The organism is Agathobacter sp. LCP21S3_B2, from assembly GCF_052118705.1.
Lineage (GTDB): Bacteria > Bacillota > Clostridia > Lachnospirales > Lachnospiraceae > Roseburia.
Genome location: NZ_JBQKGQ010000003.1, coordinates 1 through 57671 on the forward strand (window position 1 = coordinate 1; position 57671 = coordinate 57671).

Annotated in this window: 50 protein-coding genes and 2 pseudogenes; 6 read left to right on the plus strand and 46 right to left on the minus strand. The window is 38.4% G+C overall.

Annotated elements, in window-relative coordinates:
* Positions 1-109: 109 nt before the first annotated feature.
* The 3 genes from ACTQ1L_RS02880 to ACTQ1L_RS02890 all read right to left on the minus strand — a co-directional run bounded on the left by ACTQ1L_RS02880 (position 110) and on the right by ACTQ1L_RS02890 (position 2659).
* The gene (locus ACTQ1L_RS02880) at positions 110-766 is read right to left on the minus strand and encodes an amino acid ABC transporter permease (protein WP_148885005.1); all 657 of its coding nucleotides are present in this window, start codon (positions 764-766) and stop codon (positions 110-112) included.
* A gap of 1 nt (position 767) precedes the next feature.
* Positions 768-1574: a transporter substrate-binding domain-containing protein gene (locus tag ACTQ1L_RS02885; RefSeq protein WP_331675719.1), complete on the minus strand. Its 807-nt coding sequence runs from the start codon at positions 1572-1574 to the stop codon at positions 768-770.
* Between the two features lie 140 nt (positions 1575-1714).
* On the minus strand, positions 1715-2659 hold the full coding sequence (locus ACTQ1L_RS02890) for an AEC family transporter (RefSeq protein WP_441365375.1): 945 nt from the start codon (positions 2657-2659) through the stop codon (positions 1715-1717).
* A 179-nt stretch (positions 2660-2838) separates the two neighbouring features.
* Here ACTQ1L_RS02890 and ACTQ1L_RS02895 point away from each other — a divergent pair, with 179 nt between their 5' ends.
* Together ACTQ1L_RS02895 and ACTQ1L_RS02900 are read left to right on the plus strand one after the other, a co-directional pair.
* The gene (locus tag ACTQ1L_RS02895) at positions 2839-3966 is read left to right on the plus strand and encodes an MGDG synthase family glycosyltransferase (RefSeq protein ID WP_441365376.1); all 1128 of its coding nucleotides are present in this window, start codon (positions 2839-2841) and stop codon (positions 3964-3966) included.
* Between the two features lie 40 nt (positions 3967-4006).
* The gene (locus ACTQ1L_RS02900; protein ID WP_441365377.1) at positions 4007-4609 is read left to right on the plus strand and encodes a glycerol-3-phosphate acyltransferase; all 603 of its coding nucleotides are present in this window, start codon (positions 4007-4009) and stop codon (positions 4607-4609) included.
* A 46-nt stretch (positions 4610-4655) separates the two neighbouring features.
* On the opposite strand, the gene ACTQ1L_RS02905 is transcribed toward ACTQ1L_RS02900, so the two are convergent.
* Entirely contained in the window at positions 4656-4844 is a 189-nt protein-coding gene (locus ACTQ1L_RS02905; protein ID WP_441365495.1) for a hypothetical protein, read from the minus strand.
* Between the two features lie 63 nt (positions 4845-4907).
* On the opposite strand from ACTQ1L_RS02905, the gene ACTQ1L_RS02910 reads away from it, so the two are divergent.
* Both ACTQ1L_RS02910 and ACTQ1L_RS02915 read left to right on the plus strand, forming a co-directional pair.
* Positions 4908-5264: a LytTR family transcriptional regulator DNA-binding domain-containing protein gene (locus ACTQ1L_RS02910; RefSeq protein ID WP_441365378.1), complete on the plus strand. Its 357-nt coding sequence runs from the start codon at positions 4908-4910 to the stop codon at positions 5262-5264.
* On the plus strand, positions 5254-5604 hold the full coding sequence (locus ACTQ1L_RS02915) for a DUF3021 domain-containing protein (RefSeq protein WP_441365379.1): 351 nt from the start codon (positions 5254-5256) through the stop codon (positions 5602-5604). Before ACTQ1L_RS02910 ends, ACTQ1L_RS02915 begins: the two co-directional genes overlap by 11 nt.
* Positions 5605-5903: 299 nt before the next feature.
* On the opposite strand, the pseudogene ACTQ1L_RS02920 reads toward ACTQ1L_RS02915, so the two are convergent.
* From ACTQ1L_RS02920 to ACTQ1L_RS02940, 5 genes and pseudogenes are all read right to left on the minus strand, one after another.
* Positions 5904-6308 (minus strand): annotated as a pseudogene (locus tag ACTQ1L_RS02920) (AlkZ-related protein); the annotation flags it as partial.
* 29 nt (positions 6309-6337) lie between these two features.
* Positions 6338-7010 (minus strand): annotated as a pseudogene (locus tag ACTQ1L_RS02925) (hypothetical protein).
* Between the two features lie 98 nt (positions 7011-7108).
* Positions 7109-7666, minus strand: coding sequence for a TetR/AcrR family transcriptional regulator (locus tag ACTQ1L_RS02930; RefSeq protein ID WP_441365380.1), 558 nt, complete (start codon positions 7664-7666; stop codon positions 7109-7111).
* Between the two features lie 291 nt (positions 7667-7957).
* Positions 7958-10426 (minus strand): DUF4982 domain-containing protein, encoded by a 2469-nt coding sequence (locus tag ACTQ1L_RS02935; protein WP_441365381.1) that lies wholly within the window; start codon positions 10424-10426, stop codon positions 7958-7960.
* Positions 10427-10448: 22 nt separating this feature from the next.
* Positions 10449-11834, minus strand: a complete 1386-nt coding sequence (locus ACTQ1L_RS02940) for an MFS transporter (RefSeq protein ID WP_441365382.1) — start codon at positions 11832-11834, stop codon at positions 10449-10451.
* A 178-nt stretch (positions 11835-12012) separates the two neighbouring features.
* On the opposite strand from ACTQ1L_RS02940, the gene ACTQ1L_RS02945 reads away from it, so the two are divergent.
* The gene (locus tag ACTQ1L_RS02945; protein WP_441365383.1) at positions 12013-13068 is read left to right on the plus strand and encodes a helix-turn-helix domain-containing protein; all 1056 of its coding nucleotides are present in this window, start codon (positions 12013-12015) and stop codon (positions 13066-13068) included.
* Between the two features lie 126 nt (positions 13069-13194).
* Here ACTQ1L_RS02945 and ACTQ1L_RS02950 read toward each other — a convergent pair whose 3' ends face one another.
* Positions 13195-13362: a hypothetical protein gene (locus ACTQ1L_RS02950; protein ID WP_441365384.1), complete on the minus strand. Its 168-nt coding sequence runs from the start codon at positions 13360-13362 to the stop codon at positions 13195-13197.
* Between the two features lie 131 nt (positions 13363-13493).
* Here ACTQ1L_RS02950 and ACTQ1L_RS02955 point away from each other — a divergent pair, with 131 nt between their 5' ends.
* Positions 13494-13643 (plus strand): helix-turn-helix transcriptional regulator, encoded by a 150-nt coding sequence (locus tag ACTQ1L_RS02955; RefSeq protein ID WP_441365385.1) that lies wholly within the window; start codon positions 13494-13496, stop codon positions 13641-13643.
* A 5-nt stretch (positions 13644-13648) separates the two neighbouring features.
* Here ACTQ1L_RS02955 and ACTQ1L_RS02960 read toward each other — a convergent pair whose 3' ends face one another.
* From ACTQ1L_RS02960 to asd, 36 genes are all read right to left on the minus strand, one after another.
* Entirely contained in the window at positions 13649-14296 is a 648-nt protein-coding gene (locus ACTQ1L_RS02960) for a methyltransferase family protein (protein WP_441365386.1), read from the minus strand.
* 111 nt (positions 14297-14407) lie between these two features.
* Entirely contained in the window at positions 14408-14707 is a 300-nt protein-coding gene (locus ACTQ1L_RS02965) for a GNAT family N-acetyltransferase (RefSeq protein WP_441365387.1), read from the minus strand.
* Positions 14708-14784: 77 nt separating this feature from the next.
* Positions 14785-15309 carry a DUF1697 domain-containing protein gene (locus ACTQ1L_RS02970; RefSeq protein ID WP_441365388.1) on the minus strand — a complete coding sequence of 175 codons (525 nt, stop codon included), beginning with the start codon at positions 15307-15309 and terminating at the stop codon, positions 14785-14787.
* Between the two features lie 51 nt (positions 15310-15360).
* Positions 15361-16866 carry a methyl-accepting chemotaxis protein gene (locus ACTQ1L_RS02975; RefSeq protein ID WP_441365389.1) on the minus strand — a complete coding sequence of 502 codons (1506 nt, stop codon included), beginning with the start codon at positions 16864-16866 and terminating at the stop codon, positions 15361-15363.
* A 44-nt stretch (positions 16867-16910) separates the two neighbouring features.
* Complete coding sequence (locus ACTQ1L_RS02980; RefSeq protein ID WP_441365390.1) at positions 16911-18206, minus strand: HD-GYP domain-containing protein; 1296 nt, start codon at positions 18204-18206, stop codon at positions 16911-16913.
* 57 nt (positions 18207-18263) lie between these two features.
* A complete protein-coding gene (locus ACTQ1L_RS02985; RefSeq protein WP_441365391.1) occupies positions 18264-18569 on the minus strand; it encodes a GNAT family N-acetyltransferase in 306 nt (101 codons plus the stop codon).
* On the minus strand, positions 18562-19908 hold the full coding sequence (locus ACTQ1L_RS02990) for an MATE family efflux transporter (protein WP_441365392.1): 1347 nt from the start codon (positions 19906-19908) through the stop codon (positions 18562-18564). Before ACTQ1L_RS02990 ends, ACTQ1L_RS02985 begins: the two co-directional genes overlap by 8 nt.
* Before the next feature lie 41 nt (positions 19909-19949).
* On the minus strand, positions 19950-21551 hold the full coding sequence (locus ACTQ1L_RS02995) for a hypothetical protein (protein WP_441365393.1): 1602 nt from the start codon (positions 21549-21551) through the stop codon (positions 19950-19952).
* A gap of 1 nt (position 21552) precedes the next feature.
* Positions 21553-22257, minus strand: coding sequence for an ABC transporter ATP-binding protein (locus ACTQ1L_RS03000; protein WP_279206360.1), 705 nt, complete (start codon positions 22255-22257; stop codon positions 21553-21555).
* A 42-nt stretch (positions 22258-22299) separates the two neighbouring features.
* The gene (locus ACTQ1L_RS03005; protein ID WP_279206359.1) at positions 22300-22740 is read right to left on the minus strand and encodes a hypothetical protein; all 441 of its coding nucleotides are present in this window, start codon (positions 22738-22740) and stop codon (positions 22300-22302) included.
* Positions 22727-23188, minus strand: a complete 462-nt coding sequence (locus ACTQ1L_RS03010) for a LytTR family DNA-binding domain-containing protein (RefSeq protein WP_441365394.1) — start codon at positions 23186-23188, stop codon at positions 22727-22729. The genes ACTQ1L_RS03005 and ACTQ1L_RS03010 overlap by 14 nt, the downstream gene beginning before the upstream one ends.
* Before the next feature lie 74 nt (positions 23189-23262).
* Complete coding sequence (locus ACTQ1L_RS03015) at positions 23263-23883, minus strand: TetR/AcrR family transcriptional regulator (RefSeq protein WP_441365395.1); 621 nt, start codon at positions 23881-23883, stop codon at positions 23263-23265.
* A gap of 106 nt (positions 23884-23989) precedes the next feature.
* Positions 23990-24889, minus strand: a complete 900-nt coding sequence (locus tag ACTQ1L_RS03020; RefSeq protein WP_279206356.1) for an ABC transporter permease — start codon at positions 24887-24889, stop codon at positions 23990-23992.
* Complete coding sequence (locus ACTQ1L_RS03025) at positions 24889-25800, minus strand: ABC transporter ATP-binding protein (protein WP_441365396.1); 912 nt, start codon at positions 25798-25800, stop codon at positions 24889-24891. Before ACTQ1L_RS03025 ends, ACTQ1L_RS03020 begins: the two co-directional genes overlap by 1 nt.
* 361 nt (positions 25801-26161) lie before the next feature.
* Positions 26162-28243, minus strand: a complete 2082-nt coding sequence (gene brxL, locus ACTQ1L_RS03030) for a protease Lon-related BREX system protein BrxL (protein WP_441365397.1) — start codon at positions 28241-28243, stop codon at positions 26162-26164.
* Complete coding sequence (locus ACTQ1L_RS03035; RefSeq protein ID WP_441365398.1) at positions 28230-29486, minus strand: serine/threonine-protein kinase; 1257 nt, start codon at positions 29484-29486, stop codon at positions 28230-28232. The genes brxL and ACTQ1L_RS03035 overlap by 14 nt, the downstream gene beginning before the upstream one ends.
* Positions 29487-29500: 14 nt before the next feature.
* Positions 29501-32044: a BREX-1 system phosphatase PglZ type A gene (gene pglZ / locus ACTQ1L_RS03040; RefSeq protein ID WP_441365399.1), complete on the minus strand. Its 2544-nt coding sequence runs from the start codon at positions 32042-32044 to the stop codon at positions 29501-29503.
* 231 nt (positions 32045-32275) lie between these two features.
* On the minus strand, positions 32276-32878 hold the full coding sequence (locus tag ACTQ1L_RS03045) for a DUF6661 family protein (RefSeq protein ID WP_441365400.1): 603 nt from the start codon (positions 32876-32878) through the stop codon (positions 32276-32278).
* The gene (locus ACTQ1L_RS03050) at positions 32868-33932 is read right to left on the minus strand and encodes an ATP-binding protein (protein ID WP_158437358.1); all 1065 of its coding nucleotides are present in this window, start codon (positions 33930-33932) and stop codon (positions 32868-32870) included. Before ACTQ1L_RS03050 ends, ACTQ1L_RS03045 begins: the two co-directional genes overlap by 11 nt.
* Before the next feature lie 25 nt (positions 33933-33957).
* On the minus strand, positions 33958-37707 hold the full coding sequence (pglX, locus tag ACTQ1L_RS03055; protein ID WP_441365401.1) for a BREX-1 system adenine-specific DNA-methyltransferase PglX: 3750 nt from the start codon (positions 37705-37707) through the stop codon (positions 33958-33960).
* A gap of 43 nt (positions 37708-37750) precedes the next feature.
* Positions 37751-39376, minus strand: coding sequence for a DUF6119 family protein (locus ACTQ1L_RS03060; RefSeq protein WP_441365402.1), 1626 nt, complete (start codon positions 39374-39376; stop codon positions 37751-37753).
* Between the two features lie 25 nt (positions 39377-39401).
* Positions 39402-42992 carry a BREX system P-loop protein BrxC gene (gene brxC / locus ACTQ1L_RS03065; protein ID WP_441365403.1) on the minus strand — a complete coding sequence of 1197 codons (3591 nt, stop codon included), beginning with the start codon at positions 42990-42992 and terminating at the stop codon, positions 39402-39404.
* A gap of 13 nt (positions 42993-43005) precedes the next feature.
* Positions 43006-43593, minus strand: coding sequence for a DUF1788 domain-containing protein (locus ACTQ1L_RS03070; protein ID WP_441365404.1), 588 nt, complete (start codon positions 43591-43593; stop codon positions 43006-43008).
* Between the two features lie 2 nt (positions 43594-43595).
* On the minus strand, positions 43596-44183 hold the full coding sequence (locus tag ACTQ1L_RS03075; protein ID WP_158551246.1) for a DUF1819 family protein: 588 nt from the start codon (positions 44181-44183) through the stop codon (positions 43596-43598).
* Positions 44173-44400, minus strand: a complete 228-nt coding sequence (locus ACTQ1L_RS03080; RefSeq protein ID WP_321112166.1) for a helix-turn-helix domain-containing protein — start codon at positions 44398-44400, stop codon at positions 44173-44175. Before ACTQ1L_RS03080 ends, ACTQ1L_RS03075 begins: the two co-directional genes overlap by 11 nt.
* 220 nt (positions 44401-44620) lie before the next feature.
* Positions 44621-44806, minus strand: coding sequence for a type II toxin-antitoxin system HicA family toxin (locus ACTQ1L_RS03085; RefSeq protein ID WP_148873530.1), 186 nt, complete (start codon positions 44804-44806; stop codon positions 44621-44623).
* The gene (locus ACTQ1L_RS03090) at positions 44803-45474 is read right to left on the minus strand and encodes a vWA domain-containing protein (RefSeq protein ID WP_349064291.1); all 672 of its coding nucleotides are present in this window, start codon (positions 45472-45474) and stop codon (positions 44803-44805) included. The genes ACTQ1L_RS03085 and ACTQ1L_RS03090 overlap by 4 nt, the downstream gene beginning before the upstream one ends.
* A gap of 96 nt (positions 45475-45570) precedes the next feature.
* Complete coding sequence (locus ACTQ1L_RS03095) at positions 45571-45771, minus strand: hypothetical protein (RefSeq protein ID WP_117482330.1); 201 nt, start codon at positions 45769-45771, stop codon at positions 45571-45573.
* A 9-nt stretch (positions 45772-45780) separates the two neighbouring features.
* The gene (locus ACTQ1L_RS03100) at positions 45781-46413 is read right to left on the minus strand and encodes a helix-turn-helix domain-containing protein (RefSeq protein WP_148873526.1); all 633 of its coding nucleotides are present in this window, start codon (positions 46411-46413) and stop codon (positions 45781-45783) included.
* A 547-nt stretch (positions 46414-46960) separates the two neighbouring features.
* On the minus strand, positions 46961-47971 hold the full coding sequence (locus tag ACTQ1L_RS03105) for a GGGtGRT protein (protein ID WP_308805218.1): 1011 nt from the start codon (positions 47969-47971) through the stop codon (positions 46961-46963).
* Positions 47972-47989: 18 nt separating this feature from the next.
* The gene (locus tag ACTQ1L_RS03110) at positions 47990-48691 is read right to left on the minus strand and encodes an iron-sulfur cluster assembly scaffold protein (RefSeq protein WP_015516644.1); all 702 of its coding nucleotides are present in this window, start codon (positions 48689-48691) and stop codon (positions 47990-47992) included.
* A gap of 122 nt (positions 48692-48813) precedes the next feature.
* Positions 48814-49488, minus strand: a complete 675-nt coding sequence (locus tag ACTQ1L_RS03115; RefSeq protein ID WP_441365405.1) for a UDP-N-acetylglucosamine pyrophosphorylase — start codon at positions 49486-49488, stop codon at positions 48814-48816.
* Between the two features lie 146 nt (positions 49489-49634).
* On the minus strand, positions 49635-53345 hold the full coding sequence (locus ACTQ1L_RS03120) for a topoisomerase C-terminal repeat-containing protein (protein WP_441365406.1): 3711 nt from the start codon (positions 53343-53345) through the stop codon (positions 49635-49637).
* A gap of 8 nt (positions 53346-53353) precedes the next feature.
* The gene (locus ACTQ1L_RS03125) at positions 53354-54697 is read right to left on the minus strand and encodes an ATP-binding protein (protein ID WP_441365407.1); all 1344 of its coding nucleotides are present in this window, start codon (positions 54695-54697) and stop codon (positions 53354-53356) included.
* A 69-nt stretch (positions 54698-54766) separates the two neighbouring features.
* Positions 54767-56104, minus strand: a complete 1338-nt coding sequence (locus tag ACTQ1L_RS03130) for an MATE family efflux transporter (RefSeq protein ID WP_441365492.1) — start codon at positions 56102-56104, stop codon at positions 54767-54769.
* A gap of 399 nt (positions 56105-56503) precedes the next feature.
* Positions 56504-57595 (minus strand): aspartate-semialdehyde dehydrogenase, encoded by a 1092-nt coding sequence (asd, locus tag ACTQ1L_RS03135; RefSeq protein WP_015516647.1) that lies wholly within the window; start codon positions 57593-57595, stop codon positions 56504-56506.
* Positions 57596-57671 lie beyond the last annotated feature (76 nt).

Sequence of the window (57671 nt, forward strand, 5' to 3'; positions counted from 1 at the left end):
CTTGTATTCTTTAGATTTTACCAACTTTGCCGGTCAGTAATAATCTAAATTTACTTGAGGTATTTTCTTTGGTCAACTCCCTTTACAATTTAAATTATACAGGAAGCTCCTACCTGAAATAATCCAGCTTTTTCTCGATATAATTAAATAAAAGTGTAAGGATTCCGACAAATACGAGATAAAATACACCTGTATAAAACAGTGGCCATGTAAGTCCGTCAGACTTCATAAACGCCGCTCCCGCAAAGGTAAGCTCGTATGCCGCAATAATTCTGGCAAGAGAAGTATCCTTTACCAAAGTGATTATCTCATTTGACATAGGCGGAACAACACGCTTGATCATCTGAAGCAGAGTGATTTTAAAGAAAATCTGCTGCTTTGTCATGCCTAACACCTGTCCTGCCTCTCTCTGACCGGCCGGAACACCCTCTATGCCACCTCTGAATATAACAGAGAAATAACATGCATAGTTGATGACAAACGCTACAACCGTCGCTGTAATACGTCCGGTCTCGTCACCACTCCATATAGCCTGATGAAGCCACAAGCCCGGTCCGTAAAATATGATGATAAGCTGAAGCATAAGCGGTGTACCGCGGATAACCCATACAAACACATTCATGACAGCCTTGACAGGCTTAAACCTGCTCAAAAGCCCAAATGCAAATATAAGCCCCAGTGGCAGTGCAAATATAAGTGTCAGTATAAATATTTCAAAGGTGGTCCACAGACCACTCATAAGTGCTTGTGTAACAGTCCAGAACATTTTATTTCTCCCGCTCAACAACTACCTGTGCATTGTTACAGTATGCATTTGTGCATTCCATAGACTTTGTAACCTCATCTGTGAGTGTCATACCATTCCAGACAACGTCAATCTTCTTTGAATCAAGCTCCATAACCTTGTTGTCCCAGTCGATAACTACAAATTCAACATCCACGCCGAGCTTCTCACCGACAAGTCTAGCCATATCTGCATCAAAGCCAATCCATTTATCATCCTTATCCTTGTAATCCATAGGCTCAAACTCTGTGATACCGACTATCAGCTTGCCCTGTGACTTGATATAATCCACATCACTGTCGCTTTCAGACTGCTTGAACTCGCAAGGCTCCTGCTCAAGGAGTGAATCCTGTACTCCGTATTTCTTTGCAATCTCCTGCGCGCTGCCATCAGCATATGATTCTGCGAGTACACTGTTGATATATGAAGCAAGATCAGAACCCTTACGGCATCCGACACCATACTTCTCTGATGTAAGCTCTGTTGTATGTACTAAATCAGGGTAGCTTGTGCCCTCTCCAATCATGGCTCCTGCCATTAAAAGATCTATGATTGCCGCATCAGATGTACCTGATTTAACCTCCATAAGCGCATCAGCCTGTGATGAAACCGAATTGTAATTAAAGCCTTTTTCCTTTGCCACAGCCTCTCCTGCTGAGCCTGCCTCAACTGCGTAGGTCATGCCGTCGCCCTTTTCGCTTTTTTGTGTTCCTGCACCCTTGCTGCCACCACAGGCAGTCATTGAAAGTGCTAAAGTTGCTGTCAAAAGAAGTGCTAATCCTCTTCTCATACTCATTTCCTCCATATGTTAAATAATCATTGTAATTATTCAGAATCATCCAATAACTACAATCTTTTAACATATTAGCAAATTATCACGCTAAAGTAAAGAGTAATTATCCACCAAATCAACAGTTATGTTCTTCCATTTTATACAAGTCCAAGGCTTCTAATTATGTAAAGCCAGAGAGTCAGTGTAAAAGCACTGAGCAGTGTCGTGAGCATTATCGTGGTCGATGAGATAACGCCCTCATGCCCCATATTTCTTGCCATGACAAAGCAGCTCACTGTAGTAGCTGAGCCAAGCATCACAAGAATTGCAATAAGCTCACTGTCCCTGAACCCGAAAGCTACTGCAATAGGAAGAAATACTGCTACAAAGCCTACAAGCTTGATAAATGTGGCTGCAAATGCCGGCTTTGCCTTTGCTGATGCTTTTTTCAAATCAAAGGTGGCACCCATGGCCATAAGCCCCATAGGTGTAGCCATATTGCCAACGCTCGTCACTGCCTTTGCCGGTATTCCTGCATATGGCAGACCTATAGCTGACCACAGAAGTCCTGCAACAATTCCTAAAATAATAGGATTGGTCACTATTCCCTTAAATGTCTTTTTGAGCACTGCCCTGTCTATGCCGTTTTGCCCCGGCTTAAAAAACGAAAGTACTATAACCGCCATCACATTGTAAAGCGGCACACTTCCTATAATCATGACAGGTGCCATGCCTGCATTTCCATAGATATTCTGAATAAAAGCTATTCCAAGCAGCGCCGCACTGCTTCTGTATGAGGCCTGTATAAACTCGCCCCGTATGGATTTATCCCTCCACAAACAGGAAACAAGTGTTGATATTGTAATGCTTATCAGCGTAACCACAAAGCAGAATACTATAAACTTAATGTTCCAAACCTTTGAAAAATCAACCGCTGCAAGATCGCTAAACAGCAAAAATGGTAAAGGAATCTTAAACACAAACTTATTCATCCTATTTGCAAAGTCTTCGTCCAAAATTCCCACTTTGCGAAGAAAAAGTCCAAACACCATCATCAGAAAAATAGGTCCTGTGGCATTTAGACAAAACATTAAATTTTCCATCTCAAATAAAGCCTCCATCATATCCATAATCTGTAGTTTATAATTATACTATTTTTTACATTCCAGCTACCACAATAAGCTTTGATCTTAGATATGTCAACCTTTTATTGCACTGTAGATTATTTTAAAAAATTGTGGTACACTTATCGCATATTTTATTTAGGAAGGAATTAAACGGTTTGAAAATTCTTATTTTATCCTGTGACACCGGCGAGGGACACAACAGTGCCGGTAAAGCTATAAAAGAAGCGGCAGAGCATAAAGGACATTCTGTGACAATGATAGATATGTTTCTCTTATCGGGTAAAGGAATATCGCACGCAGTATCAGGAGCATATATAGGCATTGTAAAGCATATTCCGTTTTTCTTCGGACTACTCTATAAGGTTGGCATGCTGATATCGAGTGATAAACGTAAATCCCCTGTCTATTTTGCCAATGCCCTGCTTTGTAAAAAGCTATCAGCATACATTGAATCAAACGGCTTTGATGCTGTCGTCACACCTCATCTGTACCCTGCTGAGACCCTGAGCTGCATGAAGCGAAAAAATCTGCTTCATATCCCTGCCGTCGCTGTAGGAACCGACTACACCTGTATCCCATTCTGGGAAGAGACAAATGTGGATTATTATGTTATTCCACACGATGATCTGACCGATGAATTTGCAAAACGTGGTATTCCTGAAAACAAGCTGCTGCCATTAGGCATCCCGGTACGACAGGCCTTCTGTACAAGGACTGCTAAAGCTGCTGCAAGAACAAGATTACATCTGCCATCCGATGTGCCTATCTTTCTTGTGATGAGTGGCAGCATGGGTTTTGGCAAGCTTGCTGTCTTTGCCGCAGAGCTTGCAATAAGATGCCATAATAATGAGCATATTGTAATCATTTGCGGCAACAATACTAAAATAAAACGCATACTGCAAAATGAGTTCAAGTTCAACAAACGTGTACACGTAATAGGCTACACCAATCAGGTTTCGCTTTTCATGGATGCCTGTGATGTAATCTATACAAAGCCCGGCGGCCTCACATCAACTGAGGCACTGGTAAAAAATATACCGATTGTACACACTGCTCCAATCCCCGGATGCGAGGCAGCAAATGTTGCATTTTTCAAAAAACGTCATCTGTCTGTCTCATCAAAGCGTCTGTCAAAGCAGATTGAGCTTGGGAAAATAATGATAGAAAATAAAGAGCTAAATGCAGAAATGATACGTGCACAGCGCCGTGAGCAAAAGCCCTATGCTGCCATACAGATTGTTGGTCTGCTTGAAGAACTGACTCACACTGATACAACTGACTGACTATAAAACCATGTAACTATAAAACTATAAGGAAATTATCATGCTATATTTTTTATTTACACTCTTAGGCTTCGTACTCGGAAGCACTCTCTTTGCTTACTGGATACCAAAACTATTAAAAAACATTGATATCTGCACACTTCCCGATGACCACAATCCGGGTGTGAGCAACGCATTTATGTATGGTGGCTTTTTATGCGGAATACTCTCACTCATATGTGAGCTTGCAAAGGGATTTATCCCGGTGTATCTTGGTCAGAAATGCTTAGATATAAACTCACTTCTGTTTGTACCTGTTTTAGTTGCACCTGTCTTTGGACATGCATTTCCTTTTTTACAAAAACAAAAAGGCGGTAAAGCTATTACCGCCTCCTTCGGAGTCCTTTTGGGCCTGTTTCCGGAATTGCATCCGGCTGTCTATCTAGCATTTTTCTTTATATTCTTTTCAGTTGTAGTAATAATAAATCCACATTCGCTCAGATCTATTCTGACATTTGGTTTTTTTGCATTCAATGTCCTTTTGACTATAAAAACAGCCTCAATCCAGATTGGCTGCTTCATAATCGCAGGGATTGTGATATACAGACACCTGATAAAGCACAATAACGGACCGGTAAGGATAAATATACTGCATCAGCGGTAATTATGGTATCTGCTTTTACTCATTGGTTTTGCTTCTTACATAACAGTTATTTTGCCTTGCCATCTTCATTGCCATTATGGTCTGTACAATAATCAATCTGGATCTGCAATTTATCCTGATATTCCTTGTCCTGAAGCTTTACCAGATCATAATTTCCATCCTGATATTTTAATCCGCTTACTTTTGTATACTCTTTAACGCATCTTACACATATTTTTTCGTCACTTACATCCAAATGCGAGACATTATATATGAAATATTGTATGATTAACTCACCAAAAAGAAAGGAGGATTTTACATGAAGGTAAGTATAGAACTTTCCCCTGAATACAGCGAACCATATGCCATCATATATGCAGATAAAATCACTGACAGCATCCAGCGTACCCTTGATATATTCGGTTCAAATGAAAGCCCCATTACAGCTTTTCAAAACGAAAATGATATTGTCATTTTACAGCCAAAAGAAATATACATGGTAAGGGTAGAAAACAAAGATACTATTATTTATGGCAAAGAACACCGCTACCGTTCCCGAAAAAGACTGTACGAAATGCAACAGCAGCTTGGTGCCGGATTTATGCAAATTTCAAAATCTACTTTGGTCAATTGGTATAGCATTAACCGTTTTCTGCGTTACAGGAATGGTATTTGACATCGCCTATGACGGTAATTTCAGTTTACATAATTGCCAATTTTCCAAAATGGTTATCGGATGCATAATTGTAGGTCTGGGTTTTGGACTTCCGACCATGATTTATCACAAAGACAATCTTCCAATGCCTTTTAAAATAATTATTCACATGGGAACAGGCTGTATTATTTATACAATCGTTGCATATACTGTCGGATGGATAGGAGGAACAAGTTCTATCCTTCACGGAATTATTGCAGCCATATTTCAAATAGCTTTGGCATTTATAATTTGGGGAGGCTTCATGCTTCACTATCGCAATGATGTCAGAAAAATGAATGAAAAAATCAAGGAATTATAGACTTGTTCGAACTGCGTGTCTGTGGAGTGATACTCTGCAATATCGAACTAAAAAACAAGGGCAAATCAAACCAATTTACATCGAATTTGATTTGCCCTGTAAATACCGTTTGTATTCTATATCTTTTCCGTTATTTGTGTGTATAAATATATGATACTGATTTATTTACTTTACTGCAATACTTTTTCCATTACAAAGAGGAAGCCGGTACATGTGAAGTATCCCCACCTGGTCTATGAAAAAATTTAATATGATAATTTTTTTGTTTAATTGTGTGGATGGGTTGATTTGTACCTGTATTACTTTAATATCTTCCTTATCTGCTTATCCGTCGCCTCCGGATACATCTCATGCATATAGTCTACAAGCTGTTTCCATGAATCCCGCGGATTATCCTTATAGCAGGAAGTCACATAATCGTATCCATAGATATGCTCGATAGATGAATACACTGCAACATCCCATCCATATTCCATGCCTTTCTTATTCACTCTCTTCTTAAAATCGCAGTTGCACAGATATGTCTGTATCATAAGATTCGTTATTGCACCATCAAATCCCTTTTCTCCATCCTTGCTAAATCCAGCTTGTTTTTTCAATTCATTGGAATAAATCTCTGAATCCGCATTGTTTTCCATAAAATTGACCATTATCTTTTTATGCTTATTAGGAGCTCTCCCATCATCATATAATGCATCAAAATCATATTTTGTTCTGTGTTACAATAAAACTACTAAAAAATGGCTAAGTCATTTTTTCATTGCCTTGTAGCCAATTAATACTGTCCACACATATGCACAGGTTTTTGGAATCATCAGCATGCCGATCATCGGAATTACATCAGCCAGCAGTACAACCGGAATATAGAATGCAAAGCTCAGGACAATTGTCAGCCACATCCAACGAAAAGAGCTATCGTTATTTTCTTTTGCACTTTTATAGAATAAAACTATGATAATTAATCCCATCAGTGCAAACGGAATATTTCAGTAGATTCCCCATGAAAGTGGAGCATCTGCACTGAGCCAGGCATTCTGAGGCATCATACACAGAACAATTCTTAATCCTGCAAGACTATAAATAGCTGCTGTAGCTGCTTTATAGCCTTTAATCTGACAACGCTTACGCCATATATGATAGAGAACGACATAAAAAACAGTCATAGTGACAGAGGTTATCCACTTGCCTAACCCAAGCTGTACGGTAAAGTTCTCAAGACCTGTTGTACAAAGCGCTGCAGCACGAGGAATCAGATGAAATGCATCTCCACCTCCTAAAATAACTGCCATAATTCCAAACATGGTAAACTGACGGTTTCCTTTGCTTTTTCGAATCATTAAAATTCCGATTGTGATTACCGAAAACAAATATACGGTATCAAATAAAGTTTCTACAATTGCCTGCATAATAAAAATCCTTTCTACTTAGATACATCTTTAAATGTATAAATGAACATTGTTCATTTTGTTTCAAAAATCTTCCCACACTCTAATGTGGGAGAATTTTAATATAATGTTTTGTTAATCAACATCAAAATCGAAGACGGATTATAATCCTGACGAATCATTGATACCAATATTAAAGAAAATAATATATCTGCAAACTGTTTTTCCGTGAATTGTTCATCAAATACATCTGGACGAATCTTACGATCATTCTTTAATATATCGCATAATCCATTAAGAATATGCCCCCATGTCTGCAGCATTTTCTTCTTTCCATCCGTTTTTTCATCCTTCATAAATCCAAGCGAATGCAGAGAAAAGAAGCCCGGAAATTGCTCATTTCCATATTCCAGTCTTTTATAAATCCATGAGATACAGGCAGCAACATCGTTAAATGCCTGCTCATCCTCAGGGTTAAAAAAGATTTCACGCCAAATACTCTCAATTGTATCCCCAAGCAAATCGGCCTTGGATTCATAGTAATTGTAGATTGTCCCCGCCGAAACAGAACATCGGGATGCAACAGCTCGTATGCTTACAGCAGTCCATCCGTTTTCTTTGATTAGATCTCTGCTTGCAGCTAATATGTCTTCTTTTGAAGTTGCAAGATGGTTCACGAATTCACTCCTCTTCAATGTAATGTCATTTAGTTATTTTGTTAAATGAACGTTGTTCATGTTTAAAATATACACCGTTCATTTTATTTTGTCAATACTTTTTTAGTAATACTATTCATGTAAACAAACATAACAACACTATCAACAAAATTCCCTGTAATGGGAATTTAAAAATATATCTCCACGAATCCGTAAAACACTGATGAAAATTCAAAGCCCTGATACATTTATTTTACTTCAATAAAAATGGTGTATGCCATACTCACTAAGTATAACATACACCATTAATATTTAATTATTTTCTATATTTATCATCACCTGACAACCATCATCCGTCCATACTTTAAGAACAGCCGGCTCCTTCGATTTGACATCCTTCCATCGAACTGCTGCCAGAGCGCTTCCATCAAATGTTGTTACTGAATCAGAAAAATAGTCCTCCTCACTAGAAGGATTAGCTGTACCAAATCCTTCCAGCACACCATTTCCTACAACACTAGCATTAAGCAGTCTTTTTTCAGCTTCCTGTGAATTAATTGTGCCATTATCATCTACAAGCCATATCTTGATATATGCTATATTCCTCTCATTCTCAGTTACACGACACACTTTTAGCTTTGTTACTGATTTTGCTGTAGAAAGCTCATATTCACCCAGTTTCCTATCTTTCTGATATGCAACTGCCTTTAAAGTTCCCGGTTCATATGGCACTTCATAAGATGCTGTAAAATGATTTTCTCTTCCTGCCGGTTTTCTTCCAAGCGATTTATCATTCAGAAAAAGCTCTACTTCATCACCTGATGAATAAACATCCACATTTGCCATTGTCCCTTCAAATCCCTTCCATGTCCAGCTACTGATGTTGTCCTTAAACATCCATGCAGTTTTACCAGCTGTCTGTCCTGCGTGTTCAAGTCTCTCGACCGCAATATATGGTTTATCTGTCAGACCATACACTATTTCCCTGAAATAGCTGATTGGTCTTCGATTTCCAATCAAATCAATATCTCCGATATATCCCAGTCTCTCAGGATAAATACTTGTAAAATTGGCATTTCCATCATAATGGAATATTCCTACACCAGCCTCGCCTATATAGTCGTAACCGGTCCATGTAAAGTCTCCAATTACGTGTGGATAAGTTTCAACAAGCTTCCAGAGATTTTCTATGTCGGCCGGATATGTTTCCGTACCGAGGACCGTTTTAGCAGGATGTAGTTCATGCTCCAGCTCATATCTTCCACTTAAATAGTTGAGTCCTGTTATATCGCAGCTTTGCGAACATTCTTCAAGTGCTTCTGAAACAAGCGGATGCTTTGCAAAAAACTCTCCTTTTTCACCTGACATCAGACTCATAAAACTGTTTAAGGCATTGCTTCCTCCTCCGCTTCCACTTCCATGTGAATCCATTCCAAATTTTTCTGCAACATCTCTCATAATAAAGCCAAGACGCCTGCCTGCACAGTTTAATCCATTCAATGCATTCGTTGTATATCTGGTATTATCGAGCTCATGGAATTTATTGCATAGCATTCTGTTTATCCAGGCTCCCTGCTTAGTTCCTGCTTCCTGTATCTCATTTCCAACTGAATAAATAATAACCGATGGATGATTATAGTCTTTTTCAACCATATGATTAATCCACTGATTATATTCATCTTCAAAAATATCGGAGAAATCATATGTATTTTTTTCCTTGTCCCACATATCCGTCAGCTCGTCCATAACCAGCATTCCAATATGATCACACGCATCAAGCATTGCTCTGCTCATTGGGTGATGTGCACTTCTTATAGCATTAAAGCCCGCTTCCTTCAATCTCTTGCAACGGTACCATTCTGCCTCCTTAAATGTCTCAGCACCTATCACGCCATTATCATGATGTATACAGGTTCCTCGCAGCTTAACTGTCTCACCATTTATCTGTAATCCACGTACAGGATCTAGCGCCAATACACGTATTCCAAAATTAGAAACTGCTTCATCACATATTTTATCATCAAACTTTGTCGTTATATGACACTCATATAACGCCGGCTGTTTTGGACTCCATTTCTTCGGATGTTCAATCGGTATTTGTACACGCACTGTCTGCATTTGCTCTGAGCGAAATACTACTCTTTGCGTATCCGATGCAGTTTTCTGCCCATCTTTTTTTATCTCAATCAGACATTCTGCCTCTAATCCATGTCCAATAATGTTTTTCAACTGCGCACACACCTCTATAACCGCCATGTCATCATTCACTGACAATGTTGTAATACGCAGCTTATCATGTGAAATATATACATCTTTTCCGGTCCACAGATTGACATCTCTGTAAATTCCTGAGCCTGAATACCATCTGCTGTTAGGCTGTTTACTGTTATCGACATCTATTCTTATAATATTCTCATGCTCATAGCTTATCCATGGCTTTAAGTCAACCGAAAAACCCATATATCCATTACGATTCACTGCCGCTAGCGCTCCATTAATCCAGACTCTTGCAATTCCATAAATTCCTTCAAATTCCAGAAATACATCCTGCTTTTTCCACTCATTTTGAGCCATAAATTTTTTTTCATATGTATACACACCTCCTGGATAAAATCCACTCTGTGCTCCTGAAGGACAGTCCTTATCTCTTTTTTCACGAATCATTGCATCGTGAGGAAGTGTAACAGCAACTGCATTACTGTTCCCATAAAAGGCTTTTAATCTGTCAGCCTGATCAGCTTTTTCAAATGTCCAGTCCTCATTAAAATTATGACACTGCATACTTCATTCCTCTTTCAATCTGTTAGTCTGCTTGTTCTGCTCTTTCCATGTCAATTCTCTTATTTTCCTTTTCCACCTTCATTAAACCAAGAAGAATAGTAATTACGACGCCAAGAATTACAGGGATTGTGATATACATACTGAAAATCATATTTGTAGCTGCTGCGGTCTGAGTTGCAGCTTTTCCGGCATATCCTGCTGCATGCAATAGCCAGCCTACAGCCGCAGTACCAATTCCACCACCAACTTTTACTCCAAGTGATGAACAGCTAAACATCATTCCATCAATATGTACCCCTTTCGTACGATAGGTATATCCGCTGATTTCAGCAATCAGGGCATTTAATGTTCCCGACATTGTTCCGGCAAATGTTCCCTTAAGGAACATAAAAAGTAACATCATCGGTAAATTCTTCTGCATCGCAAAAATAATTAGAAATATTCCTAAGATATCACTGATTACATATCCCCAGAAATTAACCTTTTGCATGCTTCCAGTCTTCTTTACAAGAATCGGAGTAAAAATAAGTGCAATTATTACAGGGAACATCTTCATCATTGAGAACAATCCAAGTAATGAACCATTTCCAAGTACATGTTTCATAAAGTAAATAGCTGAACCTGTTGTAAGATTATTCATGAAATAATAAACAATATAAATTGCAACAATTAAAATATAGTATTTGTTACTTATAAGTAACTTCAAAGACTCAACAAAACCTATTTTGTCATCCTTCGGTTTTTGAGTATCCTCAACTGCTGCACTACCTTCTTCCGGTAACTCCTTAACACACAGGCAGCTTATTGTGTTGACAACAAGTCCGATTACACCACATATAACAGCAACCATACGCCATCCTGCAGCTCCACCGCCAAAGGCATCAACTGCACCTGTTACTGCAAATCCCATTACAATATTTGTAACAACTGCAAACATGAAACGTATTGATCCCAACTGAACCCTTTCATTCTTGTTTCTGGTAATAAGGGCTGATAATGCTGAATATGCTATTCCGTTTGCTGTATAAAAGATAGCATTGAGTGCTGTATAAAATGCGAAGAAATACGCATATTGTGCAGTTTCACTCATTCCACCCGGAATTGAAAACAGCAGCACGAGACAAAGTGATACGCCTATCTGTGCATACAGCATCCATGGTCTTGCCTTTCCAAGCTTTGACTTAGTGCGATCGATTAAATTTCCAAATATCACATCTGAAATCCCATCAAGAAATTTCGATACCAGCATTAATGTTCCAATAATTCCTGTGTTAAGCCCCATTGTATCAGATAAATATAAAAGTACAAAGCTTGATACAAGTCCATAGCTTGTATTTGAAGCCAGGTCTCCTGCTCCATACGCTATCTTCTGATACCATTTCAGGTATTTCTTTTCCGTTTCCTGCATAATAAATGCAACCTCCTTTTTCCTGTTAACAATAATAGTTTGTATTGTATTTTTCATAAACGCTTATGTTTTGTATACTGTTACTTTAATAAATTATTGCTTACAATTCTATAACATATGTGATAAAATATCAGTTAGTTTTTATCATATTCGTGGATAAGGAGAAAAATATACCATTATGACCTCATCATATACTGTCAAAAACATCATAGAACAGGATAATATAAACAGTACAATCAATTCATACATCAAAATACTTGCACCAATACAGTTCACACTCGAAACATGTAACAGAGCTAACGATGACAAATATCTAAATTTTTTGATGACTTCACCACGTGAAAATACATTTTACAGCTTTAAAACAGAAAAGGAAATCAATCATTTTAATATGAGGTCTCCACATATTCATGATTTTTACGAGCTTCTTATTGTATTGGATGGCGAAATCCATCAGCTGATTGAAAAGAATGATTTTGTGTTCCACAGTGGAAGCTGTTGTCTTATGAACCACAATATAGTACACAAAGAAATTTTTTCTTCCGATGCAACTCTTTTGTTTATCGGAATGTCAAAAGAGCTAGTCCAACAGCTTTCAGAAGATGAACCAAAAGTTTATTTTCCGGATATAGAAAGACCCGGCCATAACCCTATTCTTAGATTTCTTTCAGATAATCTCGATAATCCTGACACAAAGGAATATCTTGAATTTATGCCATCACTAAACAACAAAGACTGGCACCATACTCTCCACGCCATAACTGACAATATACTTCGTGCCATTATGTATCCAAAGCTTGGTTCTACTTATGTCATCAAAGGAATGCTTTTAGAATTGTTTGATTATCTGTCCAATCCAGAACACTTTCATTTCACGCCCGTCCATGTAGAAGCAGACAATGATTTTCTTCTTTTCACACACATAAGTCACATTTTAGAGGACACCAATGGACGCATTACACGTTCAGAGCTTGAACAATTATTAAATTACAGTGGAAATTATTTAAACTCTATAGTTAAGAAATATACAAATTCATGCCTATTCGATTACAGTCAGACTTTCTGTATGAAAAGAGCGGCTGCTCTCCTGCTTGAAACGACCGCTTCTATATCTGAAATTATGGATGAACTGCATTTTACGAATACAACACATTTTTATAAGTGCTTCAAAGAACATTATCATATGACACCGAAGCAATATAGGATTTCAATGAAAATAAAACTTGTGCCATAGTTGCAAAATGTTCCAAATAAAGAAAAATACCTGAGCTGTTAGGCTCAGGCTTAACTTTTCTTTTCAAACAAAAGATATGTGATAAATCTATCAAGATTCTCCTCCGCATCCCTCATTAAAACAATCTTATAATCCATACTTCAACCTCATATCAGAAACCACAAAATCTGCATCTCTGAACATCCCCTGTTCTCTGGACTTTTCCAATTTTGCAAGCATTTCTGCCTCCGTCATAGGTGCATATGATTTACTCTTTAACTCATCTTCTACTCTGACCTGAATTGTACTAGCCATATTCAGCACCTCACTTCCATCTATTTTCTTCATTATAATGCTAAATCATTTCTATTTCAATACATATGTATTGTATATACACCAGCCCGAAATCGAAAGACTATACAAGAAAGAAGAGACCCATACCAAAAATGAAATTGCAAGTTCTTTTTATCGGATACAGCACCAAAACTGTCGGCAGGATAGAGCGAGGGGACAGCACCCCATCTGCCGAATTTATGCTGCGGATATCAAAATACTTTAATATGCTGGTGGAATATGTCTTCCATGTAGAAGATTGAGCTGGTTAGATGCCACTCAGCTCTTTTTCCGCTTCCTTTTTCTCTCTGCTTCTAATCCTCCTTCCCAGATAACGAAAAACATGTTTCCGATACTCTCTATATGACTCTCCATAATTCTCTGTCAGATACCGCTCCTCCTGTAATATCTGTAAATGCAGCATGATGATAGCAAATGCAGATACTACTAGCATTGACAAATTGAAATACATCAACAGTATTCCTACATACATAAGGTCAAAACCTAAAAAAGCCGGATTCCGACTATAACGATAAATTCCGGTCGTAACAAGTTTGGTTCTATCTTTGTCCGGGATTCCTGCCCGCCAGCTATCTTTCATGCATAGTACTGACGCTAGAAATATGATATCACCAAGCATTCCTATACAAAATCCTGTAAATCTTGCATTTGCAGGCATGTGATTCCAACCAAATATAATGGATAATATCTGAATAACAGGAGCGGCAAGTGTCGCAATACTCATCAACAGCTCTACTATATGTACTGATTTTTCTTTTACTCTTCCAATCTGCCGTGTCTGGATTCCCTGTCTTCTCTGTGCCAACATCTTAGCAAAATATATTCCATAAAAGATAACCAGTACAAGAAGTGCAAGCCACAAATATGGCATATTCTCTTCTATTGGATATTTCATACAATATCAACCTCCGTTTCTGTCCTTTTCTACAATTTGTTACACAACCTCCATTCTTCTCTCGTAATACCAAATACCTTTGTGATTTCGTTTTCTTCATCCAGGTACTCATCAACCGGTCTGCATCCATAAGAAACAGCGGTTCTGCTTGATGGTATGATTGATAAACTGCATGGTAAGTCCGCAGTCTCCAATCATTTCATCTGTTTCTTTCAGACATACTGCCCACAGACCAAATCCTAACACTGCATATCTTTCCATATTTTTTGTAATCCAACCTCTGACTCTTTTCTCATCAAAGGTGTATGGATAATGCTTCATAATATCAGAATCTGCCAAAACTCTATAAAGAGCACCAAAATCATCTTTATTCATTTCTCTAAGAATCAGTCTTTCCGTTTCTATAACCATATTATTGTCCTCTAGTCCACTTCTTTAGTCTCAACACCTTATGTTTGAAACCCACCTACCCGATTGCCTTTTTATCATTATACAAGCTTATTTACTGTATTCGCAGTTCTTATGGTTAATTTTTGTGCAATGCCATTTTCGGCTGTTCTTTTCCACCAGTTGCACTTTTGATATTTGTTTCTGTCAAACGTCAAAAATATCACATTTTTATAGATTTCTATTTGTTCCAAATTTTCAGAAGGCTGTCCTATCGCCTCACGTATCTGTTCTGTTGAATCATATGACAAAATGAAAATCAGATTATCATATCTGTCTTTTTTGCCTGTATTCCACCACTTTGGCGAATGAGCCAGTATATCTTCTAAATCTTCGATTTTCATCAGATACACCGGAATTTTCATTTTGAAATGTTCTAAAATAATATTTTCTATAATTTCTTCATTCATATCTGCTTCTGATGAAAAAATAATATTTCCACTATTCAAAACAGTTCTAACTTCTGTTAGTCCTGCCATTTCAAATGCAGATTTGAGTTCGGACATCTTAATTTTATTTTTCCCACCAATATTGATTCCTCTTAATAATGCCACATATTTTTTCATATATCTTCTTTCAAAACCTCCCGAATAGAAATTACAAAATATAAAATTTTCCTACTCTTCTGCCATTTTTCTGATTCTCACCACCATATCTTCTATCATTTCTACCCCGGCACTATTTTCCTGCGTTGCAGCATTGACCTGTTCGATTGCCTTATAATTATTCTGCGTGCTGACATTAACCTGCTGCATTCCTTTGGCAACCTCATTACTTTGAATCCATATATTTTCGACTGTGTGATCCATCTCCACAATCTGTTTTGTCATCTTCTCATTTGATGATGTGATCGAAGCTGTGGAACTTCCAACCTCGCTCATACTTTCCATTCCGGTTTCTGTCAGTTCTGCACTTTGTTCCATGACTTTCACAGCTCTTCCGGTATCCTCTACAGACGCTGTCACAATCGTCCCAATATTATCCACAGCCTTTCTGGTCTGCTCTGCAAGCTTCTGGATTTCTTCTGCAACAACTGCAAAACCTTTTCCATGCTCACCCGCTCTGGCAGCTTCAATCGTCGCATTCAATGCCAGAATGTTCGTTTGCTGTGATATTCCTGTAATCACCTGAATAATACCAAGGATTTCTTTGGATTCTTCGCCGAGTTTCCACACGATTTCTTTGCACTCATTTGTGCTCCTATGAATCTGCTCCATACTTTCTGTTGCACTATTCATTTTATTCTGATTCTCTTTCGACAATTGATTTACCTGATTGGCAAGATCTGATAATTGTCTGTTTATTGCGGTAAGTTCCTCTAATCTTGCATTAATATCCTGTGTTCTTTCATTGATGCCCGTAATTTCCTCTGAATTCTTGCTAAAACTATCCATCACATTCCCGGTCTCTTCCACAATCTGCCGGTTGGAGTCCATAGAGTTTTCGGTAATATGTGACAGTTCTTTTACCATCCCCATAAGCGTCTTTGAAGTCTCCACTGACTTCTCATGCATAAGTCTCATTTCTTCTATCATACGTTCCTGCTCTTCGGCATTCATAAGATTTGACAACATCCCGGTTGTCCGCTCACAAAGCATAGTAAATATTGCAGCAATCGCAATTAATACCATTGCCCTTGGTACAATGCCATACACGATGAGTTTATATAGTGTTGTAAAATTCTTATCCGGAAAAATATTAAACCAGAAACAAATAATCTGTCCTGCTGATACACCGATTACCGATAGTATCATCGTCATAACATTAATCTTTTTTGAAAAATACAGACTTGCAATAGCAATCACATATATGTATAAGAGTACTACATGATACCCTAAAGTTGAAGTCACGATTGTAATAAAAATGACCGCACATATGGTAAGTGCATATTTCACATAACTTCCATCCTGTTTTGCAACATTTACTAAAATTGTAGGCATCCAAAGCATTATTGACCCAAGTACATATGCCATTGTCATTACCTTCATATCAACAATGAAAATCCCCAGTACATTTAAAATATAGACCAGCGTAAAAATAATAAATGTAATTCTCATTACTTTTGAAACTGCTTTATTCGCCTGTTTTTCGTTTTGAACTAATACTCCACTTTTGTTTCCCATAGTTACCTCCTGTTTCGGTCCTATACGATGTCCACCTGCCGCATTTATTCTTGAAACTGCTTCATCAACTTTATCACTTCATCCTTATTATCTAAAAATATCTGTGCCAGATGCGGATCAAAATCTGTGCCAATTCCTTTTTCGATAATTGAAAAGCTGTCTTCTAACGTCATTGCATCCCGATAACACCTTTTCTGTGAAACGGCGTCAAACACATCAGCTATCGCCATAATTCTTGCATGAAGTGGTATCTGTTCCCCTACCAATCCATCCGGATAGCCTCTGCCATTGTATTTTTCATGATGAAATCTGGCTATCTCATATGCAATCTGTCGAAACTTCGCATCATCCATATTATAAAAAATCTGAAGAATAATATTTCCACCTTCAGCAGCATGCTCTTTCATAATTTTATATTCATCATCTGTAAGTTTTCCAGGCTTCTGCAATATACTGTCCGGTGTTGCAATCTTACCAATATCATGTAGTGGTGCGGCATTGCTTACATTCTCCATATAATCCTTGCACATCACATCTCTATAATGTCTGTCATCTTTCATTTCTTCAAGGATAAGGTTCACATATGCCCTTGTGCGTTTGATATGTCCTCCGGTATTGCTGTCTTTGTTCTCTACCAATGTTGCAAAACCATTAAGCATTTCATCACTTCGCATTTCCAGCTGTCTGATAGAAGGATTCTCCGAGCCGATATAAATTCCAAGCAAAAGTATTGTAGGAAATATAGCAGTCAGAAGAACTTCCGGAAAGCAAATCTGTATCGCCAATATAACTCCTGCAATTCCAATGCACGTAAGGGTTTCCAGTATTTTTCCACTTTCCAGGAATCTTCTTCTGCTTGCCACAATATATAAAATTGTTCCATAATAAAGTACCAGAGTTCCATAGCAGATATACACAGAAAATCCCATGGAATACCAGGTCGTAGCACCTTTTATGTAATGTAGTCCGCCAATTCCTACTGTGGTCAGCAGTACCGAAATCATTCCCGGTAAATTCAAAAGCACTTTTTTCCATTTGGCAGTTTTGTCATATCCAATCAATAGATCATACATATATCGTGATGTGATGATAATTGTAAAATCCATAAATAGGAAAAACAACAAATGTGCCAGCCTGTTTACAACTGATGGAACAATATCCATGTGGTTTACCGTCCATGCCGTAATCCCATCAAAAATTACAGCCAAAGGAGCCATTATCATCAACAAATTGTATTCCATACATGTTTTGGTTTTTCCTCTTTTAACGGCTCTTAAATATGCAATCACAATATAAAGAATCACAAGAAGACAGCCAAATTGTAATTTTACATACCTCATTCGTACATCACCTCTTGTTTCTGCTGATTATGTTTTATCGTATATTTTGCTGTATGTCTATATGACTACTACCAAGATGCAGAATATGTGAACTAAGATGCATAATTTCAATAGAAAAGGCGCAGAATCTCTTTCCTCGCCGGTTTCCACAAATCCCGCTTTATGATAAACTTTTAATGCTACCTGATTATCTTTATTACATGTAAGTGTTACTCTGTTTGAATCACCAAATGGCTTTGTTTTTATATACTCCAGCACCAATCGCAGAGCTTCACTTCCATACCCTCTTTCCTGCTCATCTGCTAGTTTTAATTGGAATGCATCCAGAAAATTGTCTTCATTAATCACTTTCAAATTAACCATTCCATTCTCCCCACTTCTTCACAATTCTTAAATATTTCCAAAAATTAATCAGCACCCTGACACCTTCATCCAATAGAACTGCCAGAAACACTCCTAAGATTCCCAATTTACAAATAAATACTAAGACCGATGCTACAATCACGATCCAAATCGTTCCAAAAATCTGAGTAAACAACATCCACTTCGTATTTCCGCTTCCACGAATTGCATTTCCAATAATAATATTTCCGGATTTCGAAAACAGATTGATACCAATCAGCAGCAAATAGACTCCACAACTTGCAATAACTGTTTTATCGCTGGTAAACAATGATAATATCTGTTCCGGGAATAACACTGCTCCAACAATCATTACCACAGTTACGATTGCACAGACAGCATAAGCGCATAATGTAATTCCTTTATACTGTGCAAGATTTTTTCTGCCGATTGCTTCCGAAGTCAGCGTCATAGTACCACTTCCTATTGCACCGATAATAACAACTGCAAGTACTTCTACTCCAAATATAATCGTATAAATACCTGCAGCATATTCATTTATTGAATTGAGAATCCGAATCAAAATCATATTTCCTATATTCCATGCAAAATCCTCTAATGCAATGTTAATTCCAAGCTTTGCAGCATTCAGGTAGCTCCGGAAATGTCCTTTTTTCACATCATTCCAGCTTGGTCTTGTAGGAAGCTTTTTACTGGTAAAAAATATAACGGATATGTATATTGCTCCAACATATTCAGCAATTACAGTTGCAATTGCTGCTCCCTCAATTCCTAGAGCAGGCATTCCTAAATTACCAAAAATCAACATCCAATCTAAAAATATATTGAGTCCCGAACGAACGCACCCGTACACCACAAGGGGTTTTGTATAATTTGATGTCTGCAGGATAACTCCGAGCGATCCGCCAAGTCCTATAAGTAAAAATAATGGTGCATACCATCTTACATATCCTAAGCACAATGGCATAACATTATCTGATACCCCTAGAATCATAAATACCGGTTTTGGAAATATCATCCAGAAAAAACACAGAAAAATCGGAATAATATTGTTATACTTCATCATTGCTCCGGCGTATTCTCCAATATCTTCCCGCTTTTCAGCACCTACACTCTGACTTATCAGTATGGAAGCTCCCATTACAAGGGAATTGCAAAATGACATGGTTGTCCATACGGGTGATGAAACATTTCCCAGTGCACTCATATACAAATCGTTGGCATGTCCCAAAAATATTCTGTCAATAATCATCTGAAGCTGCGCTATAATATTGTTCATGATGATTGGTAATGCTAATATAAGCAGCCTCTTTCCGTATTGTTTATAACTTAATTTCATAATTTTCCTGCTTTCGTTTCTTTTTTTGCACAATGCAAAACTCAAAGTTCTGCAAATCTATCACAGCCTTTTGTTTTAAGCCAAATATACAATGTCAGACCAGCCACGACATTTACTGCTATAAAGATTCCTATATAGAGCATATATCCCAATGTATAACCAGGAAGCATCATATATCCAATAAACAGAAGTGCTGTATATCCGAATCCACCAAACATTGTGATCATTACAGAAGCACTCTGTTTTATCGGTGCAAGCTCATTGGTCCAGGTAAGCACAGGCTTTATCACTCCCATAAATAAGCCAAACACTGCCATTACAAATACAAAGGACAGTACCTGCAGGATCATCATTACAAATTGCCCGATTTTAAATGGGCAGACTACTGCCGTACAAATCATGCAAAGCATCACAGGTATACTATTTAAAATAAGCTGCATATCCAGTTTTGCGCGAAGAACCTGCCATGGTGTCACAGGAAGAGACTGTACAATCCACAGACTTTTACCCTCCAAAGAAATCGAAGGTGCTGTCATGATATCCATTGATGTAAGACCACACAGCATAATCGTAAGCAGCAACAGTACACTACCATCCTGACCTCCAAACATGCCATTAAGCATTATAAATATTTTTCTTCCCTTCCATAAAAGTGCGACAGCACAGATTGGCATCAGGAAAATGCCAAGTCCGCAATTTAACATATATCCCGGACTCGATGTAAAATGCTTAAACTCCCTGAAAAGCAGTGCCTTTGTTACACTTTCCTGCTTCATTGTCTTTTTGTGATATACCACTTTGCTGACTTTTCCTGTAGATGTTGCTACCTGTAAAAAGCTTTTTGATATCAAAAACCACATCATTAAAAATGTAACTGCAACCAATGCAAGCATTATAAGAATGGCTTTCGCATCTCCTACGCCCACACTTCCAAACGCAAAAAGCAGATATGCAGAACCCTTGATCTTATCACCATACACAACCAAATTGGTAAGCAGGTCTGTAATCATACTCTGAGCCTTGAAATATACGAAATAATAACCACCTATAAATATAAGCGATACCAATACCGTAATCATGCTTTTATGCTTTAATTTAAGGCTTACTTTTGCAACAACATATCCAAGTAAGCAGGACAGTGTCATAACAAATACGGAAATCAACAGCGTAAGAATCATTCCGCCAAATAAGTTCTTTATATTAACTCCTGCTGTTACCATATATACAATCCATGCTGGGATAATAACTACTGCTGAGTACATCAGTCCCATAATGTAAACACTGACCAGGCGCGATGCTACGATTGCTGATACTGGAATTGGCATGGACAAAAGCAGATCATTATCTTTTGCCAGATACAGACCGGAAAATGTGTTAAATACACTGCCAAATGTACCAAGCAAAATTGCAATAAGCCCCATAAGCGCAAAGTACATCCATCCCATATCCAGTGCTGCCATTGGGGCACATAATTTTCTTGAAAGCATCGTAAATATACCACCAAGAACTCCTATCATAATAACCGCAAACCAAAGCATAAACATGATAGTAGACACCTTAGAGCGGGCTTTATTCTTCTTTGCATCATAAAAGTAAACACGAAAAATCTCACTAAGTTGTTTTTTTACTAAAAGCTTTAACATACTACTCCTCCAATTCCAGGAATACATCCTCCAGGGACTCATCTCCCTTAACTTCATCCATCGTTCCCTGTCTGATTAACTTACCGCCTTTAATAATGGCAACCTTGTCGCATAATTTTTCTGCAACTTCAAGTACATGTGTTGAGAAAAAGAGTGCCCCGCCATTGTCGCAGAATTCACGCATCATTTCTTTCAACAGATGTGATGCCTTAGGATCAAGTCCTACAAATGGTTCATCCATAATAATAAGCTTTGGTTCATGAAGCCATGCTGAAATAATTGCCAGCTTCTGTTTCATTCCATGTGAATAGGCAGCAATCGGCTGTGCCAGATCATCTGTTATTTCAAATAAATCAGCATATTTGTGAATACGCTCTTTTCTATCTGCTGCACTGACCTTAAATATATCTGCTATAAAATTCAGATACTTGATTCCAGTCATATAATCATACAGGTCAGGATTATCCGGGATATATGCAATTTTCCTCTTACATTTCAATGGCTGTTCTTTGACAGACTCACCGCCTACGTAAATTTCGCCCTCATCAAACTGCAAAATTCCCACAACAGACTTTAATGTGGTTGTTTTACCGGCTCCATTATGACCGATAAATCCATAGATTTCTCCCTTCTGTATATGCAAATTCAAATCGTCTACTGCTGTTTTATCACCATATTTCTTTGTCAGATGTTCAATTTTTAACATATCATTTTCCTCATTTTCAAAATATATTTTGTTCAACGTTCTTTATTCATTGCTCTTTTTTCTACGATGCTCTTTGATTTTCCTGTTAATCTTATCAGCCTCTTCTTTTTCCAGATACCACTTTATAAGATATGACAATACATCGAAAAATGCTGTGGAAATTAAGATTGCCACATATCCAATCTGAGGGAATGATTCACCCATCACAAAACGAATGGCAAGACACATTGCAATCTCCAATACCACAAGTTCTATTCCTCTTTGCAGTAATACCTGCTTTACAGTCATATCTTCCTTCAGATAAATTGGGATACAGGGAAGCATACAGATTAACGCAAGTACAAATGGCAGGAAAAAGTAAACAAAGCTGATACTTGCATCTCTTACAAAGATACTTCCAATAACAGCAATTGCCAGTGTATTCTCAGCTACTACCGTAATGTAATCAAAGATAAATTCTCTAATCGGATCAAACGCCTTCATTGTCTTCCTCCCTCACAAAATAGTCTTCAACTTCTTTTGCATATTTTCTTGTAACCAGTATTTCTTCACCATTTTCCATCTTCGCATACAACCTGCCGTTTAATGCGGTACGAACCGATTCAATTTTGTCCATATTGACAAGCATTGCCTTTGATGCCCGACAGATATAGCTGCACTTTACCGCTTCTTCTACCTGATACAATCTGCCATCAAGTTTGTAGACCTGCTCCGCTGTATAGGCGAACGCATTTCCATCAACTGTTTCATAGTACAGAATATCCTCAATTCTGATGGACACAGAATCACCTCTCTGTGTATATCCTATAATCGTGTCCCCCTTGCGCTTTACATATTCCTTAATTTCTTCAAAATCCTTTGTCCAATTTACATACTCCAATATCACACCCTCATCCTTTGGATGTTCTATCGTTCTTTCAATGACTCTCATAAGTACAATATCCTCGTATCAAAACTATTCCATGTGATAAATCTCATTGATTCTATTCGATATGTTCCCAATTACTACTTTAGCTGGTACATCCTAAAAAACTGTCGTACATGCCTTTCAATTAAGCCAGTAATCTCCTGCTCTCTCTCAGGTTCTCTGTCGCAAAGATTAATCCAGACCGAAATCGGCAGACAAAGCTGTGCCGCTATAATCTCCGGTTCATCATCTTTCAGCTTTCCATTCTTTATCAGAAAGCTAATAAATCCTGTAAAATAGTTCATGATATCCGAATAATTCTGTTTCGTCTGTAACTTTGAAAGCTGCTCGTTGCTAAACTGTTCTATTGTCAAAAGCTTTCTGATACGGCTGACCTGTGGATCATTTAAAATATAACGGACATGCCCAATGATCATCTGAACAACCTGCTGGACTGTCATATCATCCTTATTCTCAATGAAATCTGCATTGTTCCAATCTGCCTGTGCAAAAATGGAATGTTCCTCATACTGCTTTTGAATAATCTCTATAAGCTCATCTAAAATATCCTGTTTGCTAGCAAAATGACTATATAACGATGCCTTACGGATTCCAACTGCTTCTGCAATCTGAGAAATGGATGTTGCTTCATACCCGCCTGTAGAAAACAGAGTCAGTGCAGCATCCAGTATTTCATATTTTGTTCTGCCTCTTTCCATCCTGACCTACCTTCATGTGTTTGGTTTGATACCTGTATTTTACCTACCGAACGGTCGGATGTCAAGTATGGATATAGTTTCTTACGATATTCTTTTCCAGGCTCCTTTACCTGTTTTCTTTTTCCGGCAGACGGGTCATAAATAGAAAAATTGCCCCAAATACCACAATACTGCCTGCCATAATAAATACCATCTGTGTTGTATTAACTACATTTCCACGAAACTGCGGATTGCAGTCTAACGTTTCCCTGATTGCCGTTATCATCTCCTCCGGAAGCTTCTCACTCTCCATCTCCTCAAATATGCCACGGAGCATATGATTCTTAATAAGTGAAGTTCCATAAGTCCCCGGAAGATATGACAATGCTTTCTGCAATCCAGAACCAAAATTAGAGATTGGCATATATGCTCCACAGATAAAACCATAGCCTGCGCTGACAATCGTTCCTACTGCTGACATCTGCCCCTGCGTAGTAAGCGGATAGCTTATAATACTTGAAAGTGTACTTCCAAATAGCACCAGAAGAAGCTCATCAAAGATAATCCAAAGCACATCCACACAGCTTAAATACCAGCCCATTTTTCCTATGTAAAGAAGTCCGATCACAAGTGCCAGCCCATTTACCAGCAATGAATTCAGCACTGTTGCAAGGAAATATCCAAGATATATCTTTGAGCGGCTTATCGGGGAAACATTTAAGTCTTTCCTGGTACCATTCACCTTATCCTGCACCATTGTAAGATTCACGCAGAATGTAACTGTTACACAGCTTACTGCTAAGATAGCGGCAACTAGCTGGGATGCAACTGTCCCATCAATCAACTTTTCCGCAATCGTAAATCCTTCCGGAAATGCTGATGTAAAAGAATCTTTATAGACCTTTGCTAAAAATGTGACATACAACACAATCAGAATAATAGGTGTAATCAAAGATGAGAAAAACATTCCTTTATCCCTGAAAAATAATTTCCTGTTCCTGTTCATAAGAGAAATAACTGCCTTCATTAGTTTTCACCTCCCAGTACCTTGCCTGTTACCGCAAGAAATACATCATCCATTCCGCCCTTTACTACCTCGTAATCTCTAAATATATCCTGATGTTTAACTATAAGCTTTGTTGCTTCAATGGTATTTCCTATTTTTATCTGATATCCGTCCCTTATTACCTTATACTTCATACCCAAAGCCTTCATTTCATCTTCTGTCACACCATAGATTGATACTGTATCCTGCACATAGGTGCTCTTTAATTCAAATGGTGTTCCTTCAGCTACTATGCTTCCTTTATCAAGGATTACGACATATCCCGCATTAGCAGCTTCCTCCATATAATGTGTTGTAAGAAAAACTGTAAGATTCTCATCTGTTCTTAGTTTTTCAATAACTTCCCAGATTCTCCTTCTGGTCTGCGGATCAAGACCTGTGGTCGGTTCATCCAAAATCAGTATTTCAGGCTTATGCAACAACGCTCTGGCTATATCAATTCTTCTACGCTGTCCTCCTGACAATTTACCAACAGGTCTGTTTATATAATCTTCAAATCCAAGAAGTTCTGTAAGTTCCCCAAGCCTCACATCAAATTCCATTCCAGTGATTCCATAGAGCGCAGCCCTGCTTTTCAAGTTTTCTCTTACAGTAAGTGGTTTATCCAGCACACTATCCTGAAATACTATCCCCAGTTTCTTACCCAGCTTATTTCCCAGCTTTTCAGCAGCTACTCCATCAATCTCCACACTTCCACTATCCTTGTGAAGTTGACCACATATAATAGAAATTGTTGTGCTCTTTCCAGCACCATTAACGCCGAGGAAAGCAAACAGTTCTCCTCTTTTAACCTTGAAATTCAGGTCATTAACAGCTTTTACTTCACCGAAGTTCTTGGTTAGATGACTTATTTTTATGATATCTGATTCCATTCTGTTCTCCTTTTTCTCAACCTGCTCTACAATTTTTAACAGCAGAAGCAACAACATTGATATAGATTTTATGTATCTGTTTTAGTTTTATCGTATATTTATCTATGTGTCTATACGAGCAGCACCAAGATGCATAATATATGAACCAAGATGCATTAAAACACAAAAAGGACGCAGGATTACTCCCACGCCCTCACTACTATCTGGCTTTATCTTCTCTTACCTTCGGTACTTCTTTTTCTGCCTCTACCTTAATATTCACACCTCTAAGTGAATCTGAACGAAGCCTATCCCATAACATATTTATATTGTCTTCGTAATAATACTAAATTTTTTAATCTTGCATTATCAGTCCTCCTATTTATTCAACTCCTAGAGCTTTGTACACAGCTTCCTCTGGAGATGAGTAGAATATTAAACTGAATGCCCCAACTAAGTCAGAAGGCACAGTTCCAAGATCTGCTGCCGATGTGATTGGAAGCAGAACTTTTTTTGCTCCACTATCGAGACACACCTGCAATGTACTTGCCAAATCTTCTACTTTAATAAGTGTTCCACCGATACTAATCTCACCAAGTACTGCAAGACTGCTGATTGGAGGCTTACTAAGTGCTGCCGATGAAATAGCAATCAATGTAGGCAGTGCAAGATTTCCTGTCATTCCAAGTCCTTGCATATCCTGATAATTGATGATGTAATCCTTAGTTGTTGTACTGATATTTCCAGATATTGCATTGCCGTTTGCCTTCAGATAATTAAATGCCGTATTGGTTGCTTCCTTTGGCTCTTTCCCTGACCCAATACCTGTGCAAGTCAATTTTCCATTTCCCGGCATCATCTGTGTTTCCAGACGATAGCAGCCTATCATTCCAGTCTTTGACTTTGATACTGTATATAAGCATCCCGGTTTTCCCATACCTTCAGGTATCATCTTGCCACCGCCCTGCTCCGGTACAGATACAAAATGCTCATCAAAACTATCATTATCTATATAAGAGAAGTTCACATCATAGAACTCCATTCCACCAATCTTCTTAAGCTGCTCTTTTACTCGTCTACGAAGTTCAAGTGAAATATCCATAATCTCTGCAACTTCATCCTTGCTGACTTCTCCATCCGGATAAATCAATTTGATAAATCCGGAAATCAGCTTACGAACAGCAATTGCATCTCTCTGATTTAAATTATTTCCTAATTTGAAATACTTCTCTGCTATATTGCTGTAATTATCCTTACGAAGCTCACGCATAAACTCTGATAGATAATCTGTGATAAATCCATAATCATTTGTAAACGAATCCGGTCTGTACTTAGGAATCTCCCATCCCGGTATATATGCATGGAAACGGTCAAGGAAAGCAGTATCCGTACCCATTTCAGGTGGAAATGGATCAAACAGACTTGATGTCTTCTGCAAAGTCTCCACACTCTGATTGATATTACCTACAAAGACCATAGATGCCTTTGCCTGTATCTCAGCCTTGCCACGGGAAAATGCACCGGATGCCATGTATCCTTTCATAATCTGGATACCATCTTTATCCTTAAACTTGATACCGGCAACCTCGTCAAATGCTACAACATCCCACATTCCGACAAGACCTACTGTGTTGTTAGACATATTATAAAACAGATTTGCTACTGTAGTCTGTCCTCCGGCAACAAGGATGCTGTTTGGAGAAATCTGCTCATATATGTATGATTTACCTGTAGAACGAGGTCCAAGTTCACACATATTGAAATTGTTCTCAACTAGAGGAATCATACGTGCAATCAGAAGCCATTTTGCTCTCTCACTAAGCTTGTCCGGCTCCATTCCTGTAGACCGGAGCATAACATCCATCCACTCTTCCTTGGTAAATGCTTTACGACCATTTTTTACCTCGTCCATATCCACATGCGGCATCTGAATCGGTGTCAGCTTTCTAATACGGATAGGCTGTGTATTCTTCTTGTCTTCCTCAATAAACTCATAGTCAATCTGGAGAATACACCAGATACCGCCACAAAGAAGGCGGTCATAATCCTTTACATAGTCAGCACTGATAGGAATATTCTTAATTCCAAGATTAGAGAATGTTGCCTCATATCTGTCTTCCTTGGTATTGAGGACTACTGTAATCCTGTCAATAACTGTATAGCTTCCTCTCTCTCGAAGAAGTGACAATATTTTCTGTGCTTCATCCGGACGTACATAGTTATCTCGCAGAATACGCTTCACATTGTCTACTCCCTCGTCAATAATCTCCTGATCATCGGAATTACAATACTGACCGAGAAGATATTCCAGTACATAAACAGGTACATTGGCTCCTTCGCGGATTGACTTTGTTAAGTCCTTGCGGACAATACGACCATCATAGTATTGGCGGAGTTTCTGTTTTATAATTTCTCGTCTATCATCGGTTTCTGATATATTATTATATTCATTAATTTGATCCATCACTATTCTCCTTTGACCTGTAACTATTGATTTTTTCTATTATTGCGTCAACTGGATACAATCTGTCATTTGGATTTTGACAAAAAAGTTCATTAAACACATCATCTAAATATTTATATTCTGGTGCCACTTTTGATATCTTCGTGTAATTACCAGCTCCTACCAATTCACCTGTAAACATCTCTACTAGAATAAGTCCAGCAGCATAAACATCAGCTCTTCCGTCCACATTTTTTGCATTTCCCTTTATTCTCTGCTCTGGTGCTGCATATTGAAAATTTGCCATTCTATCGGATGCCTTTGTTTTCACACTTGCAATAATATCTTCTTCACAAAAATGAGCTATTCCAAAATCCGCTATAACAGCATTATTAGTTTCATCTAAAAATAAAATGTTCTCAGGCTTAATATCTCTATGATAGGCACCCTTCTCATGTGCATACTTAAGACCATACAAAATATTAATAAATATCTCTTCTGCATCACTATGTTGTATGTGCTTTTTAATTCTATCTCTTAATGTTTCTTTTGCTAACGGCATAACATAAAAGATCATATTATTACCTATGGTCCCATGATCATAGATTTCAATAATGTTTCTATTTTGGTTTCTTTCACAAAAATTAATCTCATTACTAAATCTTGCAAGTTTACTCCCCTGTTCCCTCAATACTACTTTAATTGCTATTATTCTATTTCGAGAATCCTCTGCTTTATATACCTTACCATTACCTCCTTGAGCAATAAATTCACTGATTGTATACGTCTCAAACGCAGAATATACTCTATCACCTTTATTCAATTTAATATCATTAACTTTAGAAATCGATTCTAAATCCTGATCTCCTATTCTTGCTAATTTCCCTTTATTCAGCCTATAAGACAAATTAAATTTTTTTAAAAGTTCATTTACCTTAATCGTATATGCATATCGCTGTTCTTTTTTTATCCATCTACTAAATGCAATCTCTACAAACTTTTTAATACTTTCATAATCTACATACATATTAAAACCTGGATATGACTCTCCATATTCAATGTTATATTCCTGCTCCATATCAATATTTAATTCATATGTTCCACCATACCAGCCACTATTGTAATATATGTATTCATCCTTAATGAAATTTTTATTCAATGCATCTGATTCAAACCAAGCATTAAAACTTTTCCAAAATTTTTGCCATTTTTCCGGTTCTTCATCATTCAAGTTTCTTAAAAAAAGTATTTTGTTTGTAGTCACATTAATCACTCCTATTAAAATCCAAAATCATCAACAAACGCAATATCAATCATAAACTCATACTGCTGCAAGATATTCTTCTCGTCATTTGCATCTGCCAATACAAGATAATACTTGTCTCCATACTTATATGCTCTTGATTTCAAAGTAAACTTCTCATGGAAAGTCCTCTTCTCTGGTGCATCTTTCCTGCTATTGGCAATCATAGGCACATCAAATGAGATTTTTTCGCCATCTTCCGTAGTAAAGTAAGCCACGATACTTCTTGCTTTCATGGTGTCTGTGACTTTCTCTGTCTGAATAAAATCAAAGTATGTGATAAGATTCGTCACCTTACGGGTAACAGATGTCAGGACAACATCCACATAATCGTATGCCACACCTCTGGTATTCGTTGTAAGTTCAATGACCGGAACCATCATCTCCTGCAAGGACGTACCACCATGCACATAATTCTGTCCGCCTCCGGCAACCTTGAAAATATCTGCTCCAACCGGTGTATCTACATAAAGTTTATTAAAGTACGCCATTGTTCTTGCCATGATTCCCTGCTCATTTACTGCATCTTCTGTAATAAGGAATCTCTTGTTTTTATAAAGGCATTTATCCTTTGGATATGATACCTTGTCAAACTCCTGTAATCTGTCTCTCTTATATAAGAAGCCATGATCTGCAGTAATGAAAAACTTTGCCGCTGATACATCGCCAATTAACTGTTTTATTAAATCATAAATCTCTGAAATTGCTTCTCTGCATGCATTAAACACTTCATTTTCACTAGCTGGCTTGTCCCCTCTAGCATCAACTTGATTATGATACACATATACAATATTTTTATTTTGAAGCAATTCTTTGGCTCTGTCTCTTTTTCTAAATATCTCATCGAATGAAACCGCAATATTTCTTTCATTATAAGATTTCAGAATCTTATCCTTTTGCTCCATACTTGCACATGCCTGTCCGTCAACAGTCACATTCAAGTTTCCATCCACCTGCATCTCTTTATGCGGAAGCAGACTCGCCATTCCAACTGATGTAACAGAAGGCAGGCAACTAATCATACACTCCATCTTCGGTGTACACTTCTCGTCCAATTCCAATCTGCTGAAAAGTTCCTTTGCACACTCATATCGGAAAGCATCGGAAATAATAACAATGACTCTCTGCTTTCCATCGTAGCCTCTAAGATAATGCTTATAGAAATCTTCCTGCTTAGGCAGGTCTGTAGCATTCATTACATCATTTGTAAAATTCTCATTCCACTTCGGTGTTATCTTCTGCAAATATGTATTCGCATAAATATTCTCTACTCTATGCCTTACATCAGAGAATTTACTGTTATCTTCAATCTGGTCATATGCATAATAAAACCATCTATAATATGAATCTATCAGGTATGACTCTTTCTGATAATTTGCAACCAATGTCTTAATATCACTTGAGAACTCCATAAGTGATACAGACTTCATCATCAAATACGCATACTTGATAGTTGTGTATTCATTCTTGTATCTCTCGCTATAATGATATGCCTTAGACATTCTCTGATCAGCTACCTGAGCAATATTAAGTTCATCAATCTGTGCATCTAAGATTTCATCATTTAACTGCTCCAATGCCCAATCAATAATAATGTCATCCAACCCGGCAAAAGCATCACATGCAAAAATGTCAGACATCTGGAGAGAACTGTCTTTTTTCTTCTCCACATCTTTCTTTAATCCATCCTGTATTCTTGTCACAAAACGTAATGACTTATCTATTCTTTCTACAAGTTTGTCATAGACATCCTGATAATTCACATTGTCCATGATATTACGGATAAAGACCACAACATCATTACGCTTCTTAAGAATATAAGTCCTCATTGCTTCCGGAACAGTAGCTTTCAATGTAGATGATGCATAAGTTAATATCATACAAGCAGACAAATCATCTATGTTTGGCTTGTCTGACTTATATCCAAAGAATTTTTCACAAAGTTCCCAGAACTTATCGGTCAATCCATTATCATCCAATGCCTTAAAATACTTCTCATTGTCACCGAGCATCATCTGCTTAACTACTTCCTCAAAATTTGGAGTCTTTACATCCGTGAGTACAGCAATCAAACCAATATCAATTGTCTGAGCATTATAATGGTCAATTCCAAGTTCTTTGAACTTCTCAATACGATGCTTATTCTTCCAAAAATTACCATACTGTGATAAATGCTCCTTAAAGCGATTATCAATGCCAATCTCCTGAGACATCTGCGATACTCTGTCTGTATAATAAGGTGTTGAGTAATAATACATATCTGCGAGAGGATTCTCTGCATCACTTGGCTTTGCAAAGGCTGCATAGACAAGATATTTACTCTCTTTATCCTCTTCATTTAATAAATACTTTGAATAGAGCCAGTTTGTACCATCAAGAATGTGCAGCTTTACATCACCAAGCTGCAGTTCCGATACCTCATCCTCGTATTCACCTTTATCATCAAACCAGAATATGATTCTTGTCTCTGATTTGGCAAATTCTGTATTTAATTGATCCTGTATGTTCTGTAAATCCATATTTCACCTTCTAATCCATTTGTACAGATAGTCTCTGCACAAATTACATCTATTCAATAAGTATGATAATAGTATCCAGTAAGTAGTCACTAATGGATACTAATCGGACACTACCGGATACTTATTGAACACTTTGTATCCGATAGCCTCAAAAAAGTGTCCGATAGTGTCCAATAAAGTGTTCGATAAGTAGTAATGTAATTTTCTGAAGGACACTTTATTTATCGACATTTAACTTACAATCTGAAATATTCTCGGATCATATGTATCGGAATCAACAACGGATACTCTGCAATTGATCCATCGAAGTTTTTTATTTATACTGTCCTGCAATTTCTGCATAATCATCTTTTTAGTCCGTGTTTTTGTACCAAAATCACCTTCCAGAAACAATATTACATATTTCTTTTTTGAATCATTCGAAAAGCTATCTCCTGACAGAAATTGAATATATTCTTTTAATTCATTCAAACACTCTTTTGTATTTCCAAAGGATTTGGCTCCAACCAAAGCTGCTACTGTCATTGCTGTTTTCTGTGCTATTTCAATATCCAGGCTGTCACGTCCCTCCACGTTTACGGATGTATGGGTTGTATTGCGTTTTCGGTTATCCGGAGTAATTCTCCACCGATTGTTACCTTCATCTCCAGTACAATTTTTTACTTCTATAAATGCGATCTTATCTTTAGCAACAGAAATAAAATCAACACCTTTTGCCTCTGGCAACTTATTAAAGTAATCTCGATAAAATTTTGTATCATCAAATTTTATCACTGTATCATTTTCTGCAAACTGAAATTTTAATTTGCTTTCTTCCTTTATGTTATTCTCCATAAATAATCCCCTGTTCTCTATCATACATTGCATCAAACTCCTGCATAATTGCATTATGCTCCAAATCTGATGCTGAATTTTTCATCTCATAATGAACATCCCGCGTTTTTTCATCCCTAAATAATGAAATAAATTTAATATCAAGTTTTTTAGGATTTAGCTCAGAATAAGAGGCTACCATATTAAATTCCTGCTGAATAAAATAATCATGTGTGGAAACAAAAATCTGCACTCCCATCTGAGCTAAAGCTACCATCACCTGTACAATCGGGCGAATCATTTTAGGGTTCATATTCGTTTCCGGTTCATCCCAAAATAAGATAGTATTTTTATTCAAACTTCCAGAAAGAATCATATATATAATCATAGATAGCTTTCTGTATCCATCTGAAAGCAATCCCATCTCAAATTCACCTTCACCTTTTATTTTGAAATAGAATTTTTTGTTTTTCTGGACAATTTGTCCTTTCATAATATCTTCGAGATTACTTAATACCTGATTCTGCTCCGTAGTATTAGGACCTTTTGAAAGTGGTCTGTCTAAAAGCTTTGCAAGATCATAATACATTTCTTCAAAGTCTATATGATATTCATCATATAAAGATACAAAATGCTCTACCGTAGAAATCATTTCTTTTGTAGGAATGTATATAACATCATATTTTTTTGTTTTTTCTTCCTGTATTATAGAAACATCTGCATGATTTTCCTGCCTATTTCCAAATCCAACTGAGATTTTTTGTTTCTTTTCTAAATCAATAGAAAAATCCGTTCGGTTACTTCCCTGTTTTCGGCTTACAAGTCTGCCAATTTTCATTTCATCCGGTCGAAACACCCCTTGGATTTTTTTAACAAAAACCTGTTCTTCCATCTCCTTTGTAAGATTATCTTTGCCTCCACTACTAAGTGGCTTTATCAAAGAATACATCACTTTTAAAAGTGTTGTTTTGCCGGTACTGTTTTCACCGCAGATAATATTGATATTATCTGACCAATTTATTTCAGCATTTTCAAAAGCCATAAAATTATTTAATGTTAATTTTTTGATTTTCATTTTCAATTCACCTCATTCTTTCACTCTATATCTTTGCCAACAAATCAACTTTCAATGCTTTCTTACCTTCCTGTGCCACTTCCACACCTTGGAACTTCGCATAATTTACCTTTACACCATCATCCAAGTCAATCTCGATTCTCTGATTGGCTACATGGGCAATGGCTTCATCATATATCCTCATCTCTGCAAGCTGTTTAGTGTACTTTGTTACCGCCTTTGTAGCTTTCGATTTCTCTGATGCCGATGTCGCATTGTCAATCGTATACTGTGCACTCTGCATTGCAGTCTCCACATATTTCTGTGCCTTATGCAGATAATCAGTTCTTACTCTGCCAACTGTGTCAGCATCATATCGGTGCATGTAAATAAGTGCCTTAAATCCGTTCTGCTTACCACTATCAAACAGCCAATAAATAGGACGTTTACCTGAACCTGTAACAGAATAAGTATTACAATGGTCCTTGAAGAAATCATTTAAGAAATAATTTCTGATCACTTCTCTGCTTGTATTTCCTTTATTACCAAGCGCTTTTGCAATAAAATCAAGATTTGTTTCCAATGATTTCTCACCATATACAATTTTCACCCATTCACAGAATCTTGAAACAATATCATCCGAGAAATATTCTTCATCACAAATAGGAATGATATTATCTTTATCTGGATTGTATGTACATTTCTTCACACCATCATCTGTCTTGTAATAAAAATCACCTATTGGAACGGATGCCCCAGGTGCTCCTGCAAATCCAGTTCCACATCTTGGTGCTGACGCTTCAAAGAAATGCGATTTAAATGGTTGTCCCGCCAAAACAAGTCCTTCCTCATCCAATGAATATCGTCCAAACATACATCCAACAGCATAAGAAACCAAGCTCTTAATATCACGCTGTAAATCTGCTTTACGAACTGTGACATCTTTATCTTCTACTTCTGGTGTCAGTTCATCTTGTAAACCGTAAATATTGATAAAAATGCGATTTAGTTCCTCTTCATTGGCTTTGAGCTGATTGAATCGTTCATTGCATTCATTTTCCCAGCAGGTGTAACATTCTGCCAAATCAATATCTTCCATGTCATCAAATAATGCTCTATTCTTAGAAATAGCAGATACTAAAGGGTGACGTTTAAAATCCCATGAGCTTTCGAATGAATCCCAGTCTGCTATAGATAATTCAATTAGTTCCTTAACAATTTTGTTAATTTGCTCGAAAAATGAATAATTCAAAAGCACTGGTATTCGACCAATATCCCCTGCTTGATAATTAATTGTAGGTGCAATTAACTTCAGTATTGCATTCGCAACTGGTGAATTGCACAGTCCCAATAAATATAAATTACTCTCAGCAGCTTGATAAAATGACATCCCTGCAATATCAGATATATTATGTTCTTTAAATCTAAATGTTGGAGTTCCAGTATTAATTAATGACCATGTACATGAAGGGGTAAACTTCATTTCGTCTGGATAGTCCTGCACATTTCTCTTATCTATCTTTGCTTGTCCAAAAAGTCTTTTACCGCCATACTGCCAATCTACTACATAATCATTATTTCCATACCAACGTCTTGATTCTCCTCCCTTATTATATGGAAACCACTTTAGTCCACTCTTTATCGCCTCATGGCAATCAGATGCATTTGTGCAAAAAGTTGTATAGTTAATCTCTTGCCACATTCTTACAAACGTTTGATTATCACCTGTTTTTACTCCATTTCGAGCAATCGCCATTTGTGACAATGGTACTCCTGTAGAAAAAGCTTTCAGTATTTTTTCTGATGCCCAATATGTAATTGGATTTCCAGGTATCTTATTAAAATTATCCTGATTTACCACATATTTTTTCTTCTCAGATAAAAATAATTCTTCTTTAGCGCTCTGATTATTTGCATCTACTAATCTACTGTAAACACCTCTAAACTTCCTTATATTTTTCTTGCTTAATATAAAACTACTTGTCTGAACGACCTCGCCTGCTATTTCTTCAAACGCTCTAGCTCCTAAATGTGCCATATTTACAATACTTATTTTTTGTAATTTAATACGCAATTTTTCATAACTAGACAAAAACATCCATGAATGCATCGTAATCATAGCTTGATATCCATTTTTCTTAAGCATTTCGCCACAACGTTCAATAAATACAGCAAATAAATCCGCCTTACTATCCGGATAGTTCTTCTTCACAAAATTATTCACTTTTGCACTCAGGTTACTTGTTCCAGCATATGGTGGATTAGTTGCAACAACCTCATACTTCTGTGCCATAACTTTGCCAATTTTAATCAATTGTTTCAACTGCTCTGCAGTCTCATCCAATCCATATGTATCAAAAGAAATCTGGCTTTCTGTATCTGTATTCTCTACAAATTTCTCTAACAGCTCCCAATCATAATCTTCCACATTAAGCAAAGAACCGTATTCCTTTGCGTCATTTAATGTGTTAAGAAGTCCTTCCATCTGCGATACTGCTGCATTCTTCTCTACATCTGTCAATCCAGCACCAAAGTATTTAAGCTGACCACGATTAATGCCATTACTCTCCTGCACAGCATATACATTCGGTTCTATCCCTCTTGTCAGGATTCTTCTGTCATACTGTCTTGCTTTCATCAATACTGCAAAATAACTCAACTGTGCAGCTCTGTCATCTATATCAAGTCCGTATATATTATTTTGGATAATGCTCTGTGCAGCATCTCTCTGTGACCATCCTACATTTTCATATATCTGCATAAATACATCAAATGCATACACCAGAATATGTCCTGAACCCATACAAGGATCAATAAGTTTTATATCTTCCGGTTTTAATGTCGCATACTCTGCCTTTATCTTATCAAGTTCATGCTGCACAGATTCTTCCTGCTCTGCCTCATCCAAATAGTATTTCCATTTGCTCTTAAGTCCTTCATCCGGATGTCCTTCTACCCACATTCTGCCAAGGCTGTTTTCAACCATGTATCGTACAATCCAGTCCGGAGTAAAAAGCTGGGTAACTGCCGGCACTTCCTCTTTCGTGATTTTACCTTTCTTTGCGAATGCTTTATTTTTAGGCTCTGTATTGTAATACTGATATAGCCAGCCTATGATTTCTACCTGTCCTGCTGCCTTACCATCCTCATCAACAGTTGCGATGTTAAAATCTTTCTCATCAATACCATCTACAAGCATACGAATTACATCATCTTCATTCGTAAATGAGATGTTAAGAAGCATTTCGGTATAGTCTTCTGTCTCTTCAAAAAGTCCCGGTAACACTTCATGAAGCATATTACACTGCTTGATAAAAAGCATTCTGAATAAATCATCAAGCCTGTTATTCATCTTGGCATCAATGATTTCTTCTCTCTCTTTATCAGTGAAATCCCAGTCAATATCTGGAGCCATAGTTACCACATCGGGCTCATTTTTCCCTTCTTTTTCGGAAGAAAGCACACGAACTCTTACAGGATACATATAGTCATTCACTTCCATAAAACGGATAGCACAGATTCTGTTAAACCATGTATATGCCACTTCTTCCACTACCGCTTCAAAGCCTCTTGCATGAATCTGGTCTACCAGTTTTTTCCTCTGCTCACACTGTTTTTTGTTAAGTGTTACCTCTGTTCCTGCTGCTGTCTTGTATACCTCAAAATCAGCACCTTTAGTGATTGCTTCACTGCAATTATCCGGTGTGATTCCAAGCATACCCGCTTTATCGGTAACGGATGCTATCAGCTTATTTCTTGCATCTATTGCAAATTTTTTAATTGCATTTTTGTTCATGGGTTTTTGCTCACTTTCTCATTCTAAATTCAAATACTACTTTCTATGATTCCCAATAATTTAAATAAACAACTGGCGTATATCCAGCAACCCTAACACTCTTTTTCCATTCATCCAACCGATTTTTCAACATAATCATATTTAATTTTGATATGTCAGGCTTTCCATCATACATAGGTAGTTTATTTTTTCTTTTTAGAACTATCCAAACTGCTACAGTATTTATTGAGGGCATACTAGGGAATTGTCCATTCTTATACATTTCTAACGAAGCCATTGATTGATCGACAACATAACTTAGTTTTGATGACGTATTGCCAATTTTAACTGCAAACATAGTTTCACTTTTGTATAAATCCATTAATTCAAGTTTTTCTCCTTGAACACTCGTATTTTCTCTATCATAATTTTCAAATCCATAACTCTCTGATAAAACACAATTATACACACGTTCAGCATAATATTTTTTGCTCAATCTATCTTTTATCTGTTTTGAAGTCATTCCATGATACTCTATACTGTCTTTCTCAATTTCATATTTTTTTGAAACATATTCTTTTAATTTGTTATCTGTGAAATCATATTTTGAATCATATATTACATCCAATTCTTTTATTGATTCTTGTAAATATGCAATATAATCAGAATTATACTGATACCACTCTCCTTTAATCAAAACACATTTTCTTTCATCATCAGTAAAATCAATTACTCTTTTTATATTATATGTACATACAATTTGCTCATTTTTCAAACACGCAATTTTAATATTAAAAAATTCTTTTTCAATATTTATTTTGTTAGTTTCAATAAAATGCATAATAGCATCTTTAGTCAGACTCTCGATATTTTCATGAGCTCTTTTATATTTCAAAACAAATGAAGAGTCATTATTATTAAATATCTCTGTCACTCCAATAACATCTAACTCTGATATATTAATACAATCTATATTATCGTTAATTTTTTTAAGTAATCGCTCATCTAAATCAGCTATTAATTCATCATCTTTAACCTTTCCAAAAACAGGTATTTTATTAATAATTGGTTTCTTAAGAGTCATTTCTATATACTCAATAAATTCTATAATACTATCAATATTATTTTGTATTAATTGTGCTTTTATAGAATGTCCTATCTCTATAGTCTCCTTAAATAATCTTTTTTCTTTTCCGGTATCCATTCTTGCTTTTATTTTCGCATATGACTCGCCGCTCTCATATGATAAATTACTATAATCGACAAAAACATTAACTATTTTATTTTTTCTAGAATTTGGGGCTGTTAATGTTGTAGTTTTTATTTCATTAAATGCTATTCTTTTTGCAAATTCAAAAGCAAATTCTACATCACAATATTTATCAACCGAAAAATAGGCAAGACCATAACTTATAACATATATAATGCCATCTGACTCTATTTTTAAAATTGCTCTAGGTGATGAATATATTTTAACTTTATCGCATTCATACTCATCCAATATCCACTGCCAATCAGGTATTTTAGAATCATTTGCACGATACAAATAGGTTCCAACAATATATTTTCTGTCCTTATCATGTAATGATTTGTATTCTTGCTCACCTATAAATTCATATTTATCTTGTAGCAACTGTGTAAATTCAAGTTGTTTATTGTCATCAATTTTATATAAATTCACATATCCCATAATTACACCCCATTCCATCAAAAATTTAACTCAATGTAATAATTGTATTCTCTTCCAATTCTTGTAATAGCCTTTGCTTCATCTCGGCAAGGAACTTATCAATATCCTGCTCTGTCTCTATCGAATATGTTCTAGCTCCTGCTACATTGCTGATAGAAACATTCTTACGTCTCTTTGTCTTTACTTTAGTCGGTACTGGTGCAGGATCAATCGGCTCTTTACCGGGTACTACCGGTGTGACAGGTGGTTCCGGTGCAGGCTGATGGGTCCTCTCATATTCATCTATTTCATCCAAGCATTTGATTTTTAAAGTGTCACTTTCCAGCTTGATATTCTTGATTGCTGCTATATCATTTGATTTTTTCAGCTTATCCCAGATTTCTTCAAACCTCTGATTGATACGAGGACGGAGTACTTCCGCAAATGACTTAGTATCCAATACTTCTTTCACTTTAAGGAAGTCGTCATGTACTAATGGATCCATGATAGCTGCTTCCTTTTCAAGCAATCCCATATGAAGCTCTTCAAATCTCTTATTTAATTCCGGTAATCTCTGAATTTTACCGAAAGGCTTGCCGTCCTTCACGATAGTCTCTATCTCTTCGACTACTTTTAATAACTCCTGGTCACTTACATAAGTCTTACTGTTTCCAAAATATGCAAGGTTCTTTACTGCCTCTTCAAAAATCTTTCTCTGGTCTCCCTTAAAGAAATCAAATACAGGTGCAGTATCTTCTGCATCATCAAGCAGGTCATCTCTCTTCTTATCTACTGTCTTGAAGAACTCTGTAGGCTCATTGATATCAAGGATTTCAGTAAGTCTCTTTCTTGCCTCTTCCATCAGTCGCTTACAAGGATATTTTGGATTGATTCTGTACTCTACAAGGATGTCATCGTATACTTCAACTTTATCCTTCGCTCTGCTCTTGAAGCTGCTCATAATTTTGTCATCATCATCACTGGATACAGTAAATCCGAAGTAATCCTTCATAACTTCTTTTGCAGAGCGAATCTGTCCATCAGTTGCTCTTTCTCTGATGTCTATCAGGAGTTTCTCTACATACTCTCGCTTTGTAATATATCTGACCAGTTCATCCTGATTCGTTGAAAGTAATGACAAGCTCTGACTGTTAAGAGTAAGAGACACTCTTCCCAGCTTGAACAGCATTGCTACAAGCCACTGCACATCCTTTGGATCAAATCCATAAGGTGCTGCACCAAACTTATCCTGTAGTGACTTGAGGGATGTCTTCATATGTCTGGCATTATTTAAGCCAATTACCTGCACCACTTCCTCTAAAGCAAGCTTATTCGGTGTGGTATCACTTGTGCCAAGGAAACTCATCTGACCATCGCTGTGTTTAAAGATGGCACTGATATCTGAAAGCTCCGGTGCTGTCTCCATATAGGTAAGCTTATTGTATTTCATTGCTACGAGCTTACCGAGTGCTTCATTGATTCTTGTTGCCGGCTCCTTAGCTGAAATGGTTGCCTTATCGCCATTTACATAGATATCAGCATTTTTTAATGCATCCTCAATAAAGATTCGGATTCTGTCCTTCTTCTCAATACGCTCATCCTCTTTTGCCCTGCGGATGCTGTCAAAGCTGCCTCTGGCTCCGGACGCATTTTTATTAAGGAATTTATATATCTTGATGGATTCTGTAATCTCATCAAGGAATGTACTGTCATTTGGCAGCTTCACAATCACACTGCTTTCCTGTGCTGAGAGCAGACGAAGTGCAGAGTCTGCATAATCTCCGCCATAAGGTGTAATAACTGTCACTCCGATATCGTTAGACTGATTGCCCTTGAAGAATCGGTCATCCACCTTCTGGTTGAATGGGAATAAGTAACGACTGCTGTAACGGTATTTCTTCTCTGTATAGATTTCCTCGAAGATAACTGTAGAAGCCTCTCCGATGATTTCTCCCATCTCTACTGACTCATTGTTGATGGCATTATTGATTTCCTGCTCCTCGTTTGTCAGAAAGATGTATATTTCACCATTCTTCTGTACAAGTGTCTCTTTAATCAGTTTCTTTAATGATTCTTCAATCTTAGAACGGACTTCAATCCTCTCATCATCAATATTTGAAATCATAAGCGTAGTCAGGTTGTCCACATTTGCCTTAATTTCCTTGACATATTTAATCATAAAGAGAACTTTCAAAAGCTCTACATCGAACTCATCAAGCTTGCTATTATTTTCCGCATCTGAGATTACCTGACTGTGCTGGTGATCAATAAACTTATGCAATGGATCGTAGAAGAAGCTAAACGGAACCAATACTCCATCCTCTTTATCCATTACTCTGATTGCCGACTCCTGAAACAGTGCAAGCATAGAACGTGACTGATCAGACAGATGCTTTCCACTTGCGCCATGTGTTCTGACCGCAGTAAGTACCTGTCCTAAAAGATTGAACTGATATGGTATGAACGGATAGCAGTCTGCGAAATCCGCCTTATCTGCATACAGCTTCTTGTCCGCTGTATCCGCTGTAAATGTTATAAGATTCTTGATAATTGATTCTTTCTGCTCATAGAGAAGTCTAAGCGTCTGTGTTGCTGTCTCATTCTTTGCAAGCACACGCTTACGAATTACTTCATCAACATTGGATGCCGAAAGAGAAAGTCTCGTATCAAAACGTCCCTGAATCTTAGAGAAGTCATTTCCCTTTGTCTTTGTAATAGAGTCAATATCCTCCTGACTCGTTACGATAACCCATGCCTTACCTTTGCAGGCTGTTCCAAGATCTTCTACAATTGTCTGGAGATTGAGCATAAGCTGTGTATCATCTGCAATATACTGACCGATTTCATCCACTAAGAAGATAACATGATGATTCGGACCTTTTTTCGCACAATATTCCTGCACAAGTGATACAAACTTCTCGATACTGAGGTCATAGCTGCCCTTTGCATTCTTGCACCAGTTGCGGGCTGCTTCCTCACTCATGAAATCCATCTCGACTAATGTCTTTACTACTTTATCCTGAATAACTGCAAATGCCTGTCTCTTTTTCTCCCAAGGTGCTCCTGCATTCGCTTCGAACTTCGCTTTGAACTCTTCAAATCTGCCCTCGTTATCCAACTGGCGCTCAAATTCTGCGAGATAAGGTATTGAACCACAATATCCCTGCATCTCATTGAACACCTTCATAAACACTTCAACGATAGCCTCCTTACCTGAGCCTACCTTCGCTGAGCCTTTTGAATCAATATTAAAAAGCATGACATCTGACTCAATTGTTCCAGCCTTTGTCATCTCTGCAATAAGCATCGGATCTTCAATTTTTTTACCATCTGTAAAATACTCAATGGCTCTTTTACCTTCTACTGTGCTGTTTTTCAATAAATAAGACAGTATTTTCAGGAAGTGAGATTTACCACTTCCAAAGAATCCGGAAATCCAGACACCCATCTTATCTGTATATCCGTCTACACCCTTTTCATAATTGTTGAAGAAGTCTCTGAAATGCTTCAGAAGTTCCTTAGTCACTACATATTCATCTAATTCCTGATATACATTTTCTTCATCCGACTGACCTACTTTAATAACGCCCTTGATGTCACGGTCAATCTGCTTTTCAAACATATTTTTAATCTGCATTATACTTCCTCCTCTACACCAGACGGAATGCCCTGTAATAGTTGTGTGAATCCATCGTTCCAAATAATTTTAAATCCTGTCCGCTATACTCTCCCGGATAAAATAGCACTACCGGCACACTGTCAAGTACCTGATGCAGGTTATTTAAGATGTTGTGGCTTGCTATTATCGGATGGCACTTGCCTACTCCGGTAAGAAATACCACACTGTCTGCCAAATCTTCCTGCAATATTCTTGATATGATTAGATTCTGCTCATTTGTCTCATCCAGTCCCAATGTTTCTATAAGGCTGTCTGCCATTTCAAAAAATCCATTCTCTTTTTCCAAATCGAAAAATACTTCCAGATAACCTTCCTCCTGCAGTATCTCGACCATCAGGTGAAACAGGTCAAACTCAACTATTCTGAAATCTTTGTTTCCGTTATTTATTCTATCCTTAAGGTATGCTATATGATTTCTCACATACAGCTCTTCTCTTGGATCATAATCGAATATATAATATCCAACTTCATTTCCAAGTCCTTTATTCTCTCTAAACGACTTCTCTGATATTTTGTCTTCTATCTGATTCAGTCTATCATCCAAACTTAACTTTGCCATGCTCAGACTCCTTTAACTGCATTGATATATGCATCCATCCCATTACTGTGAAGTAGTTCCTCTATACGATAATTAACAAGAGCGTGTCTGATTACCCTTGTCTTTGTTGATTCAATCAATCCCGCATCTGCAAGATTCTTCATATAACAATTCTTGAGTTTCTTAATTCCTGATTCTGACCAGCCTGCTACTTCCTCACTTTGAGCTGCCTTATCGTCAAAGAATCCATTTATATCTCTATCTTCTATCGTCTTTTCTCCAAGTATTACCTTGCCACGATACACATCATATACAAATTCAAAAAAGAGCTTATCTGTATTCATAATTGCAATCAGTGTCAGCAGTTTTGCATTTTCATTATCCACTTTAACCAAAAGCTCTACTGCTCCATCAGGCAATGACGAAAGCCGATTATATACATAATTGAATGTCCTCCGTAATCTGGTCTCATTTCTAAGCTGATAAAGATTCTCACCAATTACCTTATCCTTTATTTCATCCTTCGACATACCTGCTGCCATAAGTTCTGCTGTCTGTTTAGTCTCTACAAATGCAAATACCTGAGACACCATGCCTGCACTATAGTTCATTGTTTCCACCATCCTTATTCTTTTCATAGTGGATAATGTCACCAAAGTCGCAGTCTAACTCATCACAGATTTTCTCCAAAATATTCATAGAGACCTTTTCTCCTTTTGTCATCTTGGCAATCGTACTGCTACTTATTCCGAGATTATTAATCAAGTCCACTTTCTTCATATTTTTATCAATTAACAGCTTCCACAATCCGTTATATGATATTGACATATACATACCTCTTGTCTTTCATAATCACTGTCTGTATTACTATCTATAATAGCAAATCCCATTGTGACCATTTTACCATATATAATGCACAATATCAATAATATTATGAATAAATGCTTCGTTATGTCGAACTTTATTTTTGAGATTATTTATTAAAAGGCAGAGTGTATATTTTACCAAATTCTACACTCTGCCAAATAGCTATGTTAAACTCCCCTTTCTAAACACCTGCCACCTGCAGGTGATACTGCTTTATGATTCTCTGCGCAACCATCCTATTCAAATGATTATTTACCGCTACAGTATTTGTTCCATTTGAATACATAAAGTGTGAACCCTTGCATCTTTTATATTCATATCCATTCGCTACCAGTATTTTCTTCATCAGTCTTGCGTCTATAATCATACTGTCCACCTACCCTTTCCAGCTTTATCATGATATTCCGCAATATCACTGGCCCATGTGTCATCCAACTCCACACTGCACGCTCTACTTTTTGTGACACCTCTGACAGCTCTTCCAACAGCTTCGTAATTGAGTGCTACTCCATCATGATCATTCTCATATGTTACTGACCTGTTTCTTTCAATACCAATTTTTTCAGCTTCTTTGCCTGCATCAATATTTGCTCCAAGGAATAAGAACTCCCAGCCACACTCTTTCTTGGCTTCAATCATTCGCTTAATGTCATTGTAATTAAACTCTGTACTGGAATTTTCTAATCCATCTGTAGTGATTACAAACAATACTTTTCCGGCACGATGTTCCTCCGGCAAATGTTTCTGCACATTATCAATTTTGTTAATTGCCTGTCCTACTGCATCAAGAAGTGCTGTACAACCTCTGACGTAATACTCTTTATCCGTCAACGGCTGAACTGCATCAATCGGGAAACGATCATGAATGATTTCCACTTCATCATCAAAGAGAATTGTAGTCACATTAACTTTTTCTCCTTCTTTTTTCTGCCTCTCTATCATCCCGTTAAACCCGCCGATTGTGTCGCTCTCCAGTCCACCCATTGAACCACTTCTGTCCAAAATAAAAACCAGCTCTGTTAATTCCGCATTCATGTGATTTACCTCCTTCGGTTTATTGTAATCACATTATATCTACGAAACTAACAGAGCTGGTCGCATGATAGGCGACAATTTCATATCTCCAACCCTCTATTTTCTTTTTTCATAACCGGGGCAGTTTGCAGAACTGCACCATTTATCATATTTGGAACATATTCCTCTACCTGAAAAATGCACGCAGTTCTTTCCAAGTCTTCCTGTTTTCTTAACTTTGTAAAAACCGCCTGCACTATTTTTTACATGAAGTACGCTTTTTCCTCCGTCGTACATCCGCTTCTTCTTTTTTTGCATATACTTCACCTACTCAAAAATTGGCTGTCCATAAGCATCTAATATCTCATTAATTTCAAACATATCGTATATCTTATTCTGTAAGAAATAAGCTACGATAATATCCGTCTTTGAACTTCTTGAAAACGCAAAGCCTGCTGAATTTAGAAGATCCTTCGCTTCGTCAATAGATAGTTCTAATGCTATTGCAAACGCAAGCACAGTCTTCTTATTTGGCGTATAATTCACATCTTTTCTGATTTTTGAGAAATGTCTTCGATCCACATAAGCTTTATTATATGCTTCAGAATCAGTCATCCCTCTCTCATCAATTAAACGCAATAGTCTTTGGGAAAATGTCTCATCCATCTGCCCCATAAGGCTTTCTATATTACGGTTTGTTGCCAATGTCGAAGACATAGAGTCAGTTGCTTTCGTTTTCTGCATACTTTCAACATCAAACGATTCTACGGCACTTTCATCTATCTCAATATCTGTATCTTCTTCGGCATCACATTTTTTTGTTGCCTTTTTCTTTCTAAATTCCGAGATTCTATCAAATATAGACTTCATTTCTTTATCCAGTTTAATATCATCCGGCTTGTCTATGTAATATTTATCTATGTATTTTCCGACTGATTCATATAATTTCTGGTCTCTCATTTCTGACTCCTTCATCTATATCATATTTTCTGTATCTTGCTTCCTTATCCTGTCTAATATTATATCATTACGGCTTCTTTTTTTCACTATTTGCCTGCCATACTTGCCAATCCTCGTCAAATTCATCCATTGCGTCATCCACACCATCGGCTTTTTCCATCACTTGCCATCTCAAATGAATACTCATATACTTTTTTGCCAGACCTCAAAAAACGTTCTCTTACCATAATCTCACTCATATAATTCTCCTTCCACATAATGAATATATAAGTAATACTAATAAATCGACTCTTTGAAATATATGACCTGCGAGGCATAAAATATAACCGGAATTAGTATTCCAAGTCGCCATAAACAATTATTTTTGTCAAGCTGCGTCGCCCAAGTCGCCAATATTTCACTTTCCACGTCGCCAATAATTAAATATGGCGACTTGAGGGCAGCGTGCAGCTATTTTTACACCAAATCCAGAAAATGAGCTAAAAAAAGAGACCCATACCATAAATGATATGAGTCTCCAAAAAGCCTATAAAATCAAGCTTTCTATTTAGAACTTACCAGCCTTTGCAGCTTCCTCAACAGAAACGGCAACTGCTACTGTAGCACCAACCATTGGGTTATTACCCATTCCGATAAGTCCCATCATCTCAACGTGAGCCGGAACTGATGAAGATCCTGCGAACTGTGCATCTGAATGCATACGTCCCATTGTATCTGTCATACCGTATGAAGCTGGTCCTGCTGCCATGTTGTCTGGGTGAAGTGTACGTCCTGTACCACCGCCTGATGCTACTGAGAAGTACTTCTTGCCCTGCTCGATACACTCTTTCTTGTATGTACCTGCTACCGGATGCTGGAAACGAGTTGGGTTTGTAGAGTTTCCTGTGATAGAAACACCAACATTCTCGTGATGCATGATTGCAACACCTTCCTGAACATCATCTGCACCGTAACACTTAACTGTTGCACGGAGTCCGTCTGAGTATGCATGCTCAGATACGATGTTGAGCTTAGCTGCCTTGTAGTCATACTGTGTCTCTACGAATGTGAATCCATTGATACGTGAGATGATCTGTGCAGCGTCTTTTCCAAGTCCGTTAAGGATAACACGCAGTGGTTTCTGACGAACCTTGTTTGCCTTCTCAGCGATTCCGATAGCACCCTCAGCGGCTGCGAATGACTCGTGACCTGCTAAGAAACAGAAGCACTCTGTCTCCTCCTCGAGGAGCATCTTTCCAAGGTTACCATGTCCTAAACCTACCTTACGGTGATCAGCAACTGATCCAGGGATACAGAATGCCTGAAGTCCCTCTCCGATTGCTGCTGCAGCGTCTGCTGCTCTTCTACATCCTTTTTTGATTGCGATTGCTGCACCAACTGTGTATGCCCAGCAAGCGTTCTCGAAACAGATTGGCTGGATTTTCTTTACCTGATCGTAAACATCAAGTCCAGCGTCCTTTGTAATCTTTTCAGCTTCTTCGATTGAGCTGATACCATAGCTGTTAAGTACAGCATTGATCTGGTCTATTCTTCTTTCATATGATTCAAATAATGCCATTGTCGTTCTCCTTTCCTCTTATTCCTGTCTTGGATCGATGATCTTAACAGCACCCTGCTCTGGAGTTACACGACCGTATGATCCTGAAGCTTTCTCCCAAGCTGTGTTGGCATCATCACCCTTTTTGATAAAATCTGTCATTTTTCCAAGAGAAACGAACTGGTATCCAATTACTTCATCGTTCTTGTCAAGAGCGATTCCTGTTACATAGCCCTCAGCCATCTCAAGGTAACGAACTCCCTTTGCCTTTGTTGCGTACATTGTACCAACCTGTGAGCGAAGTCCCTTTCCTAAATCCTCAAGTCCTGCTCCAACAGCAAGTCCATCATCAGAGAATGCAGACTGTGTACGACCGTAAACGATCTGTAAGAATAACTCTCTCATAGCTGTATTGATGGCATCACAAACTAAGTCTGTGTTTAATGCCTCAAGAATTGTCTTACCCTGTAAGATTTCTGCTGCCATAGCTGCAGAGTGTGTCATTCCTGAGCATCCGATAGTCTCAACTAATGCCTCTTCAATTACTCCATTCTTTACATTGAGTGAGAGCTTGCAGGCACCCTGCTGTGGTGCACACCAGCCTACACCGTGTGTAAATCCTGAAATGTCCTCAATTTTCTTAGAATGAACCCATTTTCCTTCTTCTGGAATAGGAGCTGGCTCATGTTTTGCGCCCTTAGCTACAGGACACATGTTTTCAACTTCCTTAGTGTAAATCATCTTAAGACTCCTTTCGTTATGGTTTTAACATACCCGATTTATTCTCTCATATTTTTTGTCATAAGTCTAGAGTATCATCGACAAAAAACAACAAAAATACAATATTTTTTCAAACAACATTACTATTTTTTAAAAACTACGTTGTCCTTGTCCTTAAAAATGTGGTTTGCAGGGATGACTCCGCGTACTCTTGAAAGCGGATATATGTTTGAATTTCTTCCTATTACTGTTCCCGGATTGAGCACTGAGTTGCAGCCCACCTCCACATGGTCACCGAGCATAGCGCCGAATTTCTTGCGACCGGTTTCAATCTCCTCTTTTGTATCGTAAACATCCTTTACGACTACAAGAGTCTTGTCACTCTTTACATTTGATGTAATAGAGCCTGCGCCCATATGTGATTTGTAGCCCAGGATTGAATCTCCTACATAGTTGTAGTGTGGCACCTGTACTGAATTGAAGATGATTACATTTTTAAGCTCTGTGGAGTTACCTACTACTGAGCCCTTTCCTACAATTGCACTGCCACGGATAAAGGCACACTGTCTGATTTCTGCGTCCTCACAGATGATGAGCGGACCGTGCAGATATGCGCTGTCAAATACTGTTGCGCTCTTTGCCACCCAGATATCCTCGCCTCTTTTCTCATAGATTTCAGGGTCGAGTGTTGGTCCGAGCGCCTTGATGAAATCACTTATTCCGGCAAGTGCCTCCCATGGATAAGTGAACTGCGATAAATACTCCTTTGCGATTGTTTCATCCAGATTATAGAGGTTTGTTATTTTTGCGTTTTCCATTTTCTATGTCCTTTCTTTTAATTATGTGAAAAATTATTGACTATTGTTTTAACTGTCATTTTAATATTTAAACTTAAATATGAGCATTAAACATAAATATAAAAAATCATATTAATTATAGATTTAATAATTAATTATAAGCAGTGCTACTCACCGAACAGCTCATGTGCCGCCGCAAGTGCCGCCTCCGACACATCATCTGCCTGTGCACTATCAGCTGCCATCTCAAGACCAGCCAGAAATTCCTCGGGGATTCCCATCTCATCCATGGTTGTATTATTCATGGTTGTCTCATCCGGAACATCATCTGCCGTGCTCTGCACTTCTTCCTCCCCCGGGTTATCGAAATCAAATGATATCTGGTCATTTTCAAACTTAAGGCATGTATCGAATACATTTCCCGCCTTGGAGGTGAAGCCTCTGACCTTCTTTTTGGTCTTTCCTGTGGTAAACAGCTCCGTGAGGATTTCCTCTGAAAGCTCCACCTTTGCCACAGTATGCCAAACATTGAAGCCGCACTCACACTCATATTTCCACTGTGTCTTTTTGAGAGGTCTGCCACACTTTGGACAGAGTACATTGGTCTCGATTGGCTTTGGTTTTTCGGGGAAATCAAAGGCTATATCTCCGTCCTCTGTGAGCTTTAGCGGTGCGTCAAACTTCATGCCTGTCTTTGAGACAAATCCTGATATAACTTCTGTCCTTTTCTTTGTCAGAAGCTCCTTAAGGACTGATTCCTTTATCTTGACGCTTGCAACCTTGCCCACCATAAAGCGGCAGCTCTCAGGATCATCACGTCTGTTGTTCTCGCATACAAAGCCAAACGGCGCCACCTGGATTTTGCCTCCGCACTTCGGACATACTACATCCTTCACTGTCTTTGGCTCTACATGGTCAAAATCAAACTGGACAGAGAGCTTCTTGTTTTCATCCTCCTTAAGCACCAGGCACGCATCGAAGCGTTTCCCGCTTTTAGATTTAAAGCCTCGTATGGTCTCGGTCTTTTTATCATTAAGAAGCTGCTTTAAGTTTGCGGCTGTGATTGTCTTTCCCGCAATCTGTCCCACCGAAAATCGGCAGCTTCCCGGCTCATCACCCTTGTAGTTCACACATCCATAGCCAAACGATGTCTTTTTTATCTGACCACCACAAAGCGGACAGACAACATCCTTTATGATTTCATCCTCCACATTGTCAAAGTCAAATGCTACGACGGTGTGCATTTTCTCACTGCCCTCTGTGACAGGCTCCTTCTTTAACATAAGACATGCGTTAAAGCGCTTTCCCGATTTTGATTTAAAGCCCTTTATCGTCTCAGTTCTGCCGTTTGCCATGAGCTCTAAAAACTGTACCTGTGACAGCTGCTTGTCTGCTATCCTTCCAACGAAGAAATGGCAGCCATCCTCTGTCTGTCTGTTATAGTTTGCACATCGGTAGCCGTATGGTGACACATATATATCGCCTCCACAGTCCGGGCATACAATACCCTCGACCTTTTGCGGCTTTACATTTTCAAAATCAAAGGTGGCTGATACCTTGTTCATCTGTTCATCCTTGTTGAGCTTTAAGCATGCATCAAAGCGCTTGCCGCTCTTCGACTTAAAACCACGGATTGTGTCGGTGATTCCTTCTTCAATCAGTTTTTTGACCTGTTCCTCCGGAATATCAAGTCCTGCCACCTGTCCGATATTAAAATTACATCCTGATTTATCATTTTTGTAATTTGCGCAGCCATAGCCAAACGGTGTGGTCACTATCTCGCCGCCGCAAACCGGGCACTTGACACCTATCTTTCGTCTGGCCGCCGCACCTCTGGCATTTTTACCTGCAAAGCTGCTGATGCGGTCTGCAATCTCAGAGCGCAGATTCTGCTCAATCATCTTTTCTGTCTCTTTGCGGATAAAGCTCTCAAGCTTTCCCCTGTATTCCCAGAAATCCACCGTGCCCCTTGTAATTCCGTCCAGTCCCTTTTCCCAGTTGGCTGTCATCTTTGGATTAAGAAGTGCCGGAACTGTCATGTATACGACCTCAAACACCATCTCGCCAAGGCTTTCGGGTGTGAGTATCTGTGTCTTTTTGTTCAGATTAAGATATCCTATACGGACAAGCTTCTGGATTATCTCCGCTCTCGTTGCTGAGGTGCCTATTCCTGAGCCCTTTATCTGCTCACGAAGCTCCTCGTCCTCGATAAGCTGTCCTGCATTTTCCATGGCAAGCACCATGGAGCCTGATGTATAGCGCTTTGGCGGAGATGTCTTACCAAACTTGATATTATAGCCTTGGGATGCTATCTCATCACCCGCCTTTAGCTTATCGGCAAGCTCAAGCATCACCTTGGGATTTACGACTATCTCATCATTGCTGCCGTTTGCTGTACTGTTTTCATCTGTACTATCTGCAGTTTCAGTGTTTTTACCAAGTATTCGCGCGTTTGATTCCTCAAACGACTTCTTTTTCGGCGGATTCGCCACCTGTAAATAGCCCTCGCTCTTTAGTACCTTTGATGATGCAAAAAAACTTTCCTTATCCACATCTACGACAAGCTTCACATTCTCATACTCTGCCGGTGGATAAAAAATACTAAGGAAACGCCTGACAATCAGCTCAAATACTGCTCTTTGAAGCGATGTAAGCCCCGAAAGCTCTGTAAGCTGACCTGTCGGAATGATAGCATAGTGGTCTGTTACCTTGCTGTCATCCGTGTACTGCGTATCAGCTATGTTGGCATATAGCCTCTTTTGCATAATATGCTCCACAAAGTCTGTTGTCGGTTCAAAACCTTTAAGCTTGCTTATATTTTTTCCAATCTCCTTTGCCACAGCGCTTGAAAGCACCCTGGCATCTGTTCTGGGATAGGTGGTGAGCTTTTTTTCATACAGATCCTGAGCCACCTGTAATGTCTCATCAGGGCTGATTTTAAACTTCTTTGAGCACTCTGCCTGCAGCTCCGCCAGGTTGAAAAGAAGAGGTGCTCTTTTTTTAGCAATATTCTTAACTATAGATTTAACTTTTGCCTGTTTGCCGTTTAATTCTTCAATTAAAGCGAGTGCATCTTTTTCCTCTTTGAAGCCGTTTTCCTTGTATAAAAGCGGTGATTCAAAGTACCTTGATCCTTCTACAGCCTTCCACTCTGCCTCTACACCGGCATCCGTAAACCTGCCGATTACCCTGTAAAACGGAGTCTCCTTAAAGTTTCTGATTTCGCGCTCACGGATTACTACCATTCCAAGCACACAAGTCATCACTCGTCCGACCGCGATTGCCGTGTACGAGCGTGTACCCGCTGCATCGTTTAGCAGATTGCCGTATTTGACCGACATGACACGCGAAAAGTTGATGCCCATCGCATAGTCCTCGATGGTACGCATGATGCCGCTCTTTCCGAGGTTTGCATACGCACTCATCGGCTTTGCCTCTTTTATGCCTCTTAGTATTTCCTCCTCGGTCTGCGAATCTATCCAGACTCGAAGCTCCTCCATGCCTTCCCTGACACCACCAAAGTTTCTGATATTCTCCTCGATGGTCTGTCCTTCTTTTCCGGCATCACCTGCCCAGTAAACTCTGTCAATGTCCTCTCTCTGCAAAAGAGCGTGCACAATATTGTACTGCTTGCGCACGCTGTCTATCACATCATATTTGTATTCCTTTGGCAGAAACGGCAGATCCTCAAGACGCCATTTCTTGTATTTCATGTCGTAGGACTCAGGGTAGACCAGCCCGACCAGATGTCCCACGCACCATGAAATCACATATTCTCCATTTTCTATATAACCATCATTGCGTCCGCTCACCCGCAGCACCTTCGCAAATTCCTGTGCCACGGATGGCTTCTCTGTTATTATCAGTGATTTTCCCATAAGCTCCTCTATAATTCATTCATGTTGATGAGCTTGAATCTAGGGTCTCTGACTACATAGCTTTTCAGTGCAGTTTCAAAATCCGTTGCCGAAAACAGATAATAGTCATCAGATGTAAGCCTTGCCTGCTCCATAGCCATAGCCATATTCTCGCACATATCCATGGTCATCATTGGCTTGTCCCAGTTGCAGAAGCCGATGATGCTCCTTCTATCCTCACTCTGAGCCACGATGTCTATGCGGCCTGTCTTTCCAATCCATGTACCCACACGCTTTATGGTAAACGGAAGCTGTCCCATCTGATTTAGTATAAGCAGATACTCTGTGCAGACCTCCCTGAAATATCTCTCAAGATACGCATCAAGCTCTTTTTCTATATATGTATCATAAAACTCTTCCGGTGAAAGCAGATACAGATTAGACATATTCGGATAAACAAACTTAAACCAGAAATTAACAAATGTGTCTTTTATCTGATATACGCCCTTCTTTGCATTTTCCCATCCGCCGGTCTCAAATGAAACTACTTTTTCCACGATATTGAAGGTGGCAAGATTTTTTAAATATACGCTGATTTTGGCACGTGAAAATCCTGTCGCATGGAAAATATCATTGAGCTTGTTCTCACCTCTTGCGATTGTTGCAAGTATTGTGCTATATGCAGAAAGCTCTCGAAGCTCTGCGGATATAACAGCATCCGCCTCACCATACAGTGCTCCCGATGGTGTCAATACGAGCCTGCATATATTATCCTTAAAGGATTTAGCTGCATCCCACTTATCCAGATATGCCGGAACTCCACCGATTGCTCCGTAAATTCTCACGATTTCCGCGATCGGAAGACTTTCAAAATGTCTTACAACCTCAAGGAAATTGAGCGATTCAAGCTTCATTTCGGCTCCCTTAAACTGCTCTGCTGCCTCCTGTGTAGCCCAGACTGTAGATGATGTGGCAAGTATTATAAGTACAGGCCCCGGATACAGCTTGTGCTTTTTAAGCTTTGCAACTGCTTCCATAAATGATGTATCCCTCTTTGCCACAAACTGTGCCTCATCGATTATCACGACAAGCTTGGAAGGGTCTCCTGATTTGATTCTCGCGAAGTACTCCTCATATGTCTGTCTGCTCAGGCTCACCTTGTACTGACGGCTTATCTCCTCCCCCATCATCTCAAGCTGATGCTCAGGCGATGCCTGTCTGCATCTGTAGTAAAAGAATTTCTTTCCGTCACAAAATTCCTTTATGAGCTCCTCCTTTTGACAGCCTCTCCTTCCGTAGAGCACTACGAGCTGGTTACCCGACTCTTTATAGAGCTGCTCAAGTTTCTCTAAATCTGTGTGTTTTGCTTTCATAATATTCCTCCAAAATAATCAACTGGAAATATTATATCACAATTTAACACATATACAAATAGATTTTAATTATAATTTCCGAGCTCCTATTGTAGCTTTCACTTTATTTCTGACAAACATATAGCAGATAACCTGCATGATGATTGTCGCTATCCATGAACCGGGATATGATATAAACAGGAAAAACAGCGACCTGTGGCTTGGAAACAGACCATATATCCAGATGATTCTGACTCCGACTGTTCCTATTATAGAAAGTATCATAGGTACAGTTGAGTATCCCATTCCTCTTAGTGCTCCCGGAAAAAGGTCCATGATTCCGCAGAGGAAATACGGGATTGTTGTAATCGAAATAATCTCAAGTCCTGATTTAATTACCTCGCTATTACTTGTATATATGCCAAGTATCTGTGTTCCAAATATGTATGAAGCACTTCCCATCACAAGTGCTACCGCTGTCGTGAGAAACAGACAGTCTATCAGTACCCTGTCCATTCGCTTTTGTTTTCCTACCGCATAGTTCTGGCTCGTGAAGCTCATGCAGGCCTGTGTGATTGAGTTGACAGATACATACAAAAAGCCAAGTATATTGTTTGCCGCCGTATATCCAGCCATGGCTATTGAGCCAAAGGAATTGACTGATGACTGAAGCATGGCATTTGAGATATTTATGACTGTGCTCTGTATGCCGGCCGGGATTCCCACCTGAAATATCTGAAGCATATATTCCTTATCAATCGCAAACTTATTAAAGCAGAGCTTATAGCTGGTATCTGCTTTGCTAAGACAGTATAATACAAGCACACAGGATACAAACTGCGAAACAATTGTACCGATTGCAACACCTGCAACACCCAGTTTGCACACTATTACAAAAAACAGATTGAGCAGTGCATTGATACAGCCTGAAATAATCAAAAAGATAAGCGGTCTCTTTGTATCACCGACAGCACGCAAAATCGCCGCGCCATAGTTATAAAGCATAAAAAACGGCATACCGCAAAAATAAATCCTCATATAAATAGTAGAAAGACCTATGACATCATCCGGTGTACCCATGATTTCCAGCGCACCCCTTGCAAAAATAACACCGACCACACCCATCACAATACCACTTATGAGTGCAATCATAATAGCGGTGTGCACCGTCTTAGACATCTCCTCATCCTTGCCTGCCGCATAAAATCTGGCAGCGAGCACATTCGCACCAAGCGATATACCCATAAACAGATTGACAAACACATTGATAAGTGCCGTAGTAGAGCCAACCGCCGCAAGTGATTTGCTGCCACTAAACTGTCCCACGACAATAATATCCACCGCATTAAACGCTAACTGTAAAATACCCGAAATCATAAGTGGCAACGCAAATGAAATAAGCTTATCCATTATTGAACCGTTAACCATATCAATTTCATACTTATTATTCTTCACTTATCTCTACCTCTTAAAAAATATTCTCCTCAGCCTATCTATTTTACCACGATAAAATATAAATTCAAGCGTAACAATTAAGCCCCCCCCCGAGAATAATAAAACTAACAAAAAAGAGTCCCCTTTAAGGGACTCGACTTTTGCAAATTAAAATCACAGAGTGAGGATTTTCCGTTCAATACACTACCTTCACCGGAGAGTACACAGTATGTTCCGAAGAAAAAATATGAACTGCCATAACCTATCTGTAAAAAATCCCGTGGCTGACTTCATATTTTTTCTGAGGAATACTACTGTGTGCTACACCGGTGCCCACAGCCCACAAACGGAAAATCCGCCCTCATTAATAAATATTCCAATGAATTGCTAAATCTACTTCTTTGTGATGTAACCCTGTGCCTTAAGAAGCTCTGCACAAAGCACTGCTCCACCGGCTGCACCACGTACTGTGTTGTGTGAGAGTCCGACGAACTTCCAGTCATAGACTGTATCCTCTCTGAGACGTCCGACATTGATTCCCATACCATGCTCATAATCCACATCAAGTGCAACCTGAGGACGATTATCCTCTTCACAGTATCTGATGAACTGCTTTGGTGCGCTTGGAAGCCCAAGCTCCTGTGGTACTCCGCTGAACTTCTCGAGTGCCTCGATGAGCTGCTCCTTTGTAGGGTTCTTTTTGAACTTGACAAATACAGCTGCTGTATGACCGTTTAATACAGGAACACGGATACACTGGCATGTGATAACCGGTGACTCTGCAGGAACAATCTGTTTCTTCTCATCATCCACATATCCCCAGAGACGAAGTGGCTCTTTCTCAGATTTCTCTTCCTCTCCACCGATGAATGGAATGATGTTTCCAACCATCTCAGGCCAGTCCTTGAATGTCTTTCCGGCACCTGAGATTGCCTGATATGTTGTAGCAACAACCTCATATGGCTCAAACTCTTTCCATGCTGTAAGAACCGGAGCATATGACTGGATTGAGCAGTTTGGCTTTACTGCTACGAAGCCTCTCTTTGTACCGAGACGCTCCTTCTGATATTTGATAACCTCCATGTGCTGTGGGTTGATTTCAGGTACAACCATTGGCACATCAGGTGTCCATCTGTGGGCACTATTGTTTGAAACTACAGGAGTCTCTGTCTTTGCGTAGTCCTCCTCGATCTTCTTGATCTCGTCCTTTGACATATCAACGGCTGAGAATACGAAGTCAACCTGTGAAGCAACCTCTTCCACCTCATTGACGTTCTTTACGATGATTTTCTTAACTGCCTCAGGCATTGGTGTATCCATTTTCCATCTATCACCAACGGCGTCCTCGTATGTCTTGCCTGCACTTCTTGGGCTGGCTGCAATTGTTGTTACCTCGAACCATGGATGATTCTCTAAAAGAGAAATAAATCTCTGTCCTACCATTCCTGTTCCACCGAGGATACCTACTTTAAGCTTTTCACTCATTACTCTAATCTCCCTATCTTCTATAATTTCTTCGACCATGTCATACACTATACTTTGACATTAAAATCATGTTTTG

What these genes read in the sequence shown, in the direction of transcription:
- ACTQ1L_RS02880 (WP_148885005.1), bottom strand. Translation starts at nt 766, where the DNA reads ATGTTCTGGACTGTTACACAAGCACTTATGAGTGGTCTGTGGACCACC.
- ACTQ1L_RS02885 (WP_331675719.1), bottom strand. Translation starts at nt 1,574, where the DNA reads ATGAGAAGAGGATTAGCACTTCTTTTGACAGCAACTTTAGCACTTTCA.
- ACTQ1L_RS02890 (WP_441365375.1), bottom strand. Translation starts at nt 2,659, where the DNA reads ATGGAAAATTTAATGTTTTGTCTAAATGCCACAGGACCTATTTTTCTG.
- ACTQ1L_RS02900 (WP_441365377.1), top strand. Translation starts at nt 4,007, where the DNA reads ATGCTATATTTTTTATTTACACTCTTAGGCTTCGTACTCGGAAGCACT.
- ACTQ1L_RS02910 (WP_441365378.1), top strand. Translation starts at nt 4,908, where the DNA reads ATGAAGGTAAGTATAGAACTTTCCCCTGAATACAGCGAACCATATGCC.
- ACTQ1L_RS02915 (WP_441365379.1), top strand. Translation starts at nt 5,254, where the DNA reads ATGGTATTTGACATCGCCTATGACGGTAATTTCAGTTTACATAATTGC.
- ACTQ1L_RS02935 (WP_441365381.1), bottom strand. Translation starts at nt 10,426, where the DNA reads ATGCAGTGTCATAATTTTAATGAGGACTGGACATTTGAAAAAGCTGAT.
- ACTQ1L_RS02940 (WP_441365382.1), bottom strand. Translation starts at nt 11,834, where the DNA reads ATGCAGGAAACGGAAAAGAAATACCTGAAATGGTATCAGAAGATAGCG.
- ACTQ1L_RS02945 (WP_441365383.1), top strand. Translation starts at nt 12,013, where the DNA reads ATGACCTCATCATATACTGTCAAAAACATCATAGAACAGGATAATATA.
- ACTQ1L_RS02950 (WP_441365384.1), bottom strand. Translation starts at nt 13,362, where the DNA reads ATGGCTAGTACAATTCAGGTCAGAGTAGAAGATGAGTTAAAGAGTAAA.
- ACTQ1L_RS02955 (WP_441365385.1), top strand. Translation starts at nt 13,494, where the DNA reads ATGAAATTGCAAGTTCTTTTTATCGGATACAGCACCAAAACTGTCGGC.
- ACTQ1L_RS02960 (WP_441365386.1), bottom strand. Translation starts at nt 14,296, where the DNA reads ATGAAATATCCAATAGAAGAGAATATGCCATATTTGTGGCTTGCACTT.
- ACTQ1L_RS02965 (WP_441365387.1), bottom strand. Translation starts at nt 14,707, where the DNA reads ATGGTTATAGAAACGGAAAGACTGATTCTTAGAGAAATGAATAAAGAT.
- ACTQ1L_RS02970 (WP_441365388.1), bottom strand. Translation starts at nt 15,309, where the DNA reads ATGAAAAAATATGTGGCATTATTAAGAGGAATCAATATTGGTGGGAAA.
- ACTQ1L_RS02975 (WP_441365389.1), bottom strand. Translation starts at nt 16,866, where the DNA reads ATGGGAAACAAAAGTGGAGTATTAGTTCAAAACGAAAAACAGGCGAAT.
- ACTQ1L_RS02980 (WP_441365390.1), bottom strand. Translation starts at nt 18,206, where the DNA reads ATGAGGTATGTAAAATTACAATTTGGCTGTCTTCTTGTGATTCTTTAT.
- ACTQ1L_RS02985 (WP_441365391.1), bottom strand. Translation starts at nt 18,569, where the DNA reads ATGGTTAATTTGAAAGTGATTAATGAAGACAATTTTCTGGATGCATTC.
- ACTQ1L_RS02990 (WP_441365392.1), bottom strand. Translation starts at nt 19,908, where the DNA reads ATGAAATTAAGTTATAAACAATACGGAAAGAGGCTGCTTATATTAGCA.
- ACTQ1L_RS02995 (WP_441365393.1), bottom strand. Translation starts at nt 21,551, where the DNA reads ATGTTAAAGCTTTTAGTAAAAAAACAACTTAGTGAGATTTTTCGTGTT.
- ACTQ1L_RS03000 (WP_279206360.1), bottom strand. Translation starts at nt 22,257, where the DNA reads ATGTTAAAAATTGAACATCTGACAAAGAAATATGGTGATAAAACAGCA.
- ACTQ1L_RS03005 (WP_279206359.1), bottom strand. Translation starts at nt 22,740, where the DNA reads ATGAAGGCGTTTGATCCGATTAGAGAATTTATCTTTGATTACATTACG.
- ACTQ1L_RS03010 (WP_441365394.1), bottom strand. Translation starts at nt 23,188, where the DNA reads ATGAGAGTCATTGAAAGAACGATAGAACATCCAAAGGATGAGGGTGTG.
- ACTQ1L_RS03015 (WP_441365395.1), bottom strand. Translation starts at nt 23,883, where the DNA reads ATGGAAAGAGGCAGAACAAAATATGAAATACTGGATGCTGCACTGACT.
- ACTQ1L_RS03020 (WP_279206356.1), bottom strand. Translation starts at nt 24,889, where the DNA reads ATGAAGGCAGTTATTTCTCTTATGAACAGGAACAGGAAATTATTTTTC.
- ACTQ1L_RS03025 (WP_441365396.1), bottom strand. Translation starts at nt 25,800, where the DNA reads ATGGAATCAGATATCATAAAAATAAGTCATCTAACCAAGAACTTCGGT.
- brxL (WP_441365397.1), bottom strand. Translation starts at nt 28,243, where the DNA reads ATGGATCAAATTAATGAATATAATAATATATCAGAAACCGATGATAGA.
- pglZ (WP_441365399.1), bottom strand. Translation starts at nt 32,044, where the DNA reads ATGGATTTACAGAACATACAGGATCAATTAAATACAGAATTTGCCAAA.
- ACTQ1L_RS03045 (WP_441365400.1), bottom strand. Translation starts at nt 32,878, where the DNA reads ATGGAGAATAACATAAAGGAAGAAAGCAAATTAAAATTTCAGTTTGCA.
- ACTQ1L_RS03050 (WP_158437358.1), bottom strand. Translation starts at nt 33,932, where the DNA reads ATGAAAATCAAAAAATTAACATTAAATAATTTTATGGCTTTTGAAAAT.
- pglX (WP_441365401.1), bottom strand. Translation starts at nt 37,707, where the DNA reads ATGAACAAAAATGCAATTAAAAAATTTGCAATAGATGCAAGAAATAAG.
- ACTQ1L_RS03060 (WP_441365402.1), bottom strand. Translation starts at nt 39,376, where the DNA reads ATGGGATATGTGAATTTATATAAAATTGATGACAATAAACAACTTGAA.
- brxC (WP_441365403.1), bottom strand. Translation starts at nt 42,992, where the DNA reads ATGCAGATTAAAAATATGTTTGAAAAGCAGATTGACCGTGACATCAAG.
- ACTQ1L_RS03070 (WP_441365404.1), bottom strand. Translation starts at nt 43,593, where the DNA reads ATGGCAAAGTTAAGTTTGGATGATAGACTGAATCAGATAGAAGACAAA.
- ACTQ1L_RS03075 (WP_158551246.1), bottom strand. Translation starts at nt 44,183, where the DNA reads ATGAACTATAGTGCAGGCATGGTGTCTCAGGTATTTGCATTTGTAGAG.
- ACTQ1L_RS03080 (WP_321112166.1), bottom strand. Translation starts at nt 44,400, where the DNA reads ATGTCAATATCATATAACGGATTGTGGAAGCTGTTAATTGATAAAAAT.
- ACTQ1L_RS03085 (WP_148873530.1), bottom strand. Translation starts at nt 44,806, where the DNA reads ATGATTATAGACGCAAGACTGATGAAGAAAATACTGGTAGCGAATGGA.
- ACTQ1L_RS03090 (WP_349064291.1), bottom strand. Translation starts at nt 45,474, where the DNA reads ATGAATGCGGAATTAACAGAGCTGGTTTTTATTTTGGACAGAAGTGGT.
- ACTQ1L_RS03095 (WP_117482330.1), bottom strand. Translation starts at nt 45,771, where the DNA reads ATGCAAAAAAAGAAGAAGCGGATGTACGACGGAGGAAAAAGCGTACTT.
- ACTQ1L_RS03100 (WP_148873526.1), bottom strand. Translation starts at nt 46,413, where the DNA reads ATGAGAGACCAGAAATTATATGAATCAGTCGGAAAATACATAGATAAA.
- ACTQ1L_RS03105 (WP_308805218.1), bottom strand. Translation starts at nt 47,971, where the DNA reads ATGGCATTATTTGAATCATATGAAAGAAGAATAGACCAGATCAATGCT.
- ACTQ1L_RS03110 (WP_015516644.1), bottom strand. Translation starts at nt 48,691, where the DNA reads ATGATTTACACTAAGGAAGTTGAAAACATGTGTCCTGTAGCTAAGGGC.
- ACTQ1L_RS03115 (WP_441365405.1), bottom strand. Translation starts at nt 49,488, where the DNA reads ATGGAAAACGCAAAAATAACAAACCTCTATAATCTGGATGAAACAATC.
- ACTQ1L_RS03120 (WP_441365406.1), bottom strand. Translation starts at nt 53,345, where the DNA reads ATGGGAAAATCACTGATAATAACAGAGAAGCCATCCGTGGCACAGGAA.
- ACTQ1L_RS03125 (WP_441365407.1), bottom strand. Translation starts at nt 54,697, where the DNA reads ATGAAAGCAAAACACACAGATTTAGAGAAACTTGAGCAGCTCTATAAA.
- ACTQ1L_RS03130 (WP_441365492.1), bottom strand. Translation starts at nt 56,104, where the DNA reads ATGGTTAACGGTTCAATAATGGATAAGCTTATTTCATTTGCGTTGCCA.
- asd (WP_015516647.1), bottom strand. Translation starts at nt 57,595, where the DNA reads ATGAGTGAAAAGCTTAAAGTAGGTATCCTCGGTGGAACAGGAATGGTA.